The 54,988-nt window shown below is 70.1% G+C and carries 52 protein-coding genes, 1 tRNA gene and 1 pseudogene; 21 read left to right on the forward strand and 33 right to left on the reverse strand.

The genetic code is table 11. The features are described from left to right. The first annotated feature begins 166 nt into the window (after positions 1-166). Complete coding sequence (locus tag HCA58_RS20985) at positions 167-442, forward strand: hypothetical protein (RefSeq protein WP_240956542.1); 276 nt, start codon at positions 167-169, stop codon at positions 440-442. 552 nt (positions 443-994) lie between these two features. Then, positions 995-1,693, forward strand: coding sequence for a pentapeptide repeat-containing protein (locus tag HCA58_RS20990; protein WP_169599550.1), 699 nt, complete (start codon positions 995-997; stop codon positions 1,691-1,693). Positions 1,694-2,200: 507 nt separating this feature from the next. Here HCA58_RS20990 and HCA58_RS20995 read toward each other — a convergent pair. After that, positions 2,201-2,740, reverse strand: coding sequence for a hypothetical protein (locus tag HCA58_RS20995; RefSeq protein ID WP_169599551.1), 540 nt, complete (start codon positions 2,738-2,740; stop codon positions 2,201-2,203). Positions 2,741-2,848: 108 nt separating this feature from the next. Between HCA58_RS20995 and HCA58_RS21000 the strand changes: the two genes are divergently transcribed. Next, positions 2,849-4,084, forward strand: coding sequence for a GNAT family N-acetyltransferase (locus tag HCA58_RS21000; RefSeq protein WP_169599552.1), 1,236 nt, complete (start codon positions 2,849-2,851; stop codon positions 4,082-4,084). Between the two features lie 135 nt (positions 4,085-4,219). Beyond that, positions 4,220-4,546, forward strand: coding sequence for a hypothetical protein (locus tag HCA58_RS24110; protein WP_346776069.1), 327 nt, complete (start codon positions 4,220-4,222; stop codon positions 4,544-4,546). A gap of 52 nt (positions 4,547-4,598) precedes the next feature. Here the strand turns inward: HCA58_RS24110 and HCA58_RS21010 are convergent, their stop codons facing one another. The 3 genes from HCA58_RS21010 to HCA58_RS21020 all read right to left on the reverse strand — a co-directional run bounded on the left by HCA58_RS21010 (position 4,599) and on the right by HCA58_RS21020 (position 7,527). Further along, on the reverse strand, positions 4,599-5,066 hold the full coding sequence (locus tag HCA58_RS21010; RefSeq protein ID WP_169599554.1) for a ribose-5-phosphate isomerase: 468 nt from the start codon (positions 5,064-5,066) through the stop codon (positions 4,599-4,601). A 71-nt stretch (positions 5,067-5,137) separates the two neighbouring features. Beyond that, positions 5,138-6,334 (reverse strand): DUF1015 family protein, encoded by a 1,197-nt coding sequence (locus HCA58_RS21015; protein WP_169599555.1) that lies wholly within the window; start codon positions 6,332-6,334, stop codon positions 5,138-5,140. A 569-nt stretch (positions 6,335-6,903) separates the two neighbouring features. Then, positions 6,904-7,527, reverse strand: a complete 624-nt coding sequence (locus HCA58_RS21020; RefSeq protein WP_169599556.1) for a disulfide bond formation protein DsbA — start codon at positions 7,525-7,527, stop codon at positions 6,904-6,906. A gap of 218 nt (positions 7,528-7,745) precedes the next feature. Between HCA58_RS21020 and pepN the strand changes: the two genes are divergently transcribed. Then, a complete protein-coding gene (gene pepN, locus HCA58_RS21025; RefSeq protein ID WP_169599557.1) occupies positions 7,746-10,295 on the forward strand; it encodes an aminopeptidase N in 2,550 nt (849 codons plus the stop codon). Between the two features lie 106 nt (positions 10,296-10,401). On the opposite strand, the gene HCA58_RS21030 is transcribed toward pepN, so the two are convergent. The 13 genes from HCA58_RS21030 to HCA58_RS21090 form a co-directional block, all read right to left on the reverse strand. After that, on the reverse strand, positions 10,402-10,815 hold the full coding sequence (locus tag HCA58_RS21030) for a DUF5130 family protein (RefSeq protein ID WP_169599558.1): 414 nt from the start codon (positions 10,813-10,815) through the stop codon (positions 10,402-10,404). Next, positions 10,802-11,086: a hypothetical protein gene (locus HCA58_RS21035; RefSeq protein WP_169599604.1), complete on the reverse strand. Its 285-nt coding sequence runs from the start codon at positions 11,084-11,086 to the stop codon at positions 10,802-10,804. Before HCA58_RS21035 ends, HCA58_RS21030 begins: the two co-directional genes overlap by 14 nt. A gap of 228 nt (positions 11,087-11,314) precedes the next feature. Then, the gene (locus HCA58_RS21040; RefSeq protein WP_169599559.1) at positions 11,315-12,346 is read right to left on the reverse strand and encodes an amidohydrolase family protein; all 1,032 of its coding nucleotides are present in this window, start codon (positions 12,344-12,346) and stop codon (positions 11,315-11,317) included. After that, a complete protein-coding gene (locus tag HCA58_RS21045) occupies positions 12,346-12,870 on the reverse strand; it encodes a 3-hydroxyanthranilate 3,4-dioxygenase (RefSeq protein ID WP_169599560.1) in 525 nt (174 codons plus the stop codon). The genes HCA58_RS21040 and HCA58_RS21045 overlap by 1 nt, the downstream gene beginning before the upstream one ends. Further along, positions 12,867-13,301 (reverse strand): RidA family protein, encoded by a 435-nt coding sequence (locus tag HCA58_RS21050; RefSeq protein WP_169599561.1) that lies wholly within the window; start codon positions 13,299-13,301, stop codon positions 12,867-12,869. Before HCA58_RS21050 ends, HCA58_RS21045 begins: the two co-directional genes overlap by 4 nt. Next, entirely contained in the window at positions 13,298-14,071 is a 774-nt protein-coding gene (locus HCA58_RS21055; protein WP_169599562.1) for a 4-oxalocrotonate decarboxylase, read from the reverse strand. The genes HCA58_RS21050 and HCA58_RS21055 overlap by 4 nt, the downstream gene beginning before the upstream one ends. Next, the gene (gene dmpG / locus HCA58_RS21060) at positions 14,068-15,123 is read right to left on the reverse strand and encodes a 4-hydroxy-2-oxovalerate aldolase (RefSeq protein WP_169599563.1); all 1,056 of its coding nucleotides are present in this window, start codon (positions 15,121-15,123) and stop codon (positions 14,068-14,070) included. The genes HCA58_RS21055 and dmpG overlap by 4 nt, the downstream gene beginning before the upstream one ends. 55 nt (positions 15,124-15,178) lie before the next feature. Continuing rightward, positions 15,179-16,105: an acetaldehyde dehydrogenase (acetylating) gene (locus HCA58_RS21065; protein ID WP_169599564.1), complete on the reverse strand. Its 927-nt coding sequence runs from the start codon at positions 16,103-16,105 to the stop codon at positions 15,179-15,181. Then, positions 16,102-16,917, reverse strand: a complete 816-nt coding sequence (locus HCA58_RS21070; RefSeq protein ID WP_169599565.1) for a fumarylacetoacetate hydrolase family protein — start codon at positions 16,915-16,917, stop codon at positions 16,102-16,104. The genes HCA58_RS21065 and HCA58_RS21070 overlap by 4 nt, the downstream gene beginning before the upstream one ends. After that, positions 16,914-18,395: a 2-hydroxymuconic semialdehyde dehydrogenase gene (locus tag HCA58_RS21075; protein WP_169599606.1), complete on the reverse strand. Its 1,482-nt coding sequence runs from the start codon at positions 18,393-18,395 to the stop codon at positions 16,914-16,916. Before HCA58_RS21075 ends, HCA58_RS21070 begins: the two co-directional genes overlap by 4 nt. Before the next feature lie 20 nt (positions 18,396-18,415). After that, positions 18,416-19,747 (reverse strand): NAD(P)/FAD-dependent oxidoreductase, encoded by a 1,332-nt coding sequence (locus HCA58_RS21080; protein WP_169599566.1) that lies wholly within the window; start codon positions 19,745-19,747, stop codon positions 18,416-18,418. Beyond that, positions 19,737-21,026 (reverse strand): kynureninase, encoded by a 1,290-nt coding sequence (gene kynU / locus HCA58_RS21085; RefSeq protein WP_240956543.1) that lies wholly within the window; start codon positions 21,024-21,026, stop codon positions 19,737-19,739. Before kynU ends, HCA58_RS21080 begins: the two co-directional genes overlap by 11 nt. A gap of 16 nt (positions 21,027-21,042) precedes the next feature. Continuing rightward, positions 21,043-21,936 carry a tryptophan 2,3-dioxygenase family protein gene (locus HCA58_RS21090; RefSeq protein WP_169599568.1) on the reverse strand — a complete coding sequence of 298 codons (894 nt, stop codon included), beginning with the start codon at positions 21,934-21,936 and terminating at the stop codon, positions 21,043-21,045. 147 nt (positions 21,937-22,083) lie between these two features. Here HCA58_RS21090 and HCA58_RS21095 point away from each other — a divergent pair, with 147 nt between their 5' ends. The 3 genes from HCA58_RS21095 (at position 22,084) to HCA58_RS21105 (ending at position 24,060) form a co-directional block, all read left to right on the forward strand. Then, entirely contained in the window at positions 22,084-22,563 is a 480-nt protein-coding gene (locus HCA58_RS21095) for an Lrp/AsnC family transcriptional regulator (RefSeq protein ID WP_169599569.1), read from the forward strand. Positions 22,564-22,668: 105 nt separating this feature from the next. Further along, a complete protein-coding gene (locus HCA58_RS21100; protein ID WP_240956544.1) occupies positions 22,669-23,211 on the forward strand; it encodes a hypothetical protein in 543 nt (180 codons plus the stop codon). Between the two features lie 99 nt (positions 23,212-23,310). Continuing rightward, the gene (locus tag HCA58_RS21105) at positions 23,311-24,060 is read left to right on the forward strand and encodes a class F sortase (RefSeq protein ID WP_240956546.1); all 750 of its coding nucleotides are present in this window, start codon (positions 23,311-23,313) and stop codon (positions 24,058-24,060) included. A 48-nt stretch (positions 24,061-24,108) separates the two neighbouring features. Here the strand turns inward: HCA58_RS21105 and HCA58_RS21110 are convergent, their stop codons facing one another. Beyond that, the gene (locus tag HCA58_RS21110; protein WP_169599571.1) at positions 24,109-24,642 is read right to left on the reverse strand and encodes an HNH endonuclease; all 534 of its coding nucleotides are present in this window, start codon (positions 24,640-24,642) and stop codon (positions 24,109-24,111) included. On the opposite strand from HCA58_RS21110, the gene HCA58_RS23920 reads away from it, so the two are divergent. The 4 genes from HCA58_RS23920 (at position 24,632) to HCA58_RS21125 (ending at position 28,039) form a co-directional block, all read left to right on the forward strand. Next, the gene (locus HCA58_RS23920) at positions 24,632-24,763 is read left to right on the forward strand and encodes a hypothetical protein (protein WP_277351284.1); all 132 of its coding nucleotides are present in this window, start codon (positions 24,632-24,634) and stop codon (positions 24,761-24,763) included. The two genes, HCA58_RS21110 and HCA58_RS23920, sit on opposite strands and share 11 nt — an antisense overlap. A 127-nt stretch (positions 24,764-24,890) precedes the next feature. Continuing rightward, positions 24,891-25,946 (forward strand): mechanosensitive ion channel family protein, encoded by a 1,056-nt coding sequence (locus HCA58_RS21115; protein WP_346776070.1) that lies wholly within the window; start codon positions 24,891-24,893, stop codon positions 25,944-25,946. A 222-nt stretch (positions 25,947-26,168) separates the two neighbouring features. Further along, positions 26,169-27,548: an MFS transporter gene (locus tag HCA58_RS21120; protein WP_169599572.1), complete on the forward strand. Its 1,380-nt coding sequence runs from the start codon at positions 26,169-26,171 to the stop codon at positions 27,546-27,548. 62 nt (positions 27,549-27,610) lie between these two features. Next, positions 27,611-28,039 carry a globin gene (locus HCA58_RS21125; RefSeq protein WP_169599573.1) on the forward strand — a complete coding sequence of 143 codons (429 nt, stop codon included), beginning with the start codon at positions 27,611-27,613 and terminating at the stop codon, positions 28,037-28,039. A gap of 28 nt (positions 28,040-28,067) precedes the next feature. Here HCA58_RS21125 and HCA58_RS21130 read toward each other — a convergent pair whose 3' ends face one another. The 4 genes from HCA58_RS21130 to ettA all read right to left on the reverse strand — a co-directional run bounded on the left by HCA58_RS21130 (position 28,068) and on the right by ettA (position 31,594). Continuing rightward, positions 28,068-28,652 (reverse strand): YbjN domain-containing protein, encoded by a 585-nt coding sequence (locus HCA58_RS21130; RefSeq protein WP_169599574.1) that lies wholly within the window; start codon positions 28,650-28,652, stop codon positions 28,068-28,070. A 130-nt stretch (positions 28,653-28,782) separates the two neighbouring features. Further along, complete coding sequence (locus HCA58_RS21135) at positions 28,783-29,463, reverse strand: hypothetical protein (protein WP_169599575.1); 681 nt, start codon at positions 29,461-29,463, stop codon at positions 28,783-28,785. Beyond that, positions 29,460-29,903, reverse strand: a complete 444-nt coding sequence (locus HCA58_RS21140; RefSeq protein WP_169599576.1) for a thioesterase family protein — start codon at positions 29,901-29,903, stop codon at positions 29,460-29,462. Before HCA58_RS21140 ends, HCA58_RS21135 begins: the two co-directional genes overlap by 4 nt. A 14-nt stretch (positions 29,904-29,917) precedes the next feature. Beyond that, on the reverse strand, positions 29,918-31,594 hold the full coding sequence (ettA, locus tag HCA58_RS21145; protein ID WP_169599577.1) for an energy-dependent translational throttle protein EttA: 1,677 nt from the start codon (positions 31,592-31,594) through the stop codon (positions 29,918-29,920). A gap of 340 nt (positions 31,595-31,934) precedes the next feature. Here ettA and HCA58_RS21150 point away from each other — a divergent pair, with 340 nt between their 5' ends. Together HCA58_RS21150 and otsB are read left to right on the forward strand one after the other, a co-directional pair. Beyond that, positions 31,935-33,335: a trehalose-6-phosphate synthase gene (locus HCA58_RS21150; protein WP_169599578.1), complete on the forward strand. Its 1,401-nt coding sequence runs from the start codon at positions 31,935-31,937 to the stop codon at positions 33,333-33,335. After that, entirely contained in the window at positions 33,332-35,938 is a 2,607-nt protein-coding gene (gene otsB / locus HCA58_RS21155; protein ID WP_169599579.1) for a trehalose-phosphatase, read from the forward strand. Before HCA58_RS21150 ends, otsB begins: the two co-directional genes overlap by 4 nt. 99 nt (positions 35,939-36,037) lie before the next feature. Here otsB and cobA read toward each other — a convergent pair whose 3' ends face one another. The 3 genes from cobA to cobC form a co-directional block, all read right to left on the reverse strand. Continuing rightward, a complete protein-coding gene (cobA, locus tag HCA58_RS21160; RefSeq protein ID WP_169599580.1) occupies positions 36,038-37,300 on the reverse strand; it encodes a uroporphyrinogen-III C-methyltransferase in 1,263 nt (420 codons plus the stop codon). Between the two features lie 64 nt (positions 37,301-37,364). After that, positions 37,365-38,480: a nicotinate-nucleotide--dimethylbenzimidazole phosphoribosyltransferase gene (cobT, locus tag HCA58_RS21165; protein ID WP_169599612.1), complete on the reverse strand. Its 1,116-nt coding sequence runs from the start codon at positions 38,478-38,480 to the stop codon at positions 37,365-37,367. Further along, on the reverse strand, positions 38,480-39,556 hold the full coding sequence (gene cobC / locus HCA58_RS21170; RefSeq protein WP_169599581.1) for an Rv2231c family pyridoxal phosphate-dependent protein CobC: 1,077 nt from the start codon (positions 39,554-39,556) through the stop codon (positions 38,480-38,482). The genes cobT and cobC overlap by 1 nt, the downstream gene beginning before the upstream one ends. A 118-nt stretch (positions 39,557-39,674) precedes the next feature. On the opposite strand from cobC, the gene HCA58_RS21175 reads away from it, so the two are divergent. After that, positions 39,675-41,807 (forward strand): transglycosylase domain-containing protein, encoded by a 2,133-nt coding sequence (locus HCA58_RS21175; RefSeq protein WP_169599582.1) that lies wholly within the window; start codon positions 39,675-39,677, stop codon positions 41,805-41,807. A 3-nt stretch (positions 41,808-41,810) separates the two neighbouring features. Here the strand turns inward: HCA58_RS21175 and HCA58_RS21180 are convergent, their stop codons facing one another. Next, a complete protein-coding gene (locus HCA58_RS21180) occupies positions 41,811-43,292 on the reverse strand; it encodes a cobyrinate a,c-diamide synthase (protein ID WP_169599583.1) in 1,482 nt (493 codons plus the stop codon). A gap of 273 nt (positions 43,293-43,565) precedes the next feature. On the opposite strand from HCA58_RS21180, the gene HCA58_RS21185 reads away from it, so the two are divergent. Next, on the forward strand, positions 43,566-44,384 hold the full coding sequence (locus HCA58_RS21185) for an SURF1 family protein (RefSeq protein ID WP_169599584.1): 819 nt from the start codon (positions 43,566-43,568) through the stop codon (positions 44,382-44,384). Positions 44,385-44,388: 4 nt separating this feature from the next. Here the strand turns inward: HCA58_RS21185 and HCA58_RS21190 are convergent, their stop codons facing one another. The 4 genes and pseudogenes from HCA58_RS21190 to HCA58_RS21205 all read right to left on the reverse strand — a co-directional run. Continuing rightward, entirely contained in the window at positions 44,389-45,951 is a 1,563-nt protein-coding gene (locus tag HCA58_RS21190) for an ATP-dependent DNA ligase (protein WP_169599585.1), read from the reverse strand. Between the two features lie 116 nt (positions 45,952-46,067). Next, the gene (locus HCA58_RS21195) at positions 46,068-46,274 is read right to left on the reverse strand and encodes a hypothetical protein (protein WP_169599586.1); all 207 of its coding nucleotides are present in this window, start codon (positions 46,272-46,274) and stop codon (positions 46,068-46,070) included. Between the two features lie 69 nt (positions 46,275-46,343). Continuing rightward, a complete protein-coding gene (locus HCA58_RS21200) occupies positions 46,344-47,690 on the reverse strand; it encodes a dipeptidase (protein ID WP_205809331.1) in 1,347 nt (448 codons plus the stop codon). Beyond that, positions 47,683-48,466 (reverse strand): annotated as a pseudogene (locus tag HCA58_RS21205) (hypothetical protein); the annotation flags it as partial. The pseudogene HCA58_RS21205 and the gene HCA58_RS21200, both read right to left, overlap by 8 nt. Before the next feature lie 6 nt (positions 48,467-48,472). Between HCA58_RS21205 and HCA58_RS21210 the strand changes: the two are divergent. Beyond that, complete coding sequence (locus tag HCA58_RS21210) at positions 48,473-48,874, forward strand: rhodanese-like domain-containing protein (RefSeq protein WP_169599589.1); 402 nt, start codon at positions 48,473-48,475, stop codon at positions 48,872-48,874. Between the two features lie 102 nt (positions 48,875-48,976). Here HCA58_RS21210 and HCA58_RS21215 read toward each other — a convergent pair whose 3' ends face one another. From HCA58_RS21215 to HCA58_RS21225, 3 genes are all read right to left on the reverse strand, one after another. After that, positions 48,977-50,518, reverse strand: coding sequence for a cobyric acid synthase (locus HCA58_RS21215; protein WP_169599591.1), 1,542 nt, complete (start codon positions 50,516-50,518; stop codon positions 48,977-48,979). Continuing rightward, the gene (locus HCA58_RS21220) at positions 50,515-51,531 is read right to left on the reverse strand and encodes a cobalamin biosynthesis protein (RefSeq protein ID WP_169599593.1); all 1,017 of its coding nucleotides are present in this window, start codon (positions 51,529-51,531) and stop codon (positions 50,515-50,517) included. Before HCA58_RS21220 ends, HCA58_RS21215 begins: the two co-directional genes overlap by 4 nt. 222 nt (positions 51,532-51,753) lie before the next feature. Then, positions 51,754-52,536 (reverse strand): single-stranded DNA-binding protein, encoded by a 783-nt coding sequence (locus HCA58_RS21225; RefSeq protein ID WP_169599595.1) that lies wholly within the window; start codon positions 52,534-52,536, stop codon positions 51,754-51,756. A 330-nt stretch (positions 52,537-52,866) separates the two neighbouring features. Between HCA58_RS21225 and HCA58_RS21230 the strand changes: the two genes are divergently transcribed. From HCA58_RS21230 to HCA58_RS21245, 4 genes are all read left to right on the forward strand, one after another. Then, the gene (locus tag HCA58_RS21230) at positions 52,867-53,286 is read left to right on the forward strand and encodes an HPF/RaiA family ribosome-associated protein (protein WP_169599597.1); all 420 of its coding nucleotides are present in this window, start codon (positions 52,867-52,869) and stop codon (positions 53,284-53,286) included. 56 nt (positions 53,287-53,342) lie between these two features. Then, on the forward strand, positions 53,343-53,549 hold the full coding sequence (locus tag HCA58_RS21235; protein WP_169599600.1) for a hypothetical protein: 207 nt from the start codon (positions 53,343-53,345) through the stop codon (positions 53,547-53,549). 77 nt (positions 53,550-53,626) lie between these two features. After that, positions 53,627-54,667 (forward strand): alpha/beta hydrolase, encoded by a 1,041-nt coding sequence (locus HCA58_RS21240; protein WP_169599602.1) that lies wholly within the window; start codon positions 53,627-53,629, stop codon positions 54,665-54,667. 104 nt (positions 54,668-54,771) lie between these two features. After that, positions 54,772-54,844: transfer RNA gene (locus HCA58_RS21245), tRNA-Arg, on the forward strand. Positions 54,845-54,988: the final 144 nt, after the last annotated feature.

Consider the following 54,988-nt stretch of genomic DNA (forward strand, 5'->3'; position numbering starts at 1 on the left):
ACAACCAGTACCGGGTCAAGAAACCCGACGAACCGGCCAGCATCCGCCACGACCGGCCACCGACCATCCACATCTACCGGGTCCAGCCACCGCCAAGATCAACTTAGGCTACGTGGCATTGACCCAGGGACCAGCCACGTGCGAGACGTGCGAGTTCCATCATCGGATGCGGTTCGGTGCCCGTGAGGTCGACCGACGGCATGTGCCGCCAGGCAATGAGCATGCCGTGCGGGTGGCGAGTGCGGTGGCGCGTACCCGTCATCGCTATTCGCCCAGGGCCCGGGTGGGTTATGAGTTGGCGCTGCCGGACCTTGTTGCCGGTGCGCTGCCCACCACCCGGCAGGCTCAGGCCGGCAAGGCTCTGGTCAACAAGCTGACCGATGATGAGTGTGACCGCGTCGTGAGCTTCGCCGAGGTCGAGGAGTTGGCGCGCGGTCGCTGATCTCCAGCGTCCACGGCCTCGAAGCGGCCGTGTCTCGTGAACCTCAGCCGGGCTTGCAGCCGGAGCATCTGCGGCCCGGCCACGCGCAGGGTGATCCGGTGCTGCTGACGGTCGACGGACGGGACTTCCTTGTGCGGCAAGCGGCAACGGGTTCGATCCCCGTCGCCGGTTCCACGTTCTTACCTGCTCAGATACCTTTTGAACTTCACTTCCGTGCGATCAGGACGATTGTCTGGTAGGGATCACCCCCGAAATCTTCCCGCCGGACGCCAACCGGGGATCGACGGACGAACCCAGAGACGTGACACGAACCTATCGCGGCGACCTCGACGACGCTGACCTGGTGGCAGCGCCATGCGCTCCGGTGACCCAGAGAGCCGTACGAAAGGTTCGTCGAGGTCTACGGGGCTTCGACCTCGCGTCGTCATCGCCCTGGCGCTACCGATAGCTACCTATCGGCGGCAAGGCCGAGGCAGTCGGTGTTTCTCGCACCGTTTGAGAACGGCGTTTCGACCCCTGGCGATCGGGGCGTCAGAGTCTAGGCTGGAGGCCATGTCACCCCGACGTGTATCTACTCCCCGCTCCCCCGCCGCCCGCAAGGCGAGAGAGCCCCGGAGTCCCCTTCCGCCGTCCGGGGTGGTGCTCTTTGACGCGGTCGAGCTGGAGCCAGAGTCAGAACTGGCGGGCACCGCGTTCTGCAGTCTGAGCCTGGCCGGACAGGACGCTGACTCGATGACGTTTTCCCAGTGCCGGTTCCGGGGAGCGGATCTATCCGGCTGTCGTCTGGATCAGGTGACGATGACGGACTGCCTGGTCACGGATTCGAGCTTGGCGAATCTGCGCGCTGACGGTGGAAGTATGACCCGAGTTCAGCTTTCTCAGTGCAGGATGACGGGCTTGAACTGGGCTGATGGCGTGGTGCGAGATGTCGCTATTGCGGAGTGTCGTGCAGATTTGTCGTCATGGCGGATGACGAAGTTTGCTGCGGTGAGCTTCGTGGAATGCAATCTGAGTGGTGCCGACTTTACCAATGCCGACCTGAGCGGTGCAGTGTTTCGGGATTGCGATCTGACCGGAGCAGTATTCCATCATGCATCAATGGAAGGGGCGCGGTTCCGCGGCTGCAACTTGGTGGGAGTGGGTGATCTTTCCAATTGGAAGGGGGCGGCCGTTCACCATACCGACTTGATGACTCTGTCGTATGGGCTTGCGCGGGCGGCCGGTATTCGTATTGAGGATGAGGACGGGTAGGCGCGCATCGGCGGCCCGGCGGGCCACCACCAGCGCTGACTGACCGGTACCCCAACGGTGCGGCGCGGTTTGTGGGTTGCGGTATGAGGGGACCGCAACTCCGGGGCGGTTGCAAGTTCCGGGGTCGTGCGGCTGGTCGGGTTGTGACGGGTTGAGGTGCATAGCAGGGCAGGTACGAGCTTCGTGATCATCGTGGTGCCTAAGCCCGATGATCATGAGGTGCTCGTGCCTGCCGTTGCATCTTCTGAGACTGGAACCGCTGGACCCTGGCCGGACCGCCGACCTGCTTCCCGAACTCGACAGGCCGTGCTCGCGTACCTCGACGCCTGAGCGTGTCCGGGTGGGGGATGAATCGCGCCTGGCGGGGTAAGCAAGCCGCCGTCCTGGTGGAGTGACGACCTCGGTCGCGGTGCCACGCGGCCATTTCCCGGGCGGGCCGGCCGACAAGTCGGTCCGCCCGGGAACCGGCACTTCGCGTGTTTCCCGCAGCGCCGGCCAGACGATGTCCTAGTTGATCAACCAGTTCCAGGCATCCATGATCCATTGCGTCTGCCGCAGGAAAGCGACACCGAGCACGGTCAGGAACACCGCCGTGACCAGGTGGGCACCCCGGGCGGTACGCCGGATCCTGCCCAGCTGCCGCTCCAACACCACCCGGCCGAGCAGCCGGGCCAGCGTGAACAGCCCCGCCGCGACCAACAGGCTCACCCCGAAGATCACGGTCGGGCCGACGAGGTCACCACCACCGGAGATCGCCCAGATCCCCCAACAGACGAACGCGAACAGGACCCCCGCGAAGCTCCACTCGCCACCGCGCTTCAAACGGGCCACGTGCCAACTCAGCGGCTGGCGGGGCGCCGGCTCACCAGGCCAGCCGGTGCCGGTGGGCTCGTGCTCCACCGTCGGGAACGCTTCGGTACCTGGCGCCCGGGCAGCGACCTGGGCCACCCCCCGGCGGTACGGGTCTCGCGGCGACGGCACCCCGCCGTCGAACTGCGGCGGCACCTCGACGGTCCGCTCCGCCCACGGCTGCGTCTGCTCGGCCATGTCGTTTCCCTCCCTTTCACCGGCGGTGCCCCCGAACTCCGCTGGAGACTTCGAGGGTAGCCATCGCGCAAATAGCTCGCCGCACCCGCATGGATCGACTAGACACGCATGGTGACGACCTCCACCCTGCCCCTCGTGGCTGCCCACGCCGAGGACTACGACGAGATCGGCCAGTTCCTCGGCGCCCTGTTCCACCACAGCGTCGACTCCGAGGCCCACGAGGCCGAACGCGCGATCTTCGAACCAGAACGAACACTGCTGGTGAGGGACGGAACGGAGCTGGTGGCCAGTGCCACGGCGTACACCCGGGACCTGGGCGTGCCCGGCGGAGCGATCCCCGCGGCGCATGTCAGTCTGGTCGGGGTGGCACCCACCCACCGGCGTCGAGGGCTGCTCACCGCCATGATGCACCAGCAGTTGCGTCAGATCTACGACAATCACCGGGAGCCGATCACGGTGCTCTGGGCCAGTGAGGGCCGAATCTATCCCCAGTTCGGCTACGGTCTGGCCACACAGCGCTACCACGTCTCCGGCGAGACCACCGAACTGCGGCTACCGCCACCGACGCCGGACGAGGGTCACCTGCGTCTGGACCGGCCGGCAGGCCGGCAGGGCGATCTCGCCCGGGTGTACGACCGGGTCCGCGCCGGCCGTCCCGGCTGGTCGGCCCGCGACGACAGGTGGTGGCGGTACGTACTTGTCGACCCCAAGGCCCACCGGGGCGAAGCCACCGAGCGACGGGTGGTGCTGCACGAGGGACCCGACGGGGTCGACGGGTACGGACTGTTCCGCACCAGGGCCGAATGGGACGACGCCGGCCCGAACGGCCTCACCACGGTCGACGAGGTGGTGGCGAGTACCCCGGCCGGATACCTGGCGATCTGGCGGATGCTGCTCTCGCTCGACCTGACCCGACGACTGAGCTGGATGCGCACGGCGGTGGACGAGCCGCTGCTCCGGCTGGTGAACGAACCGCGCCGGCTCGACTTCCGGCTCGTCGACGCACTGTGGGTACGGGTGGTGGATGTGCCGGCCGCGCTCGCTGCCCGGCGCTACGCCACCGGCGTCGACGTCGTCATCGAGGTGACCGATCATCTGCTGCCGGAGAACACCGGCCGGTGGCGGTTACGCGGCGGGCCGACCGACGCCAACTGCACCCCGGCGAGTGGTCCGGCCGACCTTGCCTGCGACGTACGCTGCCTCGGCGAGCTGTATCTCGGCGGCGCGGCACCGGCCGCGTTGGCCGACGCCGGCCGGCTCCGCGAGCTGCGCCCCGGCGCCCTCACCGCCGCCGGTCCCGCCTTCACCTGGCACCGTGCCCCCTCCGCCATGGAGATCTTCTGACCGTCACCGCCCGTCGATCATGCAGTTGGGGTCGCTGACATGCGGCGTCACGTACCACATGTCACTGCCACAACTGCATGATCGGCGAAGCGGGTGGGTGGGGTGTTAGGGGTGGAGTGGAGGTACGGTCGGACGGTGGTGGACGGTGGGGAACGGCGGCGACGACGGCACCGCAACAGCGGCGCTCAAGGCAGCGGGGACAACGGTGGTGCGGCGGCGACCACTGTCGGTGTGCACGACGGCGTCGAGGCACCGCGTGGGCGACGCAACGGAGCTTCCGAAGAAGGCGAGCGAGGGCTACGCGGCCTGGTCGGTTCCGGTTCGTCGCAGGTGAGCGTGACCGCCGCGATGCGGGCGCGGGACGCCGCCCGGCCCACCGAGAAGGACCTGGCCACGGCGGCGGAGGGCCTCGTCATCGTTCGCCGCAACTGGACCCCACGCGACGAGCTGCCCCGTCGCTGACCCGCCCGCTCCGGGGTCGGGTAGCTCCCACCCCGAAGCGGGCAGGCTCGGGTCAGGGCAGGTCAGGCAGCTGTCCGGTGCGCTCGTAGTCGGCGACCTGGGTGATCCGACGGGCATGCCGGTCGCTGCCCGAGAACGAAGTGGTCAGGAACGCCTCGACGATGGCGGTGGCCTCGTCCAGGGTGTGCTGGCGGGCACCGACAGCCACCACATTGGCGTCGTTGTGCTGCCGGCCCAACTGGGCCGTCTCGACGTTCCAGGCCAGCGCCGCCCGCACTCCCGCAACCTTGTTCGAGGCGATCTGTTCGCCGTTGCCCGAGCCGCCGATGACCACACCCAGGCTGCCCGGGTCGGCCACCACGCGGGTGCCGGCGTGCAGGCAGAAGGCCGGGTAGTCGTCCTCCGGGTCGTAGGCGTGCGGGCCGACGTCGACCACCTCGTACCCCTGCTTGGCGAGGTGGTTGGCCAGATGCACCTTCAGCTCGAAACCGGCGTGATCGGATCCCAGGTAGACGCGCATACCGGGCAGTCTGTCAGGCCCGTCCTACCGGGCACCGCCGGGGCGGTGCCCGGTAGGACGGGCACGCCGGATCAGGCCAGCTCGGCCACCACCAGCCCGCCACGCGCCTTCGGAGTGAACCAGGTGCTCTTGCGGGGCATCTTCTCCCGAGCCAGGTTCACCGCGACGAAGTCGTCGACGGTCACCGGCGCGATGAGGATCGCGAGTTCGGCCCGACCCGCCTGCACCTCGCCGGTGAGCCAGCTGGCCGGATAGTCCCCACCGACGTACGTGACCCGCTTGTCGCCGGGGTCCAGGCCGAGGGCGTCCCGAAGCAGCAGCCGTTCCACCAGGGCATGGTCGAGGTTCTCCAGGCGACCGGTGCCGGTGTGCGGCAGCGTCACCGCGTACGCCCCATCGGGAAGTTGGAGCACGACGGTGCCGCCGGTCGCCGGGACCTCGACCGGACCATCGAGGGCGACGACCTCCGCGCCCGCGCCGCCGAGCCGCTCCAGTAGTTCCTCGGGGGTCGTGGTCAGCTCGCTGACCAGACGGTTGTACGGCTGGATGGCCACCGAGGCCGGGGTAGTGACGACCGCCAGGAACCGGGACATCCCGCCGGTCTGTGCGGCCAGGCTGCGATGGTTGCCGTCGGCGACGACCAACTCGCCACCACCGGCCAGGGCGGTCAGCTCGTCCTGCCGCGGTCCGGGACCGACCAGCCAGATGGCGTGGGTACGTCCGGCCTGGTCCGTGTCGGTGGCGGCGGGCGCCCCGGCCGTGTCGGTGGCCGCCGCGAGCGCGGCGTGCAACTCGTCGCCGCGCCCGGTCTGCAGCAGCAGTACGGGGGAGAGCAGATGCCCCAACGCCTCGGCAAGCGCGACCCGCTCGCGGACCTTCGCGATGAAGACGTCCTCGTTGCGGATGACCAGGCCCGGCTCGTCGGCCCGGGTGGAGATCTGGTCGGTGTCGACCATCGCGAACAGCCCGTAGGCCGACTCCTCGCCCGGCGCACTGATCCGATACAGCACCACCACCTGCTCGGCCGGGGTGTAACTGCCGTCGGCCTTGGCCTCCGCGAGCCGGGTCACCGCGTCCGGCAGGGCGTCGGCGAACGACCGGCCGAGGCTCTCCGGAGCCTTGTGTGGCATCTCGATGCCGAGGGCGCTGTGCGGATTCGCCTCGATGATCGCGGTGATCTCCGCGTCGTCGGCGAACTCGTCGTAGTTCTGGGCACCGGTACCACCAGTGGTGATCCAGGCGCGGGAGATCGGGTGCACGACGGTCATGACCATTGACGCTACCGGCGGGGCTTCGGGTTCCGCCGCCGGACCCGCCCGGAGCCCACCAGGTGATAGCCGGGTCACCCGCCCGACACCTCCGGCACGGCAGGGGCCGTGCTCAACACTCCGCCTCGGCCGCCCGTCGATGCCGGCCGGTCGGCGCCGGCACCACGGTGGGGCGGACCGGTGCCGGTCGGGGACCCTGATTACGGATCTCGTGACCGGGAGGGGTCAACCGCGACGTGGCGGGGACCGGGGCGACGCCCACCGCACCGCTACGCCCGAACCGGCTCGCCCCGTGCGGGCTGCGGTCCTGCCGAACAGGGGACCACGTGCCGGCCCGGTCGTCACCGGATACCGGCCGGACCACACCCCTGCCGTACTCCACCCTCCAGCCATCGTCGGCCGGGGCGCGATGCTTGGCCACCAGGCACCTCCACGCGCGGTGGGCTGCGGACAACCGGACAAACGAGTCCGTGACCGCACCGGTGACGCTGGGCCCGGCAGCAGCGACGCTGCCGGGCTCACAGTCGGCGGTGTCAGGAAGGGCACCGGGCGCGACGGGGTGCCGTCCCTCAATCGAAGGAGGGGTCGAGGTCGCGGCTGCGTTTGAGTTCGAAGAAGCCGGGGGTGCCGGCGACCAGCAGCACGCCGTCCCAGAGCCGACCCGCGGCCGCACCCCTGGGTGCCGGGGTGACCACCGGCCCGAAGAAGGCGACCTGTCCACCGTCGGGTCCGGGGGCGTGAACGACCGGGGTGCCCACGTCGGTACCGACCGGTCGCATCCCGGCCTCGTGGCTGGCCCGCAGCGGTGTGTCGAGGTCACTGTCCCCGGCAACCTCGGCCAGCGCCGGGTCCAGTCCGGCCTCGGTCAGGGCGGCGGCGTACAGCTCCGACCCGAGCGGCTCCTTGCCGAGATGGATCCGCGTACCCAGGGCGGTGTAGAGCGCCCGTACGGCGTCGGCGCCGTGCCGCTGTTGCACGGCGACGCAGACCCGCGCCGGTCCCCACCCGTTTCGCATCAGCTGACGGTAGTCATCGGACAGTTCCCGACCTTCGTTGAGCACCGAGAGGCTCATCACGTGGAAACGAACGTCGACGGGACGGACCCGCTCCACCTCCAGCAGCCACCGGGACGTGAGCCACGCCCAGGGGCAGATCGGATCGAACCACATGTCGACGCTGACGCGCTCGTTCACGACGAGTTCCCTTCGCAGTGGTGAGGCCGGCTCACCGGCGTACCTCCGATCTTCACTGGGCAGAGTCGTACCTGACCGGGGTTCCACCCGTGACCTCGCCCACCGCCGCATACCCGTACATGGAAGACTCAGGCCCGGACCGGCCGTCACGAGCGGTCGACGGACCATGCGACCGTGACGGACGGCGAGAAGTGGGATGGAGACGAACAGTGCCGGGAGTGCGTAACCTGACACAGATCGAGGCGACCGAGCGGGCCAGTCTGCTCGACGTGACCGGGTACGACATCAGTCTGGACCTGTCCAGTGCCGTGCACGCCGCCGACGGTCGTACCTTCCGGTCGCTCACGACGGTGACGTTCCGCTGCACCGAGCCGGGGGCCAGCACGTTCATCGAGGTGGCGGCCGACTCGGTACGCTCGGCGACACTCAACGGCGATCCGGTTGACCTGACCGGCTTCGCCGCCGAGAAGGGGCTCACGCTCACCGGGCTGGCGCGTGAGAACACACTCGTCGTCGACGCTGACTTCGCGTACTCCAACTCCGGGCAGGGGCTGCACCGCACCGTCGACCCGGTCGACGGTGAGACCTACCTCTACAGCCAGTTCGAGACCGCCGACGCGCAGCGGGTCTTCGCCTGCTTCGACCAGCCGGACCTCAAGAGCGTCTACACCTGGCACGCCACCGTTCCGGAGCACTGGAAGGTGGTCTCCAACATGCCGGTGGAGCGGGAGGAGGCGGCCGGCGAAGGCCACAAGACCGTGCATTTCGCCACCTCGGCCCGGATGAGCACCTACATCACCGCGTTGTGCGCCGGGCCGTACCACGAGGTCAGGTACACCCACGACGGCATCGACCTGGGCTACTTCTGCCGGGCGAGCATGGCTCGGTACCTCGACTCGGACGACCTGAACCTGGTCACCACGCAGGGCTTCGACTTCTTCCACGAGCAGTTCGGGGTGCGTTACCCCCTGCCCAAGTACGACCAGTTGTGGGTACCGGACTTCAACGCCGGCGCGATGGAGAACTTCGGCTGCGTGACCCACGCCGAGTCGCACTACCTGTTCCGCTCGCAGGTCACCGACTTCGAGTACGAGCAGCGGGCCAACACCGTACTGCACGAACTGGCGCACATGTGGTTCGGCAACCTGGTCACCATGCGCTGGTGGAACGACCTGTGGCTGAACGAGTCGTTCGCCGAGTGGGCCAGCCACTGGTGCAACACGCACGCCACCCGGTTCACCGAGGCGTGGACGACCTTCCTGTCGATCCGGAAGAACTGGGGCTACCGGCAGGACCAGCTCTCCTCCACCCACCCGGTCTACTGCGAGATGCCCGACCTGGAGGCCGTCGAGGTGAACTTCGACGGCATCACCTACGCCAAGGGCGCCAGCGTGCTGAAGCAGTTGGTCGCGTACGTGGGTGAGGAGTCCTTCGTGGCCGGTCTGCGCGCCTACTTCACCCGCCACGCCTGGGGCAACGCCACCTTCGACGACCTGCTGTCGGAGTTGGAGACCGCCTCCGGGCGCAAGCTGACCGCCTTCGCCTCGCAGTGGCTGGAGACCGCACAGGTCAACACGCTGCGTCCCGAGCTGACCATCGACGCCGACGGCACGTACCAGCGGGTGGCGGTCCGCCAGGAGGCGCCGGAGGGTTACCCGACGCTGCGTACCCACCGGATCGGTGTGGGACTCTACGACCTCTCCGACGGTCGGTTGGTGCGCCGCGAGCGGCACGAGGTCGACGTCGACGGGGAACTGACCGAACTCACCGATCTCACTGGCGTGCAGGCGGCCGACGTGCTGCTGCTCAACGACGACGACCTCAGCTACACCAAGCTGCGGCTGGACGAGCGCTCCATGGCGACGGTGGTGCAGCACATCGCCGGCCTCGACTCGTCGCTGGCACGGGCGTTGTGCTGGACCGCTGCCTGGGACATGACCCGCGACGCCGAGCTGGCCACCCGCGACTACGTCGCCCTGGTGCTGGCCGGACTGCCGGCGGAGACGGACATCAATCTGGTCACCGCGACCCTGCGTCAGGTCAGCAGCGCGCTCACCTTCTACGCCGACCCGGCCTGGGCGGCGACGGGCTGGGCTGACCTGGCCCGTACCGCGAAGACCACGCTCGCAGCCGTCGAGCCGGGCAGCGGCTTCCAGCTGGCCTGGGCCCGGGCGTACGTCGCCGCAGCCCGCTCCGGCGAGGACCTGGCCGTACTGCGCGGCTGGCTGGCGGGCACGCAGGTGACCCCCGGGTTGACCATCGACACCGAGTTGCGGTGGAGCGTGTTGCAGGCGCTCGTCGCCAACGGTGCGGCCGGCACCGCGGAGATCGAGGCGGAGCTGGCCGCGGACCGGACCTCCAGCGGTGAGCGGGAGGCCGCGTACGCGCACGCGCTGGTGCCTACCGAGGCGAACAAGGCCGCCGTATGGGCCCAGCTGACCGGCGCTGAGGCGCTGCCGAACTGGCGGAACCGGGCGTTGTTGCAGGGCTTCAGCCACCCCACCCAGACCGAGCTGGTCGCTGCGTACCGGGACCGCTACTTCGCCTCTGTCGGGCAGGTCTGGGCGACCCGGGACAGCGAGCCGGCGCAGGAGTTCGCGATGCTCATGTACCCGGCGTACCTGGTGCAGGACGACACCGTCGAGGTCACCGACGCCTGGCTGGCGCAGGAGGGCCACCCGGGGCCGTTGCGGCGGCTCGTCGCCGAGGGCCGCGACGGCGTGGTCCGGGCGCTCGCCGCGCAGGCCCGGGACGCCCGGACGGCCTGATCGACGATGACCGGGAGAGCCGGCGTGGGTGTCAGCCCGCGCCGGCTCTCCCGGTTCCCGGCCAGGCAGTGAAGACGCGGGCCGGGCGTTGCCTGAGAGGTCGGGCTCAGCCCTTGCCGGCGTAGCGGGAGAGCTGGTCGAGGCCCTGGACGATGCCGCCGGCGAGATCGCCACCACCGAACGAGGCCACCATCGACAGTGCGGCGATCTTGGCGTACGTGTCCGGGACACGCTTGCGGGCGTACCGGCCGGTGACGATCTCCAGCTGCCGCTGGTTTGGTGAGATCGCGACGAGCACCGAACGGTCCGGTTCGGCGAGCTGCCGGTGCAGGCGCTCGGCGTGCTCCCGGGTCGGCTCGTCGAGACCGCCGACGAAGACGGAGAAGACCAGACCGGTCGTCCGGTCGGCCATCCGCAGCGCCTCGTCGATGCGTAGCAGCTGGCGGGTCGAGAACGGCCCGTCGAGCACGTCGGGCGGGGTCTGCGACCCGACCGCGTGCTGCTTCTCACCAACGGTCACTTGCGCCTCCGGTTCCGGCTGCCGGCGCCTCGGCGCCGGCCTGTTCCTGCGTACGGCTGGTCAACGCGGGAGCCTGCGCGCCCACCGACAACGCGGTGCCCGCAGAGTCGGCCAGCTCCTCCGGGCGGCCGAGGAACCACACCGGCGTGAAGTCGAACGGCCGGCCCGGCCGGTAACGCTTGGCACCGCCGCCTCTGCCCTGGCTACCCGCATAGACGAGGCCGGCGACCACCAGCACGATGGCTGCCGGGATGCCGGCGAAGACCAGCAACGTGTCGGTTACAGACAATCCCAACGCCCCCAGGCGGAAAGAGAGACTCTCGATCGGGTCGGGTGGTGGACCACCGCAGTGACCTCCCGACTCCGCTGTCATTCACGTTAGCGGAGCCGACGCCTCGCCAGAGAGCGGGGTGCCGATCCCATCCGCCACTCCATGCCTCCCGTTGCGCAGCGGTCGCGATCAGCCTCGCGCCGTCGCCGTGGCACCGCTGCCAGGGCGTCAGGAACGGCCGTTCAGGCCGAGGAAACGCAGGGCGTTCCCGGAGAGCAAGTCGGCACGCTGCGCGTCGGTGAGGAAGTCGGCTCGGTGGACCACCGTGCCGGCCGGGTGTTCACCGAGGGGGTACGGATAGTCGCTGCCCATCAACACCCGATCGGTGCCCATGGTGTCCACGAGTAGCCGCAGCGCCGGAGCCGAAAAAACCACCGAGTCGACGTAGAACCGGCTGAGGTAGGAACTGGGCGGCGCGGTGGAGGCTCCGCGTACCAGGTCACCGCGGCGATGCCAGGCGTTGTCGGCGCGCCCCAGCCAGAACGGGAAGCTACCGCCGCCATGGGCGAAGCAGATCCGCAGTGTCTCCGGCACCCGGTCGAACACCCCGCCAAGGATCATCGCCAGCACCGAGAGGTGGGTCTCGGCGGGCATGCCGGTGAGCCACCGGGCCATCCAACGATCCAACCGAGGGCTATCGGCCATGTCCCAGGGGTGCACGAAGACCGGCGCACCGACCTGCGCGCAGTGGGTCAGGAACGTCACGATGCCGGCGTCGTCCAGATCCCGCTCGCCGACGTGGTTACCGATCTCCACGCCGACGTGGCCTGCCGCGAGGCAACGGTCCACCTCGGCGCAGGCCGCCTCCGGGTCCTGCAACGGCACCTGGCAGAACGGCAGCAGCCGGTCGCCACCGGCGGCGGTGACCTCCAGGGTCAGGTCGTTGAAGATCCGGGCCACCTTGACCGCCTGGTCGGCCGGGCGGTCGTAGCAGAAGAAGACCGGGGTGGGCGAGACCACCTGCACGTCGACCCCGTCGGCGGTCATGTCGGCCAGCCGCGTGTCGGCGTCCCAGCATTCCGCGCCGATCGGGCGGAACGACGAGTCCCCGACCATGATCATGGCGGCGCGTTCCGAGTCGACGCGCAGCCAGGGCCAGCCGGACCCGCCGCACGCCCTGGTCAGGTCCGGCCAACCCTTCGGTACGACGTGCGTGTGCACGTCCACCACCGGGGAGGCCGCCGGCACCGCAGTCGCCATCAGCCTTTGCCCGGGTGCAGGGTGCCGCACCGGTCACAGGTGCGCGCCGACTCGTCGGCGTAGAACGCCGCGAAGACCGGTGGCAGGTCGGCGGCGATGTCCCGAACCTGCAACTCGACCTCGTACACCCGGTGGGAGCACGTGGGGCAGTACCACTGGAACTTCTCCAGCGTCCCTTCCTCGCGTACCCGCTCGACCACCATGCCGATCGAGCCGGCCTCCGGTCGCTGCGGCGAGTGCGGTGTGTTCCGCGGCAGCATCCACATCTGACCCTCACGCACGTGCACCGTACGCGGCCCCTCGGGCAGCATCAGGTTGATGTGCATGTTGCCTTTGACCTGGTAGAAGAACTCTTCGTACGGGTCGACGTGGAAGTCGGTTCGCTGGTTGGGCCCACCGACCACCATCACGATGAAGTCCTCGGAACCGGGCAGCATCTCTTTGTTGCCCACCGGCGGTTTCAGCAGGTGCTGGTTCTCCGCGATCCACCCGGGGAAGCTGAACGGCTCGGCGATCTCACTCATGACTGGCCTCCTTCTGGGAGCAGGGCCACGGCCTGCATCTCGATCAGCAGGTACGGATGCGGCAACTGGTGCACGGCGACCGTCGTCCGGGTCGGCCCGGTCGCGTCGAAGAACGCCGCCCACACCTCGTTGTACCCCCCGAAGTCGTTCATGTTGACCAGGTAGGTGGTCACCTGGACCAGGTCGGTAAGCCCCGCGCCGACCGACCGCAGGAGGTCCCCGATGTTCTCGATGACCGCACGCGTCTGGACCCGGATGTCCAGGTCGGTCGTGCCGAACTCATCCACCGACACACCCGCGAACGTGTTGTCGGCCCGCCGCGACGACGTCCCCGACACGAAGACGAACCCGCCCGCCACCTTCACGTGCGGGAAGGCTCCCCGGGGCACCGCCTTTCCCGCCACGACCCGGCCCCCGTCACCGCCGTTCACGACGAAGCCCGCAACGAGGCCACGCCGAGCTTCTCCACGACGGCACGGACGTGGACGCCAGCACGCAACGGGACCGCGGCCGTCGCCGCGCCGGCCAGGAAGATCCAGCCTTCCCGCAGCCGCACCCCGTGCCGCCCCGCCAGCCGGATGCCCTCGTCGAGTGCCCGTCGCGGGTCGCCGAGGATGGCCGCTGTCGAGCCCACCTGCGCCAGCCGTCCGTCGATTTCCAGCAACACCCCCAGGTTGTCCAGCCCGTCCGGCACCGCCGACCAGGGGCCGATCACGAACGCGCCGGCCGACGTGTTGTCCGCGATGACGTCGGGCAGGGAGAAGGTGAAGTTGGCGTACCGGGAGTCGATCAGCTCGATCGCCGGAGCGACCGCCCGTACCGCGCCGGTGAAGTCGCCCACCGGCTCACCGGGCTCGGGCAGCCGGTCGAGCAGGAACGCCACCTCGGGCTCGACCCGGGGATGGATGAAGTTGGTCACGTCGACCGGGCCACCGTCGGGGACTCGCATCGCGTCGGTGAGCCGGCCCCAGATCACCTCGTCCACACCGACCTGGGCCATCTTTGCCTTGCTGGTCAGGCCCATCTTCAACCCGACGAGCCGTTCCCCCCGGTCCAGCCGACGCTGCACGAGGGCGGTCTGCACCGCGTACGCGGTGTCGACGTCCAGTCCGGTCTCGGCGGCGAGTTGCGCGGTCGCGGTGGCCGTGTCGGCGGCGATGCCGAGCGTGTCGGCGATCCCGGTGATGTCCGGCCCGATCATGATTTCTCCTTGCCGGCCAGGTCCAGCGCCACGTCGACGATCATGTCTTCCTGACCGCCGACCATGCGACGTCGACCGAGTTCCACGAGGATCGAGCGGACGTCCACCCCGTAGCGCGCCGAGGCCCGTTCAGCATGGCGCAGGAAGCTGGAGTACACGCCCGCGTACCCCAGCGAAAGGGTCTCCCGGTCGACCTGGACCGGCCGGTCCTGCAACGGGCGGACGATGTCGTCGGCGGCGTCCATGAGCGCGTAGACGTCGCAGCCGTGCTGCCAGCCGTGCAGTTCCGCGACCGCGACGAAGACCTCCAGCGGCGCGTTGCCGGCGCCGGCGCCCATGCCGGCGAGGGAAGCGTCCACCCGGACGGTCCGACCGGCCGGCGACCCGGACGGCCCGTCACCGGCGATTCGGCCGTGTTCGACGGCGATCACGCTGTTCGCCACGCCGAGGGAGAGGTTGTGGTGCGCGTGGATGCCGATCTGCGTGGCCGGTTCGAGCACCTGCCGGTACGCGTCGACGCGCTGCGCGACATCGGACATGAGCAGCCTGCCACCGGAGTCGGTGACGTAGACGCAGTGCGCGCCGTACGACTCCATCAGTTTCGCCTGAGCGGCCAACCCGGCCGGGTCGTTCAGGTGCGACATCATCAGGAAGCCGGACACGTCCATGCCGTGCTCCCGGGCCCACGAGATGTGCTGGGCGGAGATGTCGGCCTCGGTGCAGTGGGTGGCGATCCGGACGCTCGTCACCCCGAGCGCCCGGGCGGCCTTCAGGTCGGCGATGGTGCCGATGCCGGGCAGCAGCAGGGTGGTCAGCTTCGCCCTCGTCATCACCTCGGCGGCGGCGGCGATCCATTCGGCGTCGCTTGCCGCACCGTGCCCGTAGTTGACGCTGGACCCGGCCAGGCCGTCCCCGTGGGCCACCTCGATCGCGGCGACCCCGGCGGCGTCGAGTGCGGCGGCGATGGTGCGGACCTGGTCGACGCGGTAACGGTGAGCGATGGCATGCATGCCGTCGCGCAGCGTCACGTCCTGGATGTACAGCTCCGTCATCTGGACCTCCTTCCGGTCACGACCGCGGGACTCCGTCGCGCTGCACTCCTCGCGTTCATCCGACAACCTGTGCCCGCAGGTCGACCAGCCGCTGCGCGGTGCGCAGCGCGGCCGAGGTCATGATGTCCAGGTTCCCGGCGTACGCGGGCAGGTAGTGCCCGGCACCGGAGACCTCCAGGAAGACCGAGACCTGCAACCCGTCGAGTCGCCGCCCCAGCGATGGCAGGTAGGTGTCGACGCGGTCGAACTGCACGTCCTGCTTGAGCCGGTAGCCGGGCACGTACTCCTGCACGGCGGTCACCATGTCGCCGACGGAGGCGGCGATGGCGGCGCGGTCGGCGTCGGGGTCCGGGCAGAGGCAGTAGACGGTGTCGCGCATCAGCAGCGGCGGTTCGGCCGAATTGAGCACGATGATCGCCTTGCCCCGGTCGGTACCGCCGACCACCTCGATCGCGCGTGCGGTGGTCTCGGTGAACTCGTCGATGTTGGCCCGGGTTCCCGGGCCGGCCGACCGTGCGGCGATCGACGCGACGATCTCCCCGTACGCGACCGGGGTGACCCGCCGTACCGCGGCGACGATCGGCACGGTCGCCTGCCCCCCGCAGGTGACCATGTTCAGATTGGTCTCGCCGAGATGCTCCTCCAGGTTGACCGGCGGCACGACGTAAGGGCCGATGGCTGCCGGGGTCAGGTCGATCACGGTCCGCCCGTGCGCCCGTAGCACCGCGTCGTTGTGCCGGTGCGCGCCGGCCGAGGTGGCGTCGAAGACCAGTTCCACGTCGGTGAACTCGGGCATCGCGACCAGACCCTCGACGCCCTGCGCGGTGGTGGCCACGCCGAGCCGGCGGGCCCGCGCCAGTCCGTCGGAGTCCGGATCGATGCCGGCCATCGCCACCATCCGCAGCGAATCCGACAGCCGTAGTACTTTGATCATCAGGTCGGTGCCGATGTTGCCCGACCCGATCACCGCCACACCCGTCATGTGCCTTCCCCCCTGGTGAAACAGGTTCGTACCGAACCGAGACCGGATATCCGCGCCTCGTACGCCGCGCCCGGCGTCACCGGCACCATCGGGCCGAGCGCGCCGGACAGCACCACATCCCCGGCGCGCAGCGGATCACCGGCGCGGACCATGGTTCCGGCCAGCCACGCCAGGGCGTGCAACGGATTGCCCAGGCAAGCCGCCCCGGCCCCCACCGACACCGGTTCACCGGCGTGTTCGAGGACCATCCCGCACAGCCGCAGGTCGACCTCGGCCGGTCGGCGGGGCGTGGTGCCGAGAACGAACAGACCGCTCGATGCGTTGTCGGCCACCGTGTCCACGATGGAGATGTCCCAGCCGGCGATCCGCGAGTCGACGATCTCGATGGCCGGCAGCAGATGGTCGACGGTACGCAGCAGGTCGGCGGTGGTGACCTGCTCCTCGGGCAGGTCGGCGCCGAGCACGAAGGCGACCTCCGCCTCCACCCGGGGCTGCAGCAGGTGGCCGATCTGCACCTCGGCACCGTCGGGCACCGCCATCGCGTCGGTGAGCACCCCGAAGTCCGGCTCGTACACCCCGAAGTTCTCCTGGACCGCCCGGGAGGTCAGACCGATCTTGGCGCCCACCCGGCGCTGTCCGGACGCCAGCCATTCGCCCACCTGGCGTCGCTGCACCCGGTACGCGGCCTCAACGTCACCCTCCGGCAGCAGTCGACCCCGCAACGGCGGACACGGCCTGCCGCTCGTCCGAGCACCGGCCAGTTCCCGGGCCGCCGACTCGGCGTCACCGAACCCGATGTTCCGTTCACTCATGACAGATCCACGCAGACGTTTGTCAGTTCGGAATAGAAGTTCAGTGAGTGCACGCCACCCTCACGACCTATACCGGAGGCCTTCACCCCGCCGAACGGGGTCCGCAGGTCACGCAGGAACCACGTGTTGACCCAGACGATTCCGGCGTCCAACCGGGCACCGGCTCGGTGCGCCCGCCCAACGTCGCGGGTCCAGACCGTCGCCGCCAGGCCGTACTCGGTGCCGTTGGCCAGGGCGTACGCCTCGTCCTCGTCGTCGAACGGCGCCACGTGCACCACCGGCCCGAAGATCTCCTCCCGGTTGGTCCGGGTGTCCGGTCCGAGCCCGGTCAGCACCGTCGGCTGCACGTACGCGCCGCCGTCGCGGGCATCGTCGAACCGTGGCACCGTGCCACCGGCCAGTACCCGCGCGCCCTCGGACCGCGCCAGGTCGTAATGCCCGAGCACCTTGTCCCGGTGACCGTGCGAGATCAGCGGCATGTTCACCGTCGTCTCGTCGGCCGGCCAGCCGTACGCCAGTTCACCGGCCCGCTCGGCCAGCCGCGCGGTGAACTCCTCGAACACCGGCCGTTGCACGTAGATCCGCTCGGTGCAGAGGCACACCTGACCGCCGTTGGTGAAACTCGACCGGACCGATCCGGCGACCGCCGCGTCCAGATCCGCGTCGGCGAAGACCAGCCCCGCGTTCTTGCCGCCCAACTCGAAGCTGACCGCCTTCACCCCGTCAGCAGCGGCCCGCATGATGGCACCGCCGGTAGCCGATTCACCGGTGAAGGTGATCGCGTCGACATCCGGGTGGCGGGTGAGGAACTCGCCGGCCGAGTCGGGCCCGAAGCCGTGCACCAGGTTGAACACGCCCTCGGGCACCCCGGCCGCCGCCATCACCTCGGCGAGCAGGGTGGCCGATGCCGGTGTCTCCTCACTCGGCTTCACCACAACCGCGTTGCCGCAGGCCAGCGCCGGTGCGACCTTCCAGGTGAGCAGCAGCAGCGGCAGGTTCCAGGGCACGATCACTGCGACCACACCGACCGGCTTGCGCACCGCGTAGTTGAGCGCCCGACCACTGGTCGGCGTGACGGTGGTGAACGACTCGGTGGGTGCGGTCGCCACGATCTCGGCGAAGGCGCGGAAGTTCGCTGCACCCCGGGGGATGTCCAGGGCGCGGGCCTGCGAGATGGACTTGCCGGTGTCGGCCACCTCCGCGGCGACCAGGTCGTCGAAACGGCGCTCCAGTTCGTTGGCGATCCGGCGCAGCACCTCGGCGCGCTCCCGCTCCCCCGCCCGGCCCCACGGGCCGCGCAGGGCTGTCCGGGCCGCCGCCACCGCGTCGTCCACTGTGGTCCGACTTGCCTCGACCACCTCGAACACCGGCTCACCGGTCACCGGGCTGCGCTTGGTGAACCGGGTTCCGGCGTCGACGAACTCGCCGGCGACGAAGTTGCGCAGCAGACCGGGACCGTCGGGTGCCCGCCCGGCCATCAGCCGGGGATCCCAGAGCGTCATCGCCGTCTCCTCCGCCCGAGCGTGACCACCGCGCCGGCGACCGCCGCCAGGCCGGCGGCAGCTAGGCCGAGCGCCTGGTGCTGCCGGCGGACCCGCCTCCGCACCTGGGCGTAGGGAACGGTGGAGAAGGACACCAGCTCGTACTGGGAGACGTAACGGCCGGGCAACGCACGTTCCAGGGCGTGTTCGACCCGCCTGCGGATCCGGAAGGCCGCAGAGGCGACCTTGTCGCGCATCTCCACGAAGTTGGTCAGCGCCATCCGGGCGATCGCCTCGGCGTTGTCCTGCCGGCGGTGCTGGAACAGCGGCAGCGCCGCCGACCAGTCCCCGGCGCACTCGTCGAGGCAGCGGTCCAGCTCGACCACGTCCTCGAAGGCGCAGTTCGCACCCTGGCCGTAGAACGGCACGATGGCGTGCGCAGCGTCTCCGAGCAGGGCGACCCGCCCGTCGACCTGCCACGGGTCGCATCGCACCGTGCCGAGCACCCCGACCGGGTTGTGCTGGTAGTCGTCGACGAGGTCCGGCGCGATCGGTGGCAGATCCGGGTAGTGCTGCGCGAAGTGCCGCTCGATCGCCGCCGCGCTGCCCAGTGAGGCGAAGCTGGCGGTGCCGTGGTTGGGCCAGAACAGGGTGCAGGTGAACGAGCGGTCCGGGTTGGGTAGCGCGATCATCATCGAGGTGCCCCGCGGCCAGATGTGCAGCGCACCCGGGTCCAGGGCGAACTCGCCGTCCCGCGGCGGGATGGTCAGCTCCTTGTAGCCGTAGTCGAGGAAGTCGACAGTCTCGGTGACCAGGTCGTGGGTGAGCAGCTGCCCGCGTACCGCCGAGCCGGCGCCGTCGGTGCCGAGTACCACGCGGGCGTTCGCGGTGACCGTTCCCTGGGGGGTCTCGAAGGTCATCGTCGCGGTCTGCGGGTCGAGCCCGACGAGCCGATGCTCGAAGGCGATCCGCACCCCTGGCAGCTTGACGGCGGCTGCCATCAGAGCGTTGTTCAACGCGCCCCGACTGATCGAGTTGATCGCCCGGTCTCCGGAGACGCTGTAGGACTGGAATGCGGGAGCCCCGGCCACCGGATGGATCATCCGACCTCGCATCGGCAGGGCGTCCGTCATCACCTGCTCGGCAAGTCCGATGCGGCGCAGGGCGTCGAGCCCCCGCTCGGAGAGGGCCAGATTTATCGAGCGGCCCCGCTCGGGGGTGCCGCTACGTGGGTCGGGACGCCGTTCGTAGAGCGCCACCGGATGGCCTCGGCGCGCGAGGAAGCAGGCGAGCAGGCAGCCTGCCAGCCCGGCACCCACCACCGCGATCTCGTCGCGTTCACCGGTCACCCGTCACCTCCGCAACTGTGGCGGCCAGCGCGTCGGCGACCCGCCAGCAGTCGTGGTACGTCGAGTACAGCGGCACCGGGGCGAACCTGACCACGTCCGGTTCCCGCGCGTCGGCGATCACCCCGTGCTCGTGGCGCAGCCGCTTGGTCAGCTCGCTGGCGCTGCCCTGGCCGATGCGTACCGAGAGCTGGCAACCACGGCGACGCGGCTCACCTGGGGTGATCACCCACAGGGGCCGACGGGCGGTCACCTCGTCGAGCAGCTGCTCCAGGTAACCGGTGAGTCGGAGGCTGCGCGCCCGCAGCGCCGGCATGCCCACCGCGTCGAACAGCGCCAGCGAGGTACGGACCGGTCCCATCGCGAAGATCGGTGGATTGGAGATCTGCCACGCCTCGACCGTCGCCGGTGGTCGGCTCACCGGAGCCATCTCGAACCGGGTCGCTGCCGCCGTGCTCCACCACCCCTCGAAGCGGGGCAGGCTGGTGTCGCCGTGATGCCGCTGGTGAACGAAGACCCCGGCCAGCGCACCGGGTCCCGAGTTCAGGTACTTGTACGAGCACCAGGCGGCGAAGTCGACGTTCCAGTCGTGCAGCGACAGCGGCACGTTGCCGACCGCGTGCGCCAGGTCCCACCCGACGACCGCACCGGCGGCCCGGCCGGCTGCGGTGATCGCCGGGACGTCCATCAGCTCGCCGGTGAGGTAGTTGACGCCGCCCAGCAGTACCAGCGCCACGGTGTGCCCCTCAGCCGCCAGGTACGCGGTGACGTCCTCGGTACGCAGGTTGTCCTCACCGGGACGCGGCGCGAGCCGGACGACTGTGGTGTCGGGGTCCAGGCCGTGGTACCGCGCCTGGCTGCGCACCGCGTAGCTGTCCGACGGGAAGGCGGAGTCCTCGATGACGATGCGGGTCCGTTCGCCTGTCGGCCGGTAGAAGCTGACCATCAGCAGATGCAGGTTGACCGTCAGCGAGTTCATCACCACGGTTTCCGTGGGCAGGGCGCCGACCAGTCGGGCGGCCGGTGCCGTCAGCAACTCGTGATAGGGCAGCCAGGGCCGTTCCGCCTCCAGGTGCCCCTCGACGCCGAACCGGCTCCAGGCGTCCAGGTCGGCGAGGAGTTCGTCGCGGGTGGCCCTCGGTTGCAGGCCGAGCGAGTTGCCGGCCAGGTAGGCGGCCTCCGGGTAACGTCCGCCGTCGGCCGGCGGCACATGGAACAGGTGTCGGTGACCCGGCTCGGCCGCGTCGAGTCGGAAAGCTTCGGCCTCGGTGTCGTTCCTCATCGTCGTCATGATCGCCTCACATCGCCGTCCGGGCCGACCACAGTTCCGGGAAGACCACCCGGGCCATGCTGCGTTGCAGCCAGGCCAGCCCGGCGGATCCACCGCTGCCCACCTTGGCGCCCATGGTCCGCTGCACCGCCTTGACGTGGTGGTGCCGCCAGTCACCGAACTGCTCGGCCACTTCGGTGAGCGCCTCACCCAGCATTCGCAGGTGGTTGTCCGGACCGTCGTCGGCGTAGATCTCCACCCAGGCTGCCTCCACGACAGGGTGCGCCTCGTGTTCGGTGGCGACGTCCCGCTCCAGCAGTTCGGCGGGTAGTTCGTGGCCGTACCGGGCGAGTAGGGCGACCACCTCGTCCCAGACACTCGCCGTGGCGAGGGCGTCGGTGAGTTCGGCGTACACGTCGGTCTGCCGACGGAACGGGCGAATCAGTGCCGGATCCCGAAGTCCGAGCAGAAACTCCAGGTGCCGATACATGGCTGACTGGAAGCCCGAGCCCTCGCCGAGCAGGTTACGGAAGCGGTTGAAGTCGGCCGGGGTCATCCAGCGCAGGCCCCGCCAGGCCGCGTTCAGCCCTTCCAGGTGCAGCGCGGCGCGGCGCAGTGGGGCCAACGCCTCCCACACCCGATCGGCGCGCAGCAGTCGTGTGGTTTCCCGCAGTTCGTGACAGGTCAGGCTGAAGTACAGCTCCATGATCTGGCTGACCATCAGGAAGGACATCTCACCCGGGTCGCCGCTGAGCGGCTGTTGCAGCTGGTGCAGCGTGCTGGCATGCACGTAGGTGTCGTACGGCACCCGCTCGGTGAACTCGAGGGTCGGCTCCCCGCCGTTGCGGGCGGCGCGGGCCGCCCGTTGTCGTGCGGTGACCGGCCGTACCTCCGTCCGGGGGCGCAGCTCCGTCTGCTCCATGCGTCCGCTCCTTCCGGGTCGCCCGTCGAGTCATGATCTCCCGTCGGGCCGGTCGGATGGAATGCCTGTTCAACGGTGCTTCGCGCGGTTGACCTCAGGAATGAAACCCCCTCGTCGGGATAGGCCTTTCGGACGTAAGGTCACGTCATGGACGAGATGGACTGGGCGTTACTCCGTGAGTTGCAGGCCGACGCGCGGCTGTCGTACAGCGAGCTGTCCCGGCGGGTGCACCTGTCGCCGCCCGCGGTCGCCGAACGGGTCCGCCGGTTGGAGGAGACCGGAGTGATCAGCGGGTACCACGCGCACGTCGACCTGGCCCGTGCCGGCCGCACGGTGGTCGCGCTGATCCGCATGTCCTGTTACGGCGCCCGCTGCATCCTGCACGACCCGGAGGTCAAGCGGTGGCCGGAGATTCTGGAGATCCACCGGATCACCGGCGATGCGTGCAGCGTGCTGAAGGTCGCGGCCGGTTCGATCGGCGACTTCGAGGCGGTCATCGACCGGCTCGCCCCCTACGGCCAGCCGTCGAGCACCATGGTGCTCTCCACCCCACTCGCCTGGCGGCCGGTCACTCCGAAGGAAGGGCCAACTGTTGACGCCTCCGCAAGAGCAAGGGGCCCTTCCTGACAACTGTGCCGGTCACGAGGAGCCGGGTTAGCCCTCGCCGGAGGGGGAAGGCCACCCGGGTCGCCCCAACAGGATCGGTACGTCGGTACCGGGAGGGAGGGGATCATGGAAGGGCTGCGCCAGTACGAAGGCGTCCACCGCACCCCGTCGACCATCACCCGACAGTTCGGGGCGTTCGTCCTGATCGCGGCGTTCGCTCTCGCCGGGCTGCTGACCGGCGCCGCACCTGCCAGAGCGGGTGAGAACACGTTCGTCGAGGTGACACCGAACAGTGTGCAGGCCGGTTCCCGGGTCAACATCCGGGCTAGCTGTGACAACGCCAACGACCGGCAGGCCGAGGTGACCTCGGACGCGTTCGATCGGGTCTACCTGCGGCCGGACAACGGCTTCCTCACCGGGTCGGTCACGGTACCCGGCAACAAGGCGGCCGGCGACTACCCGGTGCAGCTACGCTGCGACAACGGCCGCACCGCGAGCACCACCCTCACCGTGCTGAACATGGACCAGCCCACCAAGGGGCCGGCGACCGGTGGCGGCGGTACGGCTGGCCAGGGCACCGGTTCGATGCTGCTGCTGGGCGGCGTCGCCACGGTGTCCGCGGCGGTGGTGTTCGGACTGCTGAGCAGCCGGCGCCGGGCCGGTTCCTGACCCACTGTCGCCATGGCCGGCTTGCGCGTACCCGCGCCGGAACCGGGTCCCGGTCCGGCCCGGAGCAACACCCGTCGGAGCCGCCGGGCCTGGCAGCGGATGGTCGCGACGGGTGGCCGGTTGGTCCGGGTCGCCGGGCAGATGGGCGCGGCGAGCGTTGCCACGCCCGATCCCATGGCTGCGCCGCTGCCGCCCCGGCGACGTCAGCCATGTGCGGCGCGGGCCAGACGTTCCCGTCTTTCCGGTCCCGGGCTACCGGTACTGGTGATCGGCTCGCTGATGCTGCTGATCATCGCGTTGCTCGGCATCGAGCGCCTCACCGGGCTGAGCGTGCTGCCGGACCGGTTCATCGCCGGCCTGGGACCGCCACCCAAGAAGTTCCCACTACTGTCGGCGAGCGAGCCGGTCGGCATCGAGATCAACAAGATCGATCTGGCCGCTCCGGTGCACAACGTGGGCATCGCGCCCGACGGCAGCATCGCCGCTCCACCGGCCGAGCGTGCGCAGGAGGCCGGCTGGTACGACCAGGGGCCCACTCCCGGCCAGTACGGCCCGGCCGTCATCGTGGGACACGTGGACACCACCAGCGGCCCGGCCGTCTTCCATCAGCTGCCGAGGTTGCGGACCGGTGACCGTGTCGAGGTCGCCCGTTCGGACGGCTCGGTGGCAATCTTCGAGGTCGACCGGATCGATCGGTTCGACAAGGAACAACTACCCGCAGATGACGTCTTCGGTGACTTCAGCCGTCCGCAGCTACGACTGATCACCTGCGGCGGACGGTGGGTCGGCGGGGAGACCGGGTACGCGGACAACGTGGTGGTGTTCGCTTCGCTGGTCGAGGCCCGGTGAGGTCCTGTGGCACCGTGCGGGCGGGGACCGTCGTTCCACCGATCGGCGTCAGGCGGCTTCGGGTTCGCGAAGGTCGAGCCAGTTTGCCCAGCGCGGGTCGGGGGCGCGGTGGCCCAGCACCCGCCAGGCGATCCCCTTCGGTGCGGTCGGCAGCACGTGCAGTCGCCAGCCCAGTTCCGCTGGAGTCTTGTCGCCCTTCGTGTGGTTGCATCTGGCGCAGGCGGCGACGACGTTCTCCCAGGCGTGCCGGCCGCCCCGGCTGCGGGGGAACACGTGGTCGATGGTCTCCGCCGGCCCCCGGCAGTAGGCGCACCGCCAGCCGTCCCTGGCGAAGATCGCCCGGCGGGACAGACCCACGTGGGTACGGTAGGGAACCCGGACGAAACGGGTGAGGCGGACAACCGACGGTACCGGCAACGCACTGCGGGCACTGTGCAGGATGCCCTCACCGTCGGCGACACACACCGCCTTGGCGGAGAGCACGAGGATCGCGGCACGACGTACCGACACGACACACAGGGGCTCGTAGGTGGCGTTGAGGACCAGCGCGCCGGAGCCCACCGTGGGTCGTATGTCAGGCATCGCGTCACCCTCCCGGTCAAGCGGCTCACCACTCGCCACCGCCGACCGGTGCGCGGGCACCGCCCCACACCACGTCGACGCCGGCCGGATCACCGACGTCCGCTGCGCCAATCGTCCCTGATCGGACCCACGAATGCACGCACTAATCCTGGGTACCACGGGGCGGCGACCCCCGGCCGCGCCCCACCGGACCGGGCATCGCGGGCCGGTGGGTCGACGTCGGACCAGCCGGTCGGTTGCGGTACGAAATCAGGGTGAACCTGAGCAGCCTCAGCCCCACCCCCGCCCCGTCCGACTCCGAGGTCGTCGAGACGCCCAGCCCGGAGTGCCTGAACGAGGTCCTGTGCGAGATCGTCTGGAACTGGACCGGTTCGGTGTGGTTCGCCGAGGGTAGCTTCTGGATACTCGTCAAGCCGCTGCGGATCATCGTGATCCTGCTGCTGGCGTTGGCTGCCCGATGGCTGGTACACCGCACCATCCGACGGCTGGTACGTACCACCACCGACGCCGGCGTGCCGACCATGCTCCGTCCGCTGCGTGAGCGGATCCCGACCGCCGCCACCGACCCCGGCGAGTTCGTGCCGGAACGCCGCCGGCAGCGCGCCGAGGCCATCGGCTCGGTGCTCCGGAGTCTCAGCACCGCGTTCATCTTCGGCATCGCCCTGCTGATGGTGCTCAAAGAGTTCAGCTTCGACCTGGCACCGCTGCTGGCCAGCGCGGGCATTGCCGGCGTGGCGCTCGGCTTCGGCTCGCAAAGCCTGGTCAAGGATCTGATCGCGGGGCTGTTCATGCTGATCGAGGATCAGTACGGGGTGGGCGACAACGTCGATCTCGGCGAGGCGACCGGGGTGGTCGAGGCCGTCGGGCTCCGGGTCACCACCGTCCGGGACGCCCGAGGGGTGCTCTGGTACATCCGCAACGGCGAGATCATCCGGGTGGGTAACAAGAGCCAGGGCTGGGCGTTGGTGGTGGTCGACCTGCCGATCGGTTTCGCCGGTACGGAGGAGGCCACGGCGGTGCTGCGTACCGCCGCCGCCTCGATCGCAGTGGACCCGGAACTGGCCTCGTCGATCGTCGAGCCGCCGGAGGTGCTCGGCGTCGAGCAGGTCACTGTGGAGGGCACGCTGATTCGCACGGTGGTGAAGACCACTGCCGACGGTCAGTTCAGCGTCGGTCGGGAGTTGCGTCGCCGGCTGGCCGAGGCGCTCGAGAATTCGGGTATCACCGCGCGGATCGCGGCGGGCCGCCTCTACGGTCTACCTACTCGATCCGATTCGGAAACCGGTCAGGGTGGTGCCACCTGAACCGACCGGCGGGTGTCGCGGCTGAGCGGCCCCTCGGGTATCGTCCGTTCGTTCAGTCGGAGATGCGACCAACCAACCATTCGCCCTAGCTAGTTGTCAGACGATCGGGCAGAATCCGGTGCACACGCTTACCGAGCGGTGTCACGTCCTCGCTGATCCGCAGACTGACGATGGCCCCCGGGCCGCCATCACGAGTGGCAGGGCATCGGGACGATGGAGGCGATGGTGTCCGACGAGCGACCTTCGACGAAAGGACCGGCCACCTTTCGGGAGGTTTTCGCCGAACATGAGTACCGCGCCGTCTTCGCGGCCAGCACGCTGACGTGGGTCGGTGACTATGTCGCCAAGGCAGCGGTCACCCTCCTGGTCTATCGGGAAACCGAGTCCGTGGCGTTGTCGGCGGCTGCCTTCGCAGTCAGCTATCTGCCCTGGCTGGTCGGCGGCCCGTTGCTTGCCACACTCGCCGAACGGCACCGCTTCCGTCGGGTCATGGTGGCCTGCGACCTCATCCGGATGGCGCTGATGCTGCTCGTCGCCATTCCCGGGATGCCGGTGCCGGTGATCCTGGCCCTGCTGTTCGCCACCACGCTGGCGAACTCACCGAGTCAGGCCGCGCGGTCGGCGCTGCTGCCGCTGATCCTGCCCGGCGACCGGCTCGTCGTCGGGCTGTCGATCAACGCCAGTGTCGGACAGGCCGCCCAGGTGGTCGGTTACCTGCTGGGTGCCGCCATCGCGACGGTGAGTCCCACCGCCGCGCTGCTGATGAACGCGAGCGCCTTCGCACTGTCCGCCGCGCTCGTCCGGTTCGGGGTGCGGGACCGGCCGCCGGCGATGAACAACACCCACCGCAGTCACCTGCTCCGCGAGACCGCCGAGGGCTTTGGGATGGTCTTCGGGACGCCGATGCTGCGGGCGATCGCCGTCCTGGTCTTCAGCGCCATGCTCTTCTCCATCGTTCCCGAAGGGCTGGCCGCCGCCTGGGCCAACGAACACGCCGGAGAGAACGTCGACCCCGGCCTCTCGCAAGCGGTGATCATGGCAGCGACTCCCGCCGGCTTCATCCTGGGCGGGCTGGTCATCGGCCGCACCGTCGCACCGGCCCGCCGGCTGCTCCTGCTCCGGCCGTTGGCTGTCGCCGCCCCGCTGGCGCTGGTGCCAGCGCTGCTGGACCCGCCGCCGGTGGTGGTGGCGCTCCTCGCCGGGGTCTGCGGGTTCGCGGTCGCCGGGCTGCTCCCGACGGCCAACGGGCTGTTCGTCCAGTCACTCCCGGACGGCTTCCGGGCCCGGGCGTTCGGTGTCATGGCGACCGGGATGCAGGTCATCCAGGGCGCGGCCGTACTGGTGACCGGGCTACTCGCCGAGCGGTTTCCGATTCCACTCGTGGTCGGCGTGTGGAGCGCCGCCGGGGTGGTGCTGATGTCACTGGTCATCCTGCGCTGGCCCGACCAGCAGACCGTCGCCGCCTCCGTCGAGGCCGCCCAGACCGCTTCCGCCGCAGCTGCCGGAACTGTCGCCCCCGACGAGCCCTCGGAACAGGACACCTCCGACCATCATGGTCCCGACCAGGTGGATCCGGATCGGCCCCGGCACGCGGTGACCTGAGCCACCCTCGCCACCCGGTGCCGACCGGACGAGCACCGGGACACGCCTGGCAGGATGGAACGGTGAATCCCGCAGGTGAGTCCGAAGGCCACGGTGGAGCGGTCACGTTCTTCGACGCCGTCGGCGGTGAGCCCACGTTCCGCAGGCTGGTCGAGGAGTTCTACGCCGGCATCTCCGCCGATCCGCTGTTGCGCCCGATGTATCCGGAGGAGGATCTGGGGCCGGCCGCCGACCGGATGCGACTTTTTCTCATGCAGTACTGGGGCGGCCCGAACACCTACTCGGCGCAGCGAGGCCATCCTCGACTGCGGATGCGACACGCCCCGTTCCGGATCGGCGCTGCCGAACGCGACGCCTGGCTGCGTCACATGCGCCGGGCAGTCGAAAGCATCGACCTGCCCCCGGCGCTGGCGACGGAGCTGTGGAGCTACCTCGAACGGGCGGCGTACTTCATGGTCAATGACATGTCGGATCCGTCGGAACGCGGCTGACCTGCACCACCTCGCCAGTCGGCACCGGTCAGAGCAGGGCGCCCTCGTCGTGCAGCCAGTCGACGAAGCTGGTCGCCACGGCGGCACCGCAGTCGAGCAACTCGACAAGCAGCGCGTCGTGGGTCCCAGCCGCGAGCGGGACCTGCAATTCGGCGTAGATGGGCAGCTGGCCCCGCTCGGTGGGATCGCCGACGTACGCCTTGCAGAAGCGTCGCGTGTGGTTCCACTCGTTGACCACCCGGTAGGCCCGGTCCGCCCAGTCCGGCGGCACCGTCGCGTGCGGCCGGGCCCGCAGCACGAGGATCTCGTCCTCCGGTCCTTCCAGGGTGACCAGGACGGCATGCCGCTCCCACATCGCCAACAGGTTGCCGTCTCCGTCGGCCAGGTAGCGCACGTCGAGTAGATCGAGCGCGTCACAGATCCGGCTCAACGTGACCTGTTCGACCGTGGCTGGCATGTCGACGATCAAAGGACGCTCCGCAGCCGGGCACTCGTCCCCCGGTTGCCGGGGCACCGGCGGGCCGACCCGGACGCCACCTTCCACCATGATCCTGCTTCGCGTTTCCGGGTCGCCGCCACCGGCGGGACCTGGACGCCATGACCACCACGGCATCGCTCGCGCACCTCACTCCCCAGCGGATCCGGTCGCCTACAGTGGGTGGATCCGAGGATGGACGGTACCCGGACAGCCGAAACGAAGCACCCCCCCAACGCCAGCACCGGACTGGAAGGATGAACAGACCTCATCCTTTCGCATGAGCCACGATTGGCCGTACGACGAGGTTCGTAGCCTTCTGCGACCAGATGGCTCCGTACGGTCCCACCAGTCCGACCCATCGGCCAGCCGCGCGTACCTGCACCCCGTCACCATCCGACCGATCCCTCGACGTCCCGAGGAAACCCATTCGAACCAGGCCCTGCACCATCCGCTGGGTCACCTCCACCGGACGGTCAGGCTCGTCGTCGGGAGTGACCACCACCGCCACATGGTCGAGCAGGGCGTCCCGCAGCACCCGCTGCCCCACCGCCCGACCACCGACGCCGTGCTGAGCCGCCTCACGCAGGGTGCCCGCCGCTGCCTCGGCCAGCCGGCGCAGCTCGCCAACCGGCAGCGTCTCCACCCGACGGCTGAGTGCCGGCGGCAGGGCCCACCGCCACTGCGCGTCCTGGCGGGCCGGCAGGGCCGCGCGGCCGGCCGCGAGCTCGGCGAGCAACTGGTCGGCCGCTACGGTCACGTCACCGGGGCTCGCGCCGGCCACCGTCCGCACGGCCAGCACCTCCCAGGGCAGCCGCGCCCAGAGAGCGGTGCGTACGCCGCCAGCGGCTGGCCGCAGTCGCACCAGGGCGGCGCGCTCCAGCCGGACGAGCCGGGCCAGGAACGCACCTGCGTCGGTAACGTCGACGATGCCGTGTCCGCCACTCACGACGCCGCCCGCGGGGCGTAGCCGAGCAGGAACGAACGCTCCGGTTCGCTGAGCCGCCGGGGCACCCGCCGGGCAAGGTCGAACGGCACCAACACCGACAGGGCTCGACTGATGAGCAGCTCGCCGTCGTACATCTCGTAACCGACCGTGAAGGATGCGGCGCGCAGCTGCTCCACCCACAGCTCGATCCGCACGGTGGGTGCGGCCTCGACGGTGGCTCGGTCGAGGGCGTAGTCCACCGGCCGGAGATAGTCGATCTCGTGCCGGCGGATCACCACGCCGTCGGCGAACGAGCCCACCCCGTACGCTCGGGCACCGACGAACATCAACGCCACCCGGGCCTCCTCGTAGAGGGTGAGGAAGCGGGCGTTGTTGACGTGGCCGTAGGCGTCCAGGTCGGACCAACGCAGGGTGCAGTGGTAGACGAACCGGTCAGCCACGACGCACCGCCCGGTCAGTCGCGGGTCAGCTTGCGGTAGGTCACCCGGTGCGGACGGGCCGCCTCGGCGCCGAGCCGGTCGACCTTGTTCTTCTCGTACGCCTCGAAGTTGCCCTCGAACCAGAACCACTTCGACGGGTCCTCGTCGTCGCCCTCCCAGGCCAGGATGTGCGTGGCGACCCGGTCCAGGAACATCCGGTCGTGGGAGATCACCACCGCGCAGCCGGGGAACTCCAGCAACGCGTTCTCCAGGCTGGAGAGAGTCTCCACGTCCAGGTCGTTCGTCGGCTCGTCGAGCAGGATCACATTGCCGCCGATCTTCAGCGTCAGCGCCAGGTTGAGCCGGTTGCGCTCGCCGCCGGAGAGCACCTTGGTCGGCTTCTGCTGGTCCGGCCCCTTGAAGCCGAACGCCGCGATATAGGCCCGCGAGGGCATCTCGACCTTGCCCACCATGAGGTGGTCCAGCCCGTCGGAGACGACCTCCCAGACGGTCTTGTCGCCGTCGAGGCCCTGCCGGTTCTGGTCGACGTAGGACAGTGAGACCGTCTCGCCGACCCGGACCGAACCGCGGGTCGGCTCTTCCAGCCCCACGATGGTCTTGAACAGGGTGGTCTTTCCGACACCGTTCGGCCCGATGATCCCAACGATGCCGTTGCGGGGCAGCGAGAAGGAGAGATCGTCGATCAGCAGCCGATCGCCGAAGCCCTTGGCCAGGCCCTTCGCCTCGATGACGGTGTTGCCCAGGCGGGGACCCGGCGGGATCTGGATCTCCTCGAAGTCCAGCTTGCGGGTCTTCTCCGCCTCGGCGGCCATCTCGTCGTAGCGGTCCAGACGGGCCTTGGACTTGGTTTGCCGGGCCTTGGCGTTGGAACGTACCCAGTCCAGCTCGTCGGCCAGGCGCTTCTTCATCTTGGCGTCGCGGCGACCCTCGACAGCCAGCCGGGCCGCCTTCTTCTCCAGGTAGGTGGAGTAGTTGCCCTCGTACGGATAGGCACGGCCACGGTCCAGCTCCAGGATCCAGTTGGCCACGTTGTCCAGGAAGTACCGGTCGTGGGTGATCGCCACGACGGTGCCGGCGTACTTGGCCAGGTGCTGCTCCAGCCACTGCACGCTCTCGGCGTCCAGGTGGTTGGTGGGCTCGTCGAGCAACAGCAGGTCGGGAGCTTCCAGCAGCAGCTTGCACAGCGCGACCCGGCGACGCTCACCGCCGGAGAGCTGGGTGACGTCGGCGTCCGGCGGCGGGCACCGCAGCGCGTCCATGGCGAGTTCGAGCTTGGAGTCGATGTCCCAGGCGTCGGCGTGGTCCAGCTCCTCCTGGAGCCGACCCATCTCCTCCATCAGCTCGTCGGAGTAGTCGGTGGCCATCTGCTCGGCGATCTTGTTGAACCGCTCCAACTTGACCTTCGTCTCCGCTACCGCCTCCTCGACGTTGCCGAGGACGGTCTTGGCGTCGTTCAGCGGCGGTTCCTGCGCGAGCATGCCCACGGTGAAACCGGGCATCAGCCGGGCGTCGCCGTTGCTCGGCTGGTCCCAGCCTGCCATGATCTTGAGAAGACTGGACTTGCCGGCGCCGTTGGGACCGACCACCCCGATCTTGGCACCCGGCAGGAAGCTGAGCGTCACGTTGTCGAGCACGACCTTGTCGCCGTGCGCCTTACGCGCCTTGTCCAGGACGTAGATGAACTGGGCCACGGTGCGGGCTCCTCCGTCGCTTTCGATCGCCGATTTCGCGTGCACGGGCGCGGGCCAGGCCGCTGCCCGTCGCCGTCGGCCGGTAGCCGGCCGCGCGCACGCCACCGTCAATCCTGACAGGTACACCGCACCGCGCCCACATCGCCCCGCTGAACACTGCCCGCGGCTCGGGTCCACCGCCCCGAGGCTGGCCGGGATGGACACACCTGTAAACATGATCACGTCCGGGGTTCGCCGAGTTCGGCACGGGTAGGTGAGTCCGGCACGGGGGAACAGACACCGCAGCTACGCTCAGTACGCTCATCGCGGTGGACCCGACAGCACCCGGAGGTGGCCGATCGTGACCGTCCGTAGCTCCTTTGTCGTAGTGGCGAACCGACTGCCGGTCGACGAGGTGAGCACACCCGAGGGACGGCAGTGGCGACGCAGCCCCGGAGGGCTGGTCACCGCCCTGCATCCCGTTCTCGCCGAACACCAGGGCACCTGGGTCGGCTGGGCAGGTGGCACCGGCGCCGCCCCCGAGCCGTTCGATCTTGAGGGCATCCGGTTGCATCCGGTGCCACTGAGCGCCGAGGAACTGGAGCGCTACTACGAGGGGCAGTCCAACGCCACGATCTGGCCGCTGTACCACGACGCCGTCGAGACGCCCGCTTACAAGCGCCGCTGGCGTGAGGCGTACCGCCTGGTGAACGCCCGGTTCGCGGAGGCGGCGGCAGAGGTCGCCGCCGAGGGCGCCACGGTCTGGGTCCAGGACTACCAGCTCCAGCTGGTGCCGGCGATGCTCCGGGAGCTACGCCCCGACCTGCGAATCGGCTTCTTCCTGCACATACCGTTCCCGCCGATCGAGCTGTTCATGCAGATGCCGTTCCGCGCCGAGATCCTGCGCGGACTACTCGGCGCCGACCTGGTCGGATTCCAGCAGCGGCTCGCCGCGCAGAACTTCGTCCGACTGGCCCGGCACCTCCTGGGGCTGCGATACGAGGGCCAGATGATCCAGGTGGACGGTCGCCAGGTCAAGGCAGGCGCGTTCCCCATCTCGATCGACACCAAGGAGATGGAGCGGTTGGCCGCCGACCCGGCGATCCAGGCGCGGGCCAAGGAGATCCGCGAAGAGCTCGGCAACCCTCGAACGATCATTCTGGGCGTCGACCGACTCGACTACACCAAGGGCATCGAACTGCGGCTCAAGGCGTTCCGCGAGTTGCTCGCTGACGGAAAGTTGACAGTGCCCGACGCGGTTATGGTGCAGGTTGCCACACCGAGCCGCGAACGGGTGGAGCACTACCAGGCACTTCGCGTCAAGGTTGAGCGCGAGGTTGGTCGGATTAATGGCGAATTCGGCCGGGTTGGCGTGCCAGCGGTGCATTATCTGCATCAGTCGTACAGTCGGACCGAACTGGCTGCGATGTACGCCGCCGCCGACGTGATGATGGTCACTCCGCTCCGAGACGGAATGAACCTGGTGGCCAAGGAGTACGTCGCATCAAGGGCGGACCACGGGGGCGCACTCGTACTCAGTGAGTTCGCCGGCGCCGCAACCGAGCTGCGTCAGGCGTTCCTGTGCAACCCGCACGACCCCGACGCGGTCAAGGACGCTCTGCTACGGGCCGTGCACGTGGAGAAGCCGGAGGCTCGTCGCCGTATGCGGACAATGCAACGCCACTTGCGCACCCATGACGTGGGGCACTGGGCGAAGTCGTTCCTCACCGAACTGGGTGTACCCGACATGGAGGCAGTGTGAACGCGGCGTCCAACGGGAACAACACGCCCGCCGCAGGCCCACTCGCGCCGGAGCTACGCGCCGCCATCGGGCGGATCGCCCGAGTGCCCCAACTCCTGGTCGCCTGCGACTACGACGGCACGCTCGCACCGATCGTCGCGGACCCCAGCAAGGCCGTACCACTGCCGGAGTCGGTGGCCGCCGTGCGGGCCCTGGCGGCGCTGCCGCAGACCACCGTGGCGGTCGTCTCCGGCCGCGCACTCCGCGATCTGGCCGCCCTCTCCCGGCTACCGAGCGAGGTCCACCTCGTCGGCAGTCACGGCTCCGAATTCGACATCGGCTTCGTCGAGCGGCTCTCCCCCGAACTGATCGCCGTACGCACCCGGTTGCGGGACGCCCTGCGGGACATCGCCGCAGCGCACCCCGGCGTCCGGCTGGAACGCAAGCCGGCCAGTGTCGCCGTGCACACCCGTGGCGTGGATCCCGAGATCGCCGCCGCCACCGTCGACGCGGTCCGCAACGGTCCCGCGACCTGGCCGGACGTCACCGTCACCCAGGGCAAGGAGGTCATCGAGCTCTCCGTCGTGGCCACCCACAAGGGCACCGCCGTCGACCAGTTGCGCACCCAGCTCTCATCGAGCGCGGTGCTGTTCATCGGCGACGACGTCACCGACGAGAACGCCTTCGGCAACCTGCACGGCCCGGACGTGGGCATCAAGATCGGCCCTGGCGAGACCAAAGCCGGCTACCGGGTGGCCGAGCCGATCGAGGCAGCCCGCGCGCTCGGGCTGCTGCTGGAGACTCGACGGCACTGGCTGTTCGGCGAACGGGCGGTACCGATCGAGCGGCACTCGATGCTCGCCAACGGTCGGACGGTCGCGCTGCTCACGCCGGACGCCAAGGTGAGCTGGCTGTGCAACCCGAAACCCGACTCGGCGGCGATCTTCGCCGATCTTGTCGGTGGCAGCCCGGCCGGGCACTTCAGCGTCGCGCCGGAACGCGGCGGCATACCGCTGGGTCAGCGCTACCGCTCGGGCACGATGACCGTGGAGACGCGCTGGTCAGGACTGACCGTCACCGACTGGCTCGACAAACCCGATCCCCGGGCCACCCCGGACGGTCCCGCGATCATCTCCGGTGACTCGACCCTGATCCGGGTACTGACCGGCACCGGGCGGGTACGTCTCGAATTCGCGCCCCGACCGGAGTTCGGGCAGGTCGCCGTGCAGCTCCAACCACTCGACGACGGCCTGCTGGTGCTCGGTTCCAACGAACCGGTCGCCCTCTACTCCCCCGGCGTGCAGTGGGAGGTCGGTAACGACGGCGGGTACGAGACCGCGAAGGCGGTGGTGGACCTCGCCGCGCTCGGTGGTCAGGTGGTACTGGAGCTGCGTTTCGGTACCCACAGTCTGGAACACCACCGGCTGCCCATCCACGAGCGGCAGGCCGCCGCCGAGCGTCCGTGGAAGGACTGGGTCGCCTCGCTGCGGCTGCCCACCACGGCCAGGGACCTGGTCGCCCGCAGCGCCCTGACGCTGCGCGCCCTCTGCCACGAGGCCACCGGCTCGATTCTGGCCGCGGCCACCACCTCGCTGCCGGAGGAGTTGGGGGGCGTCCGCAACTGGGACTACCGCTACTGCTGGCTCCGCGACGCCGCGATGACCGCCCGGGCCCTGGTCGACCTGGGCTCGATCGCCGAGGCCGAGGCGTTCCTCCGTTGGGTGGACGGCTGTGTGGAACGCACCGGCGGACACCCGGAGCGGCTGCACCCGCTCTACACCGTCGACGGCTTCGAGCTGGGTGCCGAGGCGGTCATCGACACCCTGCCCGGCTACGCCGGTTCCCGCCCGGTACGCGTCGGCAACCTCGCCAACCACCAGCTCCAGCTCGACGTCTTCGGCCCGATCGCCGACCTGATCGCCGCCACCGCCGACGTACGCGGTTCCGTGCGCGCCGAGGAGTGGCGGGTGCTGGAGAACATGGTCGAGGCGGTCCGCCGTCGATGGCACGAGCCGGACCACGGCATCTGGGAGGCCCGCCTACCACCCCGGCACCACGTCTTCTCGAAGGTCATGTGTTGGATGACCGTCGATCGGGCGTTGCACGTGATGCGCCAGCACGGCGGTGAGGACCGCCCCGAATGGGTGGAACTACGCGACCGGATCGGCGCCAACGTGTTGGAGAACGGCTGGCACGAGCACGCCGAGGCGTACAGCGTCGCCTACGGCGACGAGGACATGGACGCCTCGTCGCTGTGGATCGGCATCTCCGGCCTGCTGGCCGGCGACGATCCCCGCTTCCTCGCCACCGTGTTGAAGATCGAGGCGGATCTGCGTAGCGGCCCGGTCGTCTACCGTTACCACTGGGACGACGGCCTACCTGGTCGCGAGGGCGGCTTCCACATCTGCACGGCGTGGCTGATCGAGGCGTACCTGCGCACCGGCCGGCGGACCGACGCCGAGGAACTCTTCCTCCAGATGATCGACACGGCGGGTCCGACCGGTCTGCTGCCCGAGCAGTACGACCCGCTGGCGGAGCGTGGCCTGGGCAACCACCCCCAGGCGTACAGCCACCTGGGCGTGGTCCGCTGCGCCCTGCTCCTGGACAACATGCTCAAGCAGTAGCCCCCACCCCAACCCGTGTTGATCATGAGGTTTACGGCGTACCTGACCGCCGCCAGAACTGCCACCAACCTCATGATCGACACGGTGGAGGGTGCGTGGTCAAAGGAGGGTGGTCGGGTCGAGGGTCGTGACCACGTCTCCGAGCACGACGACTGCCGGCGGGCGCAGCCCGGCAGCGGTCACCGCGTCGGCCACCTCACCGAGAGTCGAGCGGACGACCCGTTGAGCGCCTGTGGTTGCCTCCTGAACCACTGCGGCAGGTGTGGTGGACGCCCGCCCGTGCGCCAACAGTGTGCTGGTGATCGGCCGTAGGTTCTTCAAGCCCATCAGGATCACCAGCGTGCCGCGCAGGTTGGCCAGGGCCTCCCAGCGGACAAGTGAGTCCGGCGAGTCCGGCGCGACGTGCCCGGACACGACGGTGAACTCGTGCGCCACCGACCGGTGGGTGACCGGAATGCCCGCCGCAGCCGGCGCGGCGATCGAGCTGGTCACCCCCGGCACCACCGTGACCGGCACCCCGGCTGCCGCGCAGGCCAGCAGTTCCTCTCCGCCACGGCCGAACACGTACGGGTCGCCGCCCTTGAGCCGGACCACGAAGGCTCCCGCCGAGGCCCGCTCCACGAGGACCCGGTTGATCTCCTCCTGGGTCCGGGACGGACCGTAAGGGATCTTGGAAGCGTCCACCAGTTCCACCCCGGCGCGCAGTTCGTCGAGGAGCAGTCCGGGCACCAGACGGTCGGCAACCACCACGTCTGCCTCGCTGAGCAGCCGCCATCCCCGGAGGGTGATCAGTTCCGGGTCACCGGGTCCGGCACCCACCAGGGCGACTCGACCAGGTCGGTCACCCCCACCAGCAGACACGTCGGGAGAACTTCCCGGCTGGGCGTGCTGCGATTCCAGCAACCTCGGCGTGCTCCGCAGAAGGGTACGGACGGCGTCGCGGACGCTCACTGCGCGACGTGGGTCGCCACCGCCGTGCACCGCGACCGTGACCGGGCCGTACCGGGTCACGGCCGGAGTCCAGGCCGTCGCGGCGGTCCGGTCGTCGGCGCGTACGCAGAAGATCCGACGTGCCGCGGCGGCGGCGCTGATCGCCCCGGCGGCGACCGGGTCGTCGATCGCGACCTGCACCAGCCAGGCACCGTCGAGATCGTCGGGGGCGAACCGACGCGGCACCCAGTGCAACCGCCCGGCGTCGACGTGCGCGCGTAACGCCGGAGTGATCTCCGGCGCCACCAGCTGTACGTTCGCGTGTGCGTCGAGCAACGCCGGTACCCGCCGCGTGGCGACCGCTCCCCCACCGACCACCACCACACGGAGTCCGGCCAACTGGAGCCCGAGGGGGTACGGGTTGGCGCTCATGCCGCCTCGCCCCACGCATCGGGGTTGCCCGGTGCTCCGCCGCGGGCCCGGAAGATTCGCTCGCTCACTTCTCCGCCACCCCGGCGGAATCGAAGGTGGCCACCTCGTGCAGTACCCGGACCGCGCCGGTGACCACGGGTAGGGCCAGCAACGCGCCGGTACCCTCACCGAGCCGCAGACCGAGATCGACGAGGGGGGTGAGGCCGAGCTGGCGGAGCGCGACCGTCGCGCCGGGTTCTGCGGAGCGATGACCAGCGATCATGGCCGATACGGAGTCCGGAGTGAAGGCTGCCGCCGCGAGGGCGGCCGAGGCCGCGATCACCCCGTCCAGGAGCACCGGTATCCGGCGTGCCGCTGCACCGAGCACGAACCCGGCAAGCGCGGCGTGCTCCAGCCCACCGACCGCGGCCAGCACGCCGAGCGGGTCCGCCGGGTCGGGGCTGTGCAAACGCAACGCGGCCCGCACCACCCCGATCTTGTGCTGGTACGTCGGGTCGTCGACGCCGCTGCCCCGCCCGGTGGTTTCGGCGGCGTCGATCCCGGTGAAGGCGGCGATCAGGGCGGCGGCCGGGGTGGTGTTGGCAATGCCCATGTCGCCCGTCAGCAGGATCCCGGCCCCGGCGTCGACAAGTTCCGCGGCGATGCTGAGGCCGACCTCCACCGCCGCCCGCGCCTCGTCGCGGGTCATCGCAGCGGTGGCGGTCATGTCCCGGGTGCCGCGCCGGACCGGTGCGCTCACCAGCCGGGGCAGCTGCGGTCCGGGCAAGCCGTAGCGGGCCTCGGCGTCGCCCGAGGCGTCATCGGTGGTCGCGTCGGGAACCGGCAACGCACCGGCCACGCCGACGTCGATCACGGCCACTGAGGCGCCTGCCTGCCGAGCGAAGGCATTGACCACCGCACCACCGGCCAGGAAGTTGCCGACCATCTGCCCGGTGACCTCCTGCGGCCAGGGACTCACCTGCTGGGCGTGCACTCCATGATCTCCGGCGAAGATCGCCACTGCCGCGCGGTCGGGCAACGGTGGCGGGCAGATGCCGGCCAGACCGGCGAGGCGTACGGCCAGGTCCTCCAGGGCGCCGAGCGAACCGGCGGGCTTGGTCAGGCGCGCCTGCAACCCGCGTGCCGCGGTCATCGCCGCCTCGTCGAGCGGACCGACTGCCGCGATGGTGTTCTCCAGCATCATGCCTCCATGATCTCGGCCAGCACCTTGAGGAAGGTGTCGGTGGTCACCTGATCCCGTACTGCGATCCGTAGCCAGTCCGGGCCGAGTCCCGGGAACGTGTCACCACGGCGTACCGCCCAGCCGCGCGCCCGCAGCAGTTCTCGGATCCGGTCGGCACCGGAGATCCGCACCAGGACGAAGGCGCTGGCTGGTCGGCCGGCCACGCATACCCCGGGCAGGGCTTCGAGTCGCGCGACCAGGTGTGCGCGGTCGGCCGCGAGCTGCGCGGCGATGACGTGTTCGGCCTGGATCGCCGCAGGGCTCGCACAGGCCTCGGCGGCGGCCAGCGCCGGGGTGGAGACCGCCCACAGCGGCTGTACGGCGGCGAGTCGGCGCAGCAGCGTCGCCTCGCCGAGCAGGTAGCCGATCCGCAGCCCGGCCAACCCCCACGTCTTGGTCAGGCTGCGTACGACGATGAGCCCCGGCAGGTCCCGGCGGCTGGCCAGGGATTCGGGCTCACCGGGTATCCCGGCGGTGTCAGCGAATGCCTCGTCGACCACGAGAACCCGACCGGGGCGGGCCAGCGCGGCGAGGTCGGCGGCCGGGTGCAGCACGGAGGTCGGGTTCGTCGGGTTGCCGACGATGACCAGGTCGGCGTCGGCGGGTATCCGGTCCGGGTGGAGCCGGAAGCCGTCCGCCGCGTCGAGCAGTACCCGCCGTACGGTGTGCCCGGCTGCCCGCAGCGCGGCCTCGGGCTCGGTGAACTGCGGGTGCACCACCACCGGCCGGTGTATCCCACGCAGTGCCTGGGCGAGCAGCACGAATCCCTCGGCGGCTCCGGCGGTGAGCAGCACCTCCTCCGGTAGCCGGCGGTGCCGGGTGGCGACGGCGGCGCGGGCCGGGCGGTGATCCGGGTACGCGGCGAGATCTGCCATCGACGCGGTGATCGGCCCGGCCAGCCAGGGAGGCAGCGGTGCGCGTCGCACGTTGACGGCGAGGTCGACCAGGTCTCCGGCGACCTCGGCGTCACCATGGTGCGTCAGATCCGGTTCCGCCGCCGCGGGTGTGGAAGTCGCGCTCTGCTGCCCGTGCATGACCGCGATCCTGCCGGGAAGGCGGCGCGGGGGACAACCCGGCGGATGGGCCGCATCACCACTCATCACTTCATGAGTATTTCTCATATATGAACCGGAAATGTCATAACTTGACGGGGTGAGCTACCGACCCCTTGCGTCCGCTGGTCGTCTCGTTCCACTTCTCCGCGCCGGTCTGATCGCCGGCATCGTCGTTGCCGCCGCCGCCTACCCGGTCGTCGCGGTCACCGGTGTCGGCGCCAAGGCCACCGCGCACGCCGTGGAGAGCAAGACCCGCCTGCTGACCACCGCCCTGCCCGCCGAGACCTCCTACCTGTACGCCCCGGACGGCAAAACCGTGCTGACCATGTTCTTCGAGGAGTACCGGCAGTACACCCAACTGTCGGACATCTCGCCCAACATGCAGCAGGCCATCGTGGCCGCCGAGGACAACCGCTTCTACCAGCACCACGGCGTCGACCCGAAGGGCGTCGCCCGCGCCTTCGTGGCCAACGCCCGATCCAGCGGGATCTCCCAGGGAGCGTCCACGCTCACCATGCAGTACGTCCGGATGGCGCTGCGCGACAGCGCCACCACCCCGAGAGAGGTGCAGGAAGCCACGGCGCAAACCCCGACACGCAAGATCAAAGAAATGCGCATGGCAGTCGACCTGGAAAAGGAGCTGAGCAAGGAGGACATCCTGGAGCGCTACCTCAACTCGGCGTACTTCGGGCACCGCGCGTACGGCATCTACGCCGCCAGCGAAATCTTCTTCTCGAAGACCCCCAAGGAGCTGACCGCGGTCGAAGCAGCCACCCTCGCCGGGCTGGTCAAGTCACCCTCCGAGTACGACCCGGCCAGCTCGGACCAGAAGGACGCCACCGCCCGGCGCAACTACGTACTCGACAACATGGCCCGCCTCGGCTACCTCTCGCCGGACTCGGCGCAGGCGGCCAAGGGCGAACCGATCCGGCTCCGGCTGACCTACCCGCCCAACGACTGCGCCGCGGTGCCCGACAAGTGGAACAGCTGGGGATTCCTCTGCGACTACGTGAAGAACTGGTGGAGCGCCCAACCGGCGTTCGGGGACAACCGGCTCCAACGGCTGGACAAGCTGCGCCGAGGCGGCTACCGGATCGTGCTGAGCATGGACCCGAAGATCCAGACCGCGGCGGAGAAGCACGTCGGCACCCAGTCGAACACCGGCAGCCCGTTCGCCAACGGCATCGTCGTCTCCGAACCCGGAACCGGGCGGGTCAAGGCGATGGCGGTGAACCGCACGTACTCGCTGAACCTGGACGAGAATCCGCTCAGCTCCAACCCCGAAGCCGGACCCGAGGTGAAAGCCAACTACCCGAACACGGTGGCCCCCCTGATGGGCGGCGGTGGCCTACCCGGCTACCAGGCGGGATCGACGTTCAAGATGTTCCCCATGCTTGCCGCACTCGACGCCGGCATGCCCCTCAACACCACGTTCAACGCACCACACAGCTACCGATCCGAAATCTACGACGGATGGCAGCCCTCCAACGCCAGCGGCGCGATGAGCGGCACCCAGACCATGTGGTCCGGTTTCGGCAAGTCGGTGAACACCTACTTCGTCTGGCTGGAGGAACAGGTCGGGGCGGAACAGGCCGTCCGGCTCGCCGAGCAGCTGGGACTGCGCTGGCGCACCGACGTGGACCGGGAGCACGCCTCCCCGGCGAAGGCCAACAAATGGGGTGCCTTCACCCTGGGTGTCTCCGACGCCACTCCGCTGGAAATGGCCAACGCCTACGCGGCGGTCGCCGCCGATGGACGCTACTGCGAGGCGATGCCGGTGAACGCCATCTACAACCGGGACGGCACCCCCGCCACCTACACCACACCCGGTGGCATCGAACGGGAGGTCGCCAAGCCGCGTTGCCGCCAGGTGGTCGATGCCGACGCGGCACGCGCCGCCACCGACGCCGCCCGCTGCCCGACCGGCGACACCCCGGCCAAGGGCAGTTGCGGTGGCTGGTCGACGGCGGACAGCGTACGCGGCACGGTGGGCCGCCCGGTGGCCGGCAAAACCGGCACCACGGACAGCACCCGTTCCGCCTGGTTCGTCGGCTACACGCCCGAACTGGCGGCGGCCAGCTTCATCTCCGACCCCGACAACCCCTTCAACGCGGTGGGCGACGGGCAGTCGCAGATTCCCATCGCGGCGGTGTCGAACACCCTGCGCGACGCACTGAAGGGCAAACCCGTCCGGGACTTCGTCCCGCCGTCGGACCGGATCGTCGGTTGACGATCAGTTCGACGACCGACCGACCGGGTCGGACGCCACCACACCGGCCGGTTCGCCCGCAGCGACACCCGCCGGCCCGGCCGGGCCACCGCCGCCAACCCCGACCAGGGCCGTGGCCGGCTCGGCCACAGCGGCGGCCACCAACCGCGTCGCTATCTGCGGATACGCGGCCCAGTGCGGAACGAGCTGGGAGGCGTGCACGCCACGCCAGATGAACCCCTCAGGTACACCACCGGGCCAACTCCACGCCGGACGTTGCCCGCCCCGGGGAGTGAGGACAGCCCGGTGCTCCTTGTGCCCGGTCACCACCTCACCCCCGGCGGCGACCACGCTGTCGCCCTGCGCGGTCGCCTCCCGATAGCCGATCACCAGCCCGTCCCGCATGCTGCCGACCGCGTCGAGCACCCCGCACATCGGCAGCCCGTCGAGTTCCCTGGCCAGCCAGAGCAGACCAGCCCCCTCGGCAACCACCGGACGGCCAGCGCGGGCCAGCTCGGCGACCGCGATGCAGAGCCGCCGGTTGGCGGAGAGCCGCTCCGCGTACGACTCCGGCAGCGCTCCGCCGACCACCAGGGCCCGGGTGTCGACCGGCAGCACCTCGTCGGCGAACGGGTCGAGCGTCCGCACCTGCGCACCGGCGGCCCGTAGCAGCTCGGCCGTCTCGGCGTGACTGAAGCTGCCGCCCGGCCCACCGAGCAGCGCCACGACAGGACCGTCACCGCCGGCGGGCCGGCCCCGGTCGGTCTCGTCGCCGCTCTGCGGAGACCACTGCGGCATGCCCAACGCCGGTGCCGAACGGGCCAGCCCAAGCAGCCGTTCCAGATCGACCGTGGCGGTCACCGCCTCACCCAACCGCCGGACGGCCCGGGTGGCCTCGCCGGCACCTTCGAGCACCGGCAGCACACCGTGCCGCCGGGACGGCAACACCGAGGGCAGATCCTGGCGGCGCAACGCGCCGTAGACCGGAACGCCGATGTCGTCGAGCGCCTCGCGCAGCAGCTGCTCGTGTCGGGTGGAGGCGACCCGGTTCAGGATCACACCGCCGATCCACAACTGCTCGTCGTACGCCCGGAAGCCGTGCACCAGTGCGGCCACCGACTGTCCCATCGCGGCGACGTCGACCACCAGCACCACCGGGCTACGCAGCACGGTGGCCACAGCGGCGGTCGACTCGGTCTCGCTCCGGCCGGTCAGGCTGTCGTACAGACCCATGCTGCCCTGCACCACGGCGAGGTCCGTCCCGTGCGCCCCGTGCAGCAGCAGCGGGGCGACCCGTTCGGTGCCCACCAGTCGTGGGTCCAGGGTGCGCCCCGGTCGACCGCTGGCCAGCCCGAGGTACGCCGCGTCCACCTGGTCGGGCCCGATCTTGAAACCGGCCACGTCGAGGCCCCGGTCAGCGAACGCGGCGAGCAGACCGATCGCCAACGCGTTCTTGCCGTGCCCGGAGGAGGGGGCACTGAGCACCAGACGCGGCACGACGGTCATCATGGACTCCTCGCGAGCGGTCGGCGTGCCGACCGTCGGCGCGCTCCGCCCGCGTGACGATAGCTGAATCGGACGCCGCGCACGCACCCTCCGCCACGCCGCCCGTGCCAGGTCAGTCAACCAGTGGCGCAACGCCCCGACACGGGCACTCTCCGCCACGATGCGGGTCCCGCCGACCGTCACCGGCCTGAGTCACTGCCGGGCCACGACGACCGACGCGACCGCCGGGACGGCCCAGCCCAGTGGCGGCGGTCACACGGGTAACCTCGTGGCGTGTACCGGTTCCTGCTGACGCCACGCTGGCTGGGCATTCTCGTGCTGGCCCTGGCCGCCGCCACGGTGATGGTGCTGCTCGGCAACTGGCAACTGGACCGCTACCAGGGCCGGACCGCCGTCAACGAACGCATCGACGCCGGCCTTCGGATGGACCCGGTGCCGCTACGCGAGGCACTGCCCACGCCGACCGGAAGTCCCGGCACGGTCGGCGCCCCACCGGCGCAGGAACGGACCTTCACCCGGGTCACGGTGACCGGTCGATACGACACCGACAACATCGTGCTGGTGCGGGGCCGCACGGTCGACGGTCGAGTCGGCTTCGAGGTGGTCACCCCGTTGCTGCTCGCTGACGGCACCGCCGTCCTGGTGGACCGGGGCTGGATCCCACCCGCCCCGGGTGGAGCGGTGGCACAACCCGAGGTACCACCGGCACCGGCAGGTGAGGTGACTGTCGAGGGGCGACTGCACGCAAGCGAGAGCGGCGACGCCAAGGTGTCCCGCCGTGCCGGGCGACTGGAAGGCCGCCGGGTCTCCGTGCCCCAACTCGCGGGCGAACTACCGTACCCGGTGTACGGCGCGTACGTGCTTCTCGACGAGCAGACGCCGGCCGCCGACCCGACCTTCCGGGCAGTGTCGATCGGCCACGCCAACAACTGGCAGAACCTCGGCTACGTCGTACAGTGGTGGATCTTCGCGGCGATGACTCTGGTCGGCTACGGCTGGGTTGCCCGCCGTGAGGCCCGCCGGATCGCCGGAGTGACCGACGAACGCCCCCGGGATCGGGCCGCCGATCCCGGTGCGCCCGTGTCGAGCTGACCGTTCAGCCCGATGGGCGGCCCACATGGATCGCCCGGACGGCGTCGATGGTGTCGGCCTCGGCCGCGGGCTTGTCGTCCCGGTAACGGACCACCCGGGCGAATCGTAGAGCCACCCCACCGGGATAACGCGAACTGCTCTGCACCCCGTCGAACGCGATCTCCACGACCTGCTCGGGTCGGACCCGGACAACCCAGTCACCACGTTCCACCGCGAGGCCGAGGAAACGCTCCGTCTGCCAGCGCAGCAGCTCGTCGGTGAGGCCCTTGAAGGTCTTGCCGAGCATCACGAACCCACCTGTGGACGGGTCGCGGGCACCCAGATGCAGGTTCGACAGCCAGCCGGTGCGTCGGCCGCTGCCCCACTCCACGGCAAGCACGACCAGGTCGAGGGTGTGTCGGGGCTTCACCTTGACCCAGGCGGCACCACGTCGCCCGGCGTCGTACGGCGCCTCGGGTGCCTTGACCACCACACCCTCCTGGCCCGCGTCGAGTGCGGCGGCGAAGGCCGCACCGGCCCGCTCCGGTCCGTCCACCTCCATCCGCCCGACCAGCAGCGACGCGTGGGCCGTTCCGTGCAGCGCCGCCCACCGCTCCCGGCCCGGCAGGTCGATCAGATCCGCCCCGTCGAGGTGCAGCAGGTCGAAGAAGTACGGCGTGAGCACGGTCCCGCCGGCGGCGCGCACCGCCGGCGCGACGGGGGCCCCGACGGGACCGGCCCGCCGGGCGGCGGCACTCGACGTCTGCTGGAACGGCACGGGTCGGCCGGCAGCGTCCAAGCCGATGGCCTCGCCGTCCAGAACGATCTCCCTGGCCGGCAGGGAGCGCACCGCGGCGACTACTTCGGGCACCCGGGCGGTGATCTCGTCGAGGCTGCGGGAGAACACCGCGATGTCGGAACCACTGCGGTGCACCTGGATGCGGATGCCGTCGAGTTTCACGTCGACCACCGCGGGCACCCCGGTGGCGGCGAGCGCCTCGTCGACCGTGGACGCGCTCTGTGCCAGCATCGGCGCCAGCGGCCGACCGATCTGCAGACCGAACTCGGCAAGCGCGGCCGCCCCGCCGCCGAGGGCGGCGACCGCCACCACCCGCAGGTCGCCCGCGAGCAGCAACGCCCGGCGTACGACAGCGACGGACACCCCGGCGGCCCGGGCAATCGCATCGGCGAGCAGCCCGGCCTGGGCGCCGTGCCGCAGCTCGCCGAGGAACAGGCCGGTCAGCAGGCGCTGCTCGTCGGCGGTCGCGGCAGCGTAGAGCGCGTGCACCAGCGCCCGACGACGAGCCTGCGAACCGGCGCCGTGCACCGCCGTGATCTCGTCGATCGCGGCGTCGACCGCCGACACGGAAAGCGTCGGCTCGGCCGCTGGCGGTGGCAGGTCACGCAGGCTGGCCCCACCGACACCGGTCTGCCGCTGACGCAGCTCACCAGCGAGCCAGCCGGAGCCCGCCGCCACCTCGGGCGCGTCGAGCCGCCGCAGGGCATCAGCGAGCAACTCCACCTTGGCCCGACGACCGCTGGTGGCACCGACAGCAGCGGAGGTTGCAGCCAGGTCCAGGAACCGCACGACCTCATCCTGCCAGGAACCACCAGCAACCGGCGCACCTGCGGATGGACCCGAGCACCCCTCGCCACCGAGCGGTGAGCACCGACCTCGCCCGCGCTCGCCGACACCGCGTGACGTCAGACCGGGACCGGCTCCTCGATCCGCAGCCCCCGGGCACGGACGCCGTCAGCGATCCGCGACAGCGACGCATCCAGCGCGACCAGAACGGCCGACAGCTCACCGAGCTGTTCCTTCAGCGTGTCCTCCGGCCATGCGGAGACGTCGACGTCCCCCAGAGCGATGACGGCGGCCTCCAGGCGAGCCAGAACCTCGTTAGTACGCATGTTCGAGAGGCTACAACAGCCGCGCGTCCGACACACCGGAAACGGCCACTGTGGCTACGAGGTTACGGTTCATCCTCGGCCCACCTCAGCCACTGCGCCCAGCAGCAACGCCTCCGCGAGGCAGACCCGCGCGAACTCACCCAGATGCAGGCTCTCGTTCGGCCCGTGGGCCCGGGCGTGCGGGTCCTCCACCCCGGTCACCAGGATCGCCGCTCGGGGAAACATCTCCTGGAAGGTGGCGATGAACGGAATGGAACCGCCGACTCCGATCTCCACCGCGTCGGTGCCGTCCCAGGCCGCCCGGAAGGCCGATCGGGCAGCGTCGAACATGGGGCCACTGGCATCGATGACGCAGGGGGCGCCATCATGCTCGAAGGTCACCTCGACCTGTGCGCCCCACGGAGCATGCTGCTCCAGGTGTGCGCGCAGCGCCGCGTACGCCCGCTTCGGTTCGTCGCCCGGCGCCAGTCGTACGCTGAGCTTGGCTTTGGCCGCCGGAACCAGCGCGTTCGGCGCCTCCCCGGTGGCGGGGGCGTCGACACCGAGCACGGCCAGCGCCGGCTTGGTCCACAACCGGTCGGTGATCCGGCCGGTGCCGAACAACCGCACTCCCTCGGCCAGTCCGGCCTCGACCCGGAAGCGATCCTCCGGGTAGTCGACGCGGGCCGCCTCCCGACCGACAAGCCCGGCCACCGCCACGTTCCCGGCGTCGTCGTGCAGCGTGGCGAGCAGCCGGACCAGAGTGGTGAGCGCATCCGGGACGGCACCGCCGAACATGCCGCTGTGCACGGCGTGGTCAAGCGTGCGCACCTGCACGAAGCAGTTCACGATTCCGCGCAGCGACGTGGTGAGAGCTGGCACCCCGACGTCCCAGTTGGTCGAGTCGGCGATCACGATGACGTCGGCGGCGAGCTTGTCCCGGTGCTCGACGAGCAGGCGCTCCAGGGAGTCGGACCCGTACTCCTCCTCCCCCTCGACGAACACGACCACACCGACCGGCAGCCGGTCGCCGAACGCGCGCAGCGCCGCGACGTGCGCCATGATGCCGGCCTTGTCGTCGGCGGCACCCCGCCCGTACAGCCGGCCGTCGCGCTCCACCGGCTCGAACGGCTCGGACTCCCACAGCGCCGGATCACCGATCGGCTGCACATCGTGGTGGGCGTAGAGCATCACCGTCGGCGCACCGGGCGGTGCCGCCCTACGCCCGATGACGGCGGGCTGACCACCGGCACGCGCCACCTCCACGTCGAGGCCGCAGCCGCGCAGCAACTCCGCCACCGCCTCGGCGGACCGCTCCACCTGCGAGTGGTCGAAACCCTCGAAAGCGATGCCGGGGATGCGGACGAGACGCTCCAGGTCGGCCCGTACGCCGGGCAGTTCCCGCGCGACTGCCTCCCGCAGGTCGGACTCGGTCATGATCGGTGTGGTCATGACCGGCATCGTATGCCGGTCCTACCGGACGTCGCGGCCGGCATGTGCTCGTCAGCCACGTCGGCAGTAGTAACGCTCAGCCGCATGGGGAAGGTCGGGTGCTCCGTCGACGACCAGGTCGGCGCGGTCCTCGGTGCCGTCGACGGCGAAGTGGACGCGTTCGGTGACGTGCCACCGACGCAGCTCCGGCAGGATCGACGGGCCGTCGCGGGCCACCGCCCGGCTCAACCGCAACGGCTGCGGGGCGGTGACGAAAACCGCCAGGGTCAGGTCCGCCCCGGCTGCGGCCCGGGCCGCGCTGACCCCCTCCACGATCAGTACCGACACGGCCGGGACCGGCACCGCAGCGGGCAGGAAACGCCGACGCATCCAGCTGTAACGTCGGTAGGCACCAGGCCGACCGGCTCGTACCGGCGCCAGCACCTGTTCCTCCAGCCGCCCCCAGAAGGTGAGCTGGTCGTCCCACCCGTCGAGCAGGTCGTCGGTGTGCACCACCGGCGGCCGGACCGCATCCGGTGTCTCACCGGCGAGGGCGTCGGCCAGGCGCGCCGCGAAGACGGTCTTGCCCGCGCCGCTCGGCCCGTCCACCGCCACCAGCCGGGTACGCCCCAACCGGGCCGGCCCCGCCAGCACCCGTCGAGCCAGGCCGGCGTACCCCTCGAAGACCACCACCACGGAAAGCGACGTTACCGATCGGGTTGTCCCCGGCCACTTCGGACCGCAGTTCCACCGCCGGACGGCATGCTCGTGGCGTGTCCCATTCCGTGATGAGTCCCGGCGTCGAGGCGTTGCTGGAGCAGGCCCGTGCGGGCATCAACCGACTGACCCCGCAGGAGACGGTGCGGGCCGCCAGCCGGGGTGCGCTCGTGATCGACACGCGCACCGACGTGCAGCGCGGGGAACAGGGTGACCTACCCGGCGTCATCGTGATCGACCGGACGGTGCTGGAGTGGCGGCTCGACCCGGCCAGCGACTGGCGGATACCCGAGGCGACCGGATACGACCTGGAGATCGTCGTGGTGTGCCGGCAGGGATACAGCTCCAGCCTCGCTGCGGCGAGCCTACGGGCCCTCGGTCTGCACCGGGCGTCCGACATGATCGGCGGAGTGGAGGCGTGGCGGTCGGCGGGATTGCCCTTCTCCGACCGGCCGGCCGACGTCCGCTACTGAGTTGCGTGGGGTCACAGCCGTTCCCGTCATCGCCGACCTGCTCGCCGCCGGCCCGTCGTCGACGCCGGCGGATCGTCGACCGGCGCGGTGGTTGGCCGAAGCTCAGCTCCGTGGGGCGCCGGGCGGGACGAACGGCAGGTCGGTCGGGGGGCCGTCCTCGATGAGTCGCCACAGGGCGTCCGTGTCCAGGTGCTCCTCGACCAGGTCGCCGAGCAGGTCGAGGTTGCGTTCACGGGCGGCGGCGAAGGACGTGTCCGGCGCGACCTGGAATCCGGTACGTCCGCAGAGGCGGGCCACCCGGGTGAGGAACCAGCGGCGGAACTCGTCGGACTCGAACGTGCCGTGCCAGTGGGTGCCGTGCACGACGCCGTGCATTGCGCCTTCACCACCGCCGGCAGCGTCGCGTAACAGCGGGGGTACCTGCGGGTCGGCAGTCGAGACGTACCCGTGGTGAATCTCGTAGCCGTGCACCGGACGGTCACCCTCGCCGTTGCCCACCGCCGGTCGGACGGTCTTGCGGCGATCGAAGGTGATCTCGATGGGCAGCAGGCCCAGGCCGGGTACGGTGCCCTGCCGACTCTCCACCGGGTCGTGGATGGCACGGGCCAGCATCTGGTAGCCGGCGCAGATGCCGAGGACCGGACGGCCCGCCGCCACGTGCGCGGTGACGGCGTCACCGAGGCCCGTTTCGCGCAGCCAGGCCAGGTCCGCCACCGTCGACTTCGAACCGGGCAGCACCACCAGGTCGGCGGCGGCGAGTTCGGCCGGTTCGACGGTCAGCCTCACCCGCACGCCCGGTTCGGTGGCGAGCGCCTCGACGTCCGTAGCGTTGCTGATCCGGGGTAGCCGCAGCACGGCCACGTCGAGCCAGTCGGTGCCGTGCGGGGCGGCCGGTCGACCGAGCACCCGCCCGTAGGCGAGCGAGTCCTCCGCGTCGAGCCACAGATCCAGCGCCCATGGAAGCACCCCGTACGTCGGGCGTCCGGTGAGCTGCCGCAGCATGTCCAGACCGGGGGCGAGCAGATTGAGCTCGCCGCGGAACTTGTTGACCACGAAGCCGGCGATGAGGGCCTGGTCGGCGGGGTCGAGCAGGGCGAGGGTGCCGAACATGGCAGCGAACACACCGCCCCGGTCGATGTCACCGACCACGATCGTGGGCAGCCGCGCACGCCGGGCCAGCCCCAGGTTCACGTAGTCGCCCTCGCGTAGGTTGATCTCCGTAGGGCTGCCGGCACCCTCGCAGATCACCACGTCGTACTCGGACTGCAGCTCGGCCAGGGCCGCGTAGGCGGTCTCAGCGAGTCGGGGACGCAGGGTCCGGAAGGTACCGGCGGTGATCGTGTCGACGGCCTGGCCGAGCAGTACCACCTGACTGGCCAGGTCACTGCCGGGCTTGAGCAGGACCGGATTGAATCGCAGGTCGGGGGCGAGCCCGCAGGCCGCCGCCTGCATCGCCTGGGCCCGACCGATTTCGCCGCCCCGGCCGTCCCGCCCGATCACCACGGCGGAGTTGTTCGACATGTTCTGCGCCTTGAAGGGCGCCACCTGCACACCTCGCCGGTGCAGCCACCGGCAGATGCCGGCGGTGAGCACACTCTTACCGGCGTCCGAGTTCGTCCCGGCTACCAGCAGCCCAGCGCTCACCGACGGCTCCCGCGCCGGCCACAGCTGCCGTCCGATCGCCGTGTCCGGCGGACGGCGGTACCGATCAGTCGCCCCGCAGTCAGCGGGTAAGCCGCCGCGAGACCGAGCGCCGCGAGACCGACCGCCCGGGAGATTCGGGCGGCCCGGGCCAGGTGTCGCGTCTCAGGACGTGGCCCGTCGCCGAGGAACGGACGCACCTCCGTACGGCCGAAGTACACGTTCCGCCCACCCAGCCGTACGCCCAGCGCTCCGGCCATCGCCGCCTCGCACTGCCCGGCGTTGGGACTGGGATGATCGCCGCGGTCCCGACGCCATATCCGCCAGGCTCGCGCCCGGTCTCCCTTGCCGGCCGGCGCCAGCGCGACGGTCAGCAACCCGGTCAGTCGGGCGGGCACCAGGTTGACCAGGTCGTCCAGCCGGGCGGCCGGGGTGCCGAACCGGGCGTAGCGGACACTACGCTGACCCACCATCGCGTCGAGGGTGTTCACCGCACGGTAGCCCAGCAGGCCGGGCAGCCCAGCGACCGCACCCCAGACCAGCGGGGCCACCACCGCATCGGAGGTGTTCTCCGCCACCGACTCCACGGTGGCACGGGCGAGTTCCGGCTCGTCGAGCGCCGATGCGTCCCGCCCACAGAGATGCCCGAGCCGGTGCCGGGCGGCAGGCAGGTCACCTCCACGCAACGACCGGCCCATCGTCGTCGCCTCGTCGCGTAGGCTCCGCCCACCCAGCACCGCCCAGGTTCCGGCGGCGACCAGCACCGCCCGGAGCACCGGTCGACGCTGGGTGCCGATGGTGGCGGCCACCCCGATCGCCACCGGCGCGCCGACGCATAGCGCGGTGAAGAACCCGCCGGCCAGCCGCTGCGGGCGGTACAGGCGACGTTCCAGGGCGGCGGCGGCCCGGCCGAATCCGGCTACCGGGTGCCCCCTGCGTGGATCACCGAGCAGCGCATCCAACGCGTAGCCCGCGACCAGCCCCGTCGAGTTCGCCACCGCACCTGCGTGTCGCACGGCATGTCACCCCCGGCCGGTCAGCCTAGCCGAGCCGAACCACCCGGGTCGGCCCGCTGAGCTGGCCTCGCCGCAGTGGTAGCGGGCGGCGACACCGTCGACCGGTCGGTGACCGGACCGGCAGCCGGGCCGGTCACCTGATAGCGATGTCGGGCGCCGCCGTCGCAACCCTCGAGCGAGGAGTCGGATCACCGTTCGTCGACGACGACCCGCGAGGCGGTGTCAGACGAGTTGCGGCAACCGTCCGCGCCCTCGACGACCACGTCTGGTCTCGGTATCGCCCGCCCCCGATCCTTCCGGGCGTACCGCCACCTCGGTTGTGGTCTCTCGGTCTTCGTCGGGCACCGGAGCCAGTTCGTCGAGGGTGTCTTCCTCGACGGCGACAACCGCGTCGAACTCCTCCGACGATTCGAACTCCTCCGACGAATGGCTGTCGGAGGACGTCCCGGGCCCGCGCGCCGACTCGGAGCTGCCTACCGAGCGCGGGTCGACACGGACCGGTAGACCTCCGTCGAAGTCGCCGTCCACCGGGCGGTGGTCTGTCCGGGCCGGGGCCTCGTCGTCCGGTACCGGTTCGGTCGGCTCCCCGTGCACCCGTCGCTCCGCGTCGGCGTCGGAGACCGCGCTGGTGGCCAGACTGGGCCGATTGCGCAGAAACCTCCCCCGCCCCCGGGACAGGTCATGGCCGACCGCGACGGCCTCCAACTCGTACAGCGTGCGGTGGTTGCCGGCGTCGTCGACCCAGTCACGGGTGTAGAGCCGGCCGCAGACGACCACCGGATCGCCGACCATCACCGAGGCGGCAACTCCCTCGGCGAGCTTGCGCCAGCAGTTCACGCGTACCCGCAGGCTGTTGCCGTCGACCCAGCGCCCGCTGTCGCGATCGAGGCGTCGAGCGGTCGAGGCGACCTTGAAATTGGCGACGAGCGTGTTGCTCTGGGCGGTCCGGCGCCATTCCGGCGCAGTAAGAACATTTCCGACAATTGTCATGTGGGTATCGAACATCGTCCCTCCTTCAGGATGGGCATGACTTCGGCGAGTCGACTCACCACCGAGCCTGCGCCCTCGAGCCCTTCGCGCACAGCCCCACGCAGCCGCACCTGTGGACGACCACACCTTCTGTGGACAAACACCTGATCAAAGTCGGGATGTGGTAGGACCCGATCTCCGCCGCCCGCCCAGCGGTCCGCAGGAAACGGAGATGGTCACGTTCCGGACGGAGCCGACCTGGGTACGGAACTCGTCAACCGCGCCCGTCAGCACGACGTACGAAAGGTCAGCGATCATGATGATGACCGTCACCCGTTCCATCCCTCAGGCAGGGCAGGTGCGGCGATGAGCGCCGTGTCGGATCCGGCCACCGTGGCCAAGTGCCTCCGGCTGGGCGCCGGCTTTTCCGACCGGGAACGGAATCGTATCGTCGAGCAGTTCACCACCCTCGACGCCCGCCTGGCCGGCTTCCACGCCGACGCCACCGACATGGAACTGTCGGTGAAGGACCGGGAGGCCAAAGGCCAGAAGGTCACCCTGGAGTGCTGGATCGCCGGCCGGCAGCGGGTCGTCGCCACCTCGACAGAGGAGGACCTGCACGCCGCGCTCAACGACGTCCGCGACGACCTGCGTCGCCAGATGAACGACGCGAAGACCCGGCAGGAGCCCCGCAACAACAAACACCTGCGGATCAACGAACCGCCCGGCCAGACCGCGCCGTCCGACGACCTGGCCGGCGCCGCAACGACGACCAACGAGAGGTGAGTGCACCGCCGGCCGGTTGCCGAACCGGCCGGCGCACCACCGTGGAGGTGAACGACATGCCCAACGTGCAGCAACCCGAGATGCGCCGAAGCGGCGAGACACGCCTGGTGCAGGACAGCGACGGTCCGATCGAGGGCGGTTCGTCCTCCGCCCGCCGGGAGCACCGCTCGGTGCCGATCGACCAGGTGTCGCCGTACGGTCCCGACCGCGGGCGGGCCTCGACCTCACACGAGCCGTCCGGGCGGGAGGCCGTGGGCGACTGACCATCGTCAGCCCCTGCCCGCCGAGAGCTGCGGGCAGGGGCTACCGCCCGGTAGCCGGCCGGCGTACCGTCGGCGAGGTGGAACCGGACGTGCTTGGCCCGCCCTACGAGCGGCAAAACATCGACCTGGGCAGGGACGACGAAGGTCCAGTCGTGGCGACGCTGGTCCGTCGCCGGGCCGAGCACCCCACCGGACGTGCCGTGCTCTACGTGCACGGCTTCGTCGACTACTTCTTCCAGACCCACGTGGCCGACTTCTTCGCCGCGCGTGGCTGGGACTTCTACGCCCTCGACCTACGCAAGTACGGTCGTAGCCTGCTCCCGCACCAGACTCCGAACTTCTGCCGTGACCTCGGCGACTACTTTCCCGAGTTGGACACCGCCGCACGCGTCGTCCGCGACGAGGACGGGCACGACACGCTGCTGGCCATGGGGCACTCCACCGGCGGTCTGATCATTTCCCTGTGGGCAGACGCCCGCCGCGACGCCGGACTGGTCGACGGGCTCTTCCTCAACAGCCCCTTCTTCGACATCAACGCGCCCTGGTTCGTGCGCCGGCCCCTCGCGGCCGCCGTCGCACGCCTGGGCCGCCGGGCACCCCACCGCATCCTCCCGCTCGGGCTCAGCACGGTGTACGGCGAAAGCCTGCACGCCGACCACCACGGCGAGTGGACGTACGACCTGGCCTGGAAGCCGCTCGCCGGTTTCCCTGTCCGAGCCGGCTGGCTGGACGCCATCCGCACCGGTCAGCGGCGGCTGCGCGCCGGGCTGGACATCCCGGTGCCCGTGCTGCTCGCCTGCTCGACCCGGTCCTTCCGGGGCACCAAATGGCAGGACGCGGCAACCCTGGCCGACGCCGTCCTCGATGTCGAGCACATGGTCCGCTGGGCTCCCCGGCTCGGTCACCATGTCACCCTGTCCCGCTTCGACGGCGGCCTGCACGACCTGACGCTCTCCGGCCCCGCCGTACGCGAAAAGGTTTTCGCCGAGGTCGGCCGCTGGGCCGAAGCTTTCCTCGGCGCCGGACCGACACCCACCCGCCCAGCCCCGCCGCATCCCCGGCAGCCGGCCGGGAGAGCATCGCAGATGCTGCAGCGCCACTCCCCCGCAGACACCTGACCCTCGGCGGGCCCGGGCAGCCCGGCGGCCACCAACGCCGACCCGACACCCGTTCCACCCGGCGGCGTCCGGACGGCGGTACCCTTCTCGCGCGATACCACGTTGCGCCCGTAGCTCAGCGGATAGAGCAGGGGACTTCTAATCCCAAGGCCGCAGGTTCGAATCCTGCCGGGCGCACCTATATCTGCCAGGAGAAACGCCCCTAGGTGACTGGTGTTAAACGATGGCTGCCATCGGCGTGGCGGCCATCGTTTTGAATCTATTTCGGGTAGTTTGCTGGGATGACGTTGGGCATAGCGTCGCAGCAGCTGGACCTCTTCG

Source organism: Micromonospora sp. HNM0581, from assembly GCF_012726175.1.
In the GTDB taxonomy this organism is placed as follows: domain Bacteria; phylum Actinomycetota; class Actinomycetes; order Mycobacteriales; family Micromonosporaceae; genus Micromonospora.

What these genes read in the sequence shown, in the direction of transcription:
- HCA58_RS20985 (WP_240956542.1), top strand. Translation starts at nt 167, where the DNA reads ATGCGGTTCGGTGCCCGTGAGGTCGACCGACGGCATGTGCCGCCAGGC.
- HCA58_RS20990 (WP_169599550.1), top strand. Translation starts at nt 995, where the DNA reads ATGTCACCCCGACGTGTATCTACTCCCCGCTCCCCCGCCGCCCGCAAG.
- HCA58_RS20995 (WP_169599551.1), bottom strand. Translation starts at nt 2,740, where the DNA reads ATGGCCGAGCAGACGCAGCCGTGGGCGGAGCGGACCGTCGAGGTGCCG.
- HCA58_RS21000 (WP_169599552.1), top strand. Translation starts at nt 2,849, where the DNA reads ATGGTGACGACCTCCACCCTGCCCCTCGTGGCTGCCCACGCCGAGGAC.
- HCA58_RS21010 (WP_169599554.1), bottom strand. Translation starts at nt 5,066, where the DNA reads ATGCGCGTCTACCTGGGATCCGATCACGCCGGTTTCGAGCTGAAGGTG.
- HCA58_RS21015 (WP_169599555.1), bottom strand. Translation starts at nt 6,334, where the DNA reads ATGACCGTCGTGCACCCGATCTCCCGCGCCTGGATCACCACTGGTGGT.
- HCA58_RS21040 (WP_169599559.1), bottom strand. Translation starts at nt 12,346, where the DNA reads ATGGCGACTGCGGTGCCGGCGGCCTCCCCGGTGGTGGACGTGCACACG.
- HCA58_RS21045 (WP_169599560.1), bottom strand. Translation starts at nt 12,870, where the DNA reads ATGAGTGAGATCGCCGAGCCGTTCAGCTTCCCCGGGTGGATCGCGGAG.
- HCA58_RS21055 (WP_169599562.1), bottom strand. Translation starts at nt 14,071, where the DNA reads ATGATCGGGCCGGACATCACCGGGATCGCCGACACGCTCGGCATCGCC.
- dmpG (WP_169599563.1), bottom strand. Translation starts at nt 15,123, where the DNA reads ATGACGGAGCTGTACATCCAGGACGTGACGCTGCGCGACGGCATGCAT.
- HCA58_RS21065 (WP_169599564.1), bottom strand. Translation starts at nt 16,105, where the DNA reads ATGACGGGTGTGGCGGTGATCGGGTCGGGCAACATCGGCACCGACCTG.
- HCA58_RS21070 (WP_169599565.1), bottom strand. Translation starts at nt 16,917, where the DNA reads ATGAGTGAACGGAACATCGGGTTCGGTGACGCCGAGTCGGCGGCCCGG.
- HCA58_RS21075 (WP_169599606.1), bottom strand. Translation starts at nt 18,395, where the DNA reads ATGGCCGGGCGGGCACCCGACGGTCCCGGTCTGCTGCGCAACTTCGTC.
- kynU (WP_240956543.1), bottom strand. Translation starts at nt 21,026, where the DNA reads ATGAGGAACGACACCGAGGCCGAAGCTTTCCGACTCGACGCGGCCGAG.
- HCA58_RS21090 (WP_169599568.1), bottom strand. Translation starts at nt 21,936, where the DNA reads ATGGAGCAGACGGAGCTGCGCCCCCGGACGGAGGTACGGCCGGTCACC.
- HCA58_RS21095 (WP_169599569.1), top strand. Translation starts at nt 22,084, where the DNA reads ATGGACGAGATGGACTGGGCGTTACTCCGTGAGTTGCAGGCCGACGCG.
- HCA58_RS21100 (WP_240956544.1), top strand. Translation starts at nt 22,669, where the DNA reads ATGGAAGGGCTGCGCCAGTACGAAGGCGTCCACCGCACCCCGTCGACC.
- HCA58_RS21105 (WP_240956546.1), top strand. Translation starts at nt 23,311, where the DNA reads ATGGTCGCGACGGGTGGCCGGTTGGTCCGGGTCGCCGGGCAGATGGGC.
- HCA58_RS23920 (WP_277351284.1), top strand. Translation starts at nt 24,632, where the DNA reads ATGTCAGGCATCGCGTCACCCTCCCGGTCAAGCGGCTCACCACTCGCC.
- HCA58_RS21110 (WP_169599571.1), bottom strand. Translation starts at nt 24,642, where the DNA reads ATGCCTGACATACGACCCACGGTGGGCTCCGGCGCGCTGGTCCTCAAC.
- HCA58_RS21120 (WP_169599572.1), top strand. Translation starts at nt 26,169, where the DNA reads ATGGTGTCCGACGAGCGACCTTCGACGAAAGGACCGGCCACCTTTCGG.
- HCA58_RS21130 (WP_169599574.1), bottom strand. Translation starts at nt 28,652, where the DNA reads ATGCCGTGGTGGTCATGGCGTCCAGGTCCCGCCGGTGGCGGCGACCCG.
- cobA (WP_169599580.1), bottom strand. Translation starts at nt 37,300, where the DNA reads ATGAGCGCCAACCCGTACCCCCTCGGGCTCCAGTTGGCCGGACTCCGT.
- cobT (WP_169599612.1), bottom strand. Translation starts at nt 38,480, where the DNA reads ATGCTGGAGAACACCATCGCGGCAGTCGGTCCGCTCGACGAGGCGGCG.
- cobC (WP_169599581.1), bottom strand. Translation starts at nt 39,556, where the DNA reads ATGCACGGGCAGCAGAGCGCGACTTCCACACCCGCGGCGGCGGAACCG.
- HCA58_RS21180 (WP_169599583.1), bottom strand. Translation starts at nt 43,292, where the DNA reads ATGACCGTCGTGCCGCGTCTGGTGCTCAGTGCCCCCTCCTCCGGGCAC.
- HCA58_RS21195 (WP_169599586.1), bottom strand. Translation starts at nt 46,274, where the DNA reads ATGCGTACTAACGAGGTTCTGGCTCGCCTGGAGGCCGCCGTCATCGCT.
- HCA58_RS21200 (WP_205809331.1), bottom strand. Translation starts at nt 47,690, where the DNA reads ATGACCGAGTCCGACCTGCGGGAGGCAGTCGCGCGGGAACTGCCCGGC.
- HCA58_RS21210 (WP_169599589.1), top strand. Translation starts at nt 48,473, where the DNA reads ATGAGTCCCGGCGTCGAGGCGTTGCTGGAGCAGGCCCGTGCGGGCATC.
- HCA58_RS21225 (WP_169599595.1), bottom strand. Translation starts at nt 52,536, where the DNA reads ATGTTCGATACCCACATGACAATTGTCGGAAATGTTCTTACTGCGCCG.
- HCA58_RS21230 (WP_169599597.1), top strand. Translation starts at nt 52,867, where the DNA reads ATGAGCGCCGTGTCGGATCCGGCCACCGTGGCCAAGTGCCTCCGGCTG.
- HCA58_RS21235 (WP_169599600.1), top strand. Translation starts at nt 53,343, where the DNA reads ATGCCCAACGTGCAGCAACCCGAGATGCGCCGAAGCGGCGAGACACGC.